Raw genomic sequence first — 48,075 nt, 5'->3', positions numbered from 1 at the left:
GGCCACAATGCACGCCTCGACGATATGTTCGAATACGCGACGAACGACATCTCCCTCGCGGAAGCGCTCATTGCGGGCCCGCGAGAAGGCCGAATGATCCGGGATAGCATCCTCGATACCGAGCTTGCAGAACCACCGATAGGCGAGGTTCACCTGCACTTCACGGCAAAGCAGCCGCTCCGAGCGGATCGCGAAGACATACCCCACGATCAGCATCCGGATCATCAGCTCCGGATCAATCGACGGGCGACCCATGGACGAATAATGAGGAGCTAGTTCGCTGCGAAGCCAAGACAGATCGAGAGCAGTGTCGATCTTCCGCACCAGATGATCTTCGGGAACCGCATCGCTGAGATGAAACTCGTAGAACAGTTGACCTTGGTCACTCTTCAGACGGCCCATCATGGATCGACCTCGTCGCGATTCGCGTCATCACAACGGAATCACGCTTGCCGGCTCGTCTCAACTGACTTTTGCAACAAAATCGGCCCTGAACAGCCATTTCGGCGTTCAAAGCTGACGCCGGCTTTTGCTCCGAAACAGGCACTTGCGATATATAGACCGATCGGTCTATATATCGATCATGAGCCGCCAAACCCCAGTGCAGTCGCCCCGTGGCCGTCCCCGAAGCTTCGACGTGGACGCCGCGGTCGAACGCGCGATGGGGGTGTTCTGGTCGCACGGCTATCACGCCACGGCGCTGCCGGACCTGCTTCGGGCCACGAAACTCTCGCGTGGCAGCCTTTACGCCGCGTTCGGCGACAAGCACTCGCTCTTCCTGCGCGCGCTCGATCGCTACATTGCCGATGCCGTGACACGGATGGATGTCGAGCTCGCTCCCCGCAGGGAGCCGGTCGACGCCCTGCGGGCCTATCTTGCCGGCTATGTCGACCGCACCAGCGGCGCCAATGGCCGGCGCGGCTGCCTGCTGGTGGCCACGGCCATGGAGCTGGCCGGCAAGGATGCCGAGATTGGTCGCCGCGTCGCGGGCTTCTTCAGGGACATGGAGGTCCGGGTGGCCGATGCCCTGTCCCGCGCGAAGGTGGCGCGCAAGCTGGCCGACGGTGTCGATCCCGCGAGTGCCGCCAAAATTCTGGTCTGTTTCGTCGAGGGCCTGCGCGTGGTCGGCAAGACGGCGCCGGCGCGGGCCACATCGCAAGCCACCGCTGACGCTCTTCTCGACCGGTTCGTCAGGTAGCAAGCCAATCAGGTCAAAAAACCCCGGACGCCTCCGCACCTGGTGCGCCAATATCTGGACCGATCGGTCTTGAAAGGATAGATGCCATGTCTGCCATCCAGATCGTGTGCGCGGTAGCCGTTCCCCTGCTCTGGGGTTATCAGTTCGTGGCCATCAAGGTGGGCGTTGCGGAGTTTCCGCCGCTGTTCTTCCTCGCGCTGCGCTTCCTGGCCATCGCGCTGCTGCTCGTTCCGTTCGTGAAAAGGCCCACGCGCCAGCAGCTCGGCCCTGTCGCAGCCATTTCGATCTTCCTGGGCGGTCTGAACTTCGGGCTGTTCTATGTCGGTCTTGGGCTCGGCTCGGGCAGCATGTCGGCCGTCGCGTATCAGCTCGCCACGCCCTTCACCGTCCTGCTGGCCTGGCCGTTGCTCGCCGAGCGGCCGTCTCTCACCACGTCCGCCGGCGTGCTGCTCGCATTCGCCGGCGTTGTCGTGCTGGCAGCGGAGCCTGGCCTGTCGGCCAACGGGTTTCCGCTGCTCCTTGTGGTCGGGGCGGCCTTCGCATTCGCGGTGTCCAACGTCCTGACGAAGCGCTACGGCCCCTTCGATCCCCTGATGCTGATGGGGTGGTCGTCGCTGTTCACGGTGCCGCAGGTCATGTTGATGTCGCTGCTGCTCGAATACGGACAACTGGCGAGCCTCGTCACGGCGGATGGACGCGGCTGGCTGGCGCTCGCCTACACGATTTTCATCGGCGGAATTGTCGGGTTCGGCCTCTGGTTCTGGCTGATCGCCCGCTGCTCCATGGGCCGGGTCGCGCCGTTCGGCCTGCTGCTTCCGGTGTTCGCCTTGACGTCGAGCGTGCTGTTCCTTGGCGAGCGCATGACCCCGAAGTTGATCGCCGGCGGGCTGCTCGCGATCGCAGGCGTTGCGATGACACAAGTCAGACCAAGCGCGCGCCCCATTTGAGCCCGGACGTTGCGTTGTGGCATCGACACCATCTGCCTGGCAACGGAGATCACGAGGCTTCACGTCTCGGTGGTGGACCGTGTTGCGACGTGACGCCCCCAACTTGCCGTGCGCTAATATCGGACGGTCGAACCGGAGGGCGTATCATAATGTTTCGCAATCTTCTCGCCGTGCTTGTCGTCACGGTCGCGATCAGCGCGGCACATGCGGCACCGCAATGGTTGAACCTGCCGCCGACGCCGACACTGCCCAGGGCGACGCAGAGCGGTTTCGCGCCCGTCAACGGCATCAAGGTCTGGTACGCAATTTTCGGCCGCGGCGAGCCCGTCCTGTTGCTCCATGGCGGCCTCGCCAACGCCAACTATTGGGGCCGCCAGGTCCGCGCGCTGCAACGGCACTATCAGGTCATCGTCATGGACAGCCGCGGGCATGGGCGCAGCAGCCGCAATCAGGAGCCCTATGGCTACGATCTGATGGCCTCGGACGTGGTCGCGCTGCTCGATCACTTGAAGATCAGGAAAGCTGCGATCGTGGGCTGGAGCGACGGCGCGATCATCGGCCTCGGCATCGCGATGAAGCACCCGGAGCGGGTGAGCAAGCTGTTCGCCTTCGCGGCGAACTCGGATCCGTCAGGCGTTGCGGACATCGCGTCGAGCGACGTCTTCAACGCCTACATCGCGAGAGCCGGCGAGGAGTACAAGCGCCTGTCGCCGACCCCGACCGAGTACCAGAGCTTCGTCGCCGAGATTACCAAAATGTGGGAGAGCCAACCGAAATGGACGGCCTCGGATCTCGCTTCCATCAAGGTTCCGACCTGGATCGTGGACGGCGACCACGACGAGGCGATCAAGCGCGAGAACACCGAATTCATGGCGGCGAACATCCCGGGGGCCGGCCTGCTGATCCAGCCGGAGGTCAGTCACTTCTCGTTCCTGCAGGATCCCGAGCAGTTCAGCGACGACGTGCTGCGATTTCTGGAGCGTGGCGGTGAGAGGCCCGGAGCGGCAGCGAAGTGAGATATCGTAGGGTGGGCAAAGCGAAGCGTGCCCACCGCTTCTACCGTGAGCGCCGCGAGATGGTGGGCACGCGCTGTGCGCCTTTGCCCACCCTACGAGACCGGAGCCTCGTTGCGAGCACGGCGCCTCCACATCGTCATTGCGAGCGCAGCGAAGCAATCCAGACTGCCGCTGCGGAAAGATTCTGGATTGTTTCGCTGCGCTCGCAATGACGGAGTTCGTGGCGACGACACGCGCACCTCTCTCGTGTCCCGGACGCGCTGCTGCGTGCAACGCTGCTGCGCTGAGCCGGGACCCAGAAGGCCGCACGGCAAGATGCGGAGACATGGGCCCCGGCTCTGCAGCGCACCGGCGAAGGGGCGCTGCGCTGCGTCCGGGGCACGAGACCTGAGCTTGAAGCGCAACTGCATCAACATCGGCCAACAAAAAACGCGGCGTTTCCGCCGCGTTTTTCAATTCGATCTGCGCCTCTCGATTACGCCTGCGGCTGAGGCTCCAGGCCGGGATCCGGATCGGGCCGCGGCCGCGACTTGCCGGCCGGGGGCACGGCGGAGGCGCGCGGCGTGGTCGGCTCGAGCACGGACTCGCGGTTCGGCTTCTTGCCCTTGAGCAGGTCGATGATCTCGTCGCCGGAGAGCGTCTCGAACTCGAGCAGGCCCTTGGCGAGAGCTTCGAGGTCGGCACGCTTCTCGGTGAGAATGCGGGTCGCTTCGTTGTAGCCCTCTTCCACGAAACGCCGGATCTCGGTGTCGATCTTCTGGACCGTCGCCTCCGATGCGTTCTGGGTGCGCGACACCGACATGCCCAGGAAAACCTCGTCCTGGTTTTCGCCATAGGACACGGTGCCGAGCGCCTCGGACAGGCCCCAGCGCGTCACCATCATACGGGCAAGGCGCGTGGCCTGCTCGATGTCGGATGACGCACCGGACGTCACCTTCTCACGGCCGAAGATCAGCTCCTCGGCGACGCGGCCACCCATCATGATGGCGAGGCGCGAGGTCATCTGCTCCAGCGACATCGACAGCTTGTCGCGCTCCGGCAGCTGCATCACCATGCCGAGCGCACGGCCGCGCGGAATGATGGTCGCCTTGTGGATCGGATCGGTCGCGACGACGTTGAGGCCGACGATGGCGTGGCCGCCCTCGTGATAGGCCGTCAGCAGCTTCTCTTCCTCGGTCATGACGAGCGACTTGCGCTCGGCGCCCATCATCACCTTGTCCTTGGCCTCTTCGAACTCGGCCTGCGTCACCATCCGCTTGTTGCGGCGGGCGGCGGTCAGGGCGGCTTCGTTGACGAGGTTCATCAGGTCGGCGCCGGAGAAGCCCGGGGTGCCGCGCGCGATGGTCTTGAGGTTGATATCCGGCGCCAGCGGCACCTTGCGGACGTGAACCTTGAGGATCTGCTCGCGGCCGACGACGTCGGGATTGGGCACCACGACCTGACGATCGAAGCGGCCCGGACGCAGCAGCGCGGGATCGAGCACATCTGGACGGTTGGTCGCCGCGATCAGGATCACGCCCTCGTTGGCCTCGAAGCCGTCCATCTCGACCAGCAGCTGGTTCAGCGTCTGCTCGCGCTCGTCATTGCCGCCGCCGAGACCGGCGCCACGGTGACGACCGACGGCGTCGATTTCGTCGATGAAGATGATGCAGGGCGCGTTCTTCTTGGCCTGCTCGAACATGTCGCGAACGCGGGAAGCACCGACGCCGACGAACATTTCGACGAAGTCGGAACCCGAGATGGTGAAGAACGGCACGTTGGCTTCGCCCGCGACCGCACGCGCGATCAGGGTCTTACCGGTGCCGGGAGGGCCCACCAGCAGCACGCCGCGCGGAATCCGGCCGCCGAGGCGCTGGAACTTGCCGGGGTCGCGGAGGAACTCGACGATCTCCTGCAGGTCCTGCTTGGCTTCGTCGACGCCGGCGACGTCCTCGAAGGTGACGCGGCCATGGGCCTCCGTCAGCATCTTGGCGCGCGACTTGCCGAAGCCCATCGCCTTGCCGGCGCCGCCCTGCATCTGCCGCGACAGGAAGATCCACACGCCGATCAGCGCGATGAAGGGCAGCCAGGACACCAGCAGCGAGACGAACCACGGCACGTTGTCGCCGGGCGGCTTCGCGGTGATCTGGACCTTGCTGTCATAGAGGCGCTTCACCAGCGTCGGATCGTTCGGCGCATAGGTCTGGAAGCTCGAGCCATTGGTGAAGGTGCCGTGGATGTCCGGGCCCTGGATCACGACGTCGCGCACATTGCCGCGGTCAACTTCGCTCAGGAGCTGGGAGAAGGCGATGTCCTGCGAGGAAGCGCGCTGACCCGGATTCTGGAAGAGCGTGAACAACGCCAACAGCAGCAAGACAATGATGACCCAGAGGGCGAAATTGCGCAGATTGGCGTTCATCGATCTTCCTTCATGGTCGCGCGGATCGCGGCCTGATCCTTGGGCGGTAGCAGTTACTTTGTCAGTGCGAGGAAATCCCCAAGGAATCCTCTTGGTTAGACGGATACAATTTAGGTGCCGCCCCGGTCGCTGCCAAGGGAACGAGATGGGACTATTTATCCCATCTTAGAGCGATTCCCGCTGAAATAATGGCGATCTGCCCGGGGTTTTTCCTGCCTGGTTAAGGTGTCCTGACGGCACGCGGCCGAAACGGCCGGTGTCATGATCCGCCCTCATCGGCCCTCATCCGTCCCTTGGACCGCCGGGCGGGCGCCGGTGCGATGTGGATACGCCCCCCGGCAAGGCTGATCAAGGCTCCCGCAAGGGTCTGCTTCAGGAACGGCCGGCCATTTGCGGCTGCGCGGGGGCTTGCAGCCAAACTTGCAGCTATGGCCTGATCGAGCGCCGCCAGGAGAGTCTCGACCTTGCCGAGTTCCGCCGGCCCCTCATGACCGAGGGCATTGACGGCCCGCAGCAGGAGCCGCAGCCGGACCTCCTCGGGCAGATTGACAAATGCCGAGGCCTCGAAGCTGCGAACGCCCGCCTGCGGCGCATCGCCGCGCGCCCGAAGCTGAAGGAAGCGTTCGGCGCCATCGACCAGCACGTCGACCGCCGCATTGGCCCGCGCCAGCCTGCCTGCGAGCCGCGCCAGGCTCCTGCTGTCGCCCCCCTCGGCCGCGAGTTGCGGCAGCAGCGCGCGCAGCCGCGGCCGGGTGAAGGCGGTGTCGCGATTGGTGGGATCATCGGCAAAGCCGATCTTCGCCCGCCTCAAGGTCGCGATCAGCTGCGATTTCGGGACATCGAGCAGCGGGCGCGCCAGCACGACGCCGTCGCGCTCCGTGAGGCGCGCCATCGCCGACAGCCCGGCAAGCCCGCTGCCGCGGACAAGGCGCATCAACAGGGTCTCGGCCTGGTCGTCGCGGGTGTGGGCGGTCAGCACATGGCTCGCGCCGGCGTTGCGCGCGGCTTGCGCAAGCAGGCGGTAGCGGGCCTCGCGCGCAGCGGCGGGCAGTCCCGTGTTCGGCTTCGCGCCGCGCCAGTGCAGGGTCCGGTGTGCCAGCCCGAGTTCAGCCGCCAGCCGCTTGACCTCGCGTGCCTCGCGCGCCGCCTCCGGGCGCAGACCGTGATCGACCGTGACGACGGTCAGTTGCGGACCGCGTGCCAGGCCGCGCCGCCAGCGCGCGGCGAGCCACATCAGCGCGACCGAGTCAGGTCCGCCGGAGACCGCGAGCACCAGCGCCGGCGCGCTTCTGAGCTCGGCGAAGAGCTGCTTCGCCGCGCGCGCCGAGATCGGTGAGTTGTCGTCGTCTGACATGACGCTGCCCAGGCCATCGCCAGACTATTTAGCGCGGCGCGATCCGCATTGTCAGGGCGCAAATGCCGCGCGTCAGCACTTCACCCGCTTCTGCTCGCGATCGACGGCGGATTTGACGCCGGCGGAGGCGCGCGGATATTTGCGGCCGACCTCACCGAAGGCGGCGCAGGCGGCCTCTTTCTCCTTCAGCGCGGCCAGCGACTGGCCGAGCCGCAGCAGGGCATCCGGCGCCTTGGCGGATTTGTCGTATTTGGTGGTGACGGCGAGGAAGGCTTCCGCGGAATCGCGATATTGCTGGCGCTGGAAATAGCTTTCGCCGAGCCAGTATTGCGCGTCGCCGAGCAGCGGATCGCTCGGATGTTTCTGCGCAAAATTCTTCATGGTCTGCTCGGCCAGCGCATAGTCCTTGCGCTGCATGTAGCCGATGCCGAGGTCGAACTCGTCGCGCGGCGTTGCCGAGGGCGGCAGGGTCGTCAGGCCGGTGCCGCCCGATGGCGCTGGATAGCCCGATTGTGCCGGCGGATAGCCGGGCTGGGCTGCCGGCGGCACGCCTTGCTGGTAGCGCGGGCTGGTGTTGGCGAGATCGAGCGGCTCGCCGGCAGCGCGCCCGCCGGGCGCGCCGCCAGGGGCGCCTGCCGGCATCGGCTGCTGCCCGCCACCAAGCGCGCGCGGCGCGCCGGGCGCATTCGGGTTCTGGTTCGGATCGAAGGAATCACCGCGGCGGCGCACGCCGGGCGCACCGGGCGCCGGCTGCTCCTGAACGATCGGCGCGGGAGCAGCGATCTGCGGCTGCTCGTAATTCGGCTGGGCCTGTTGCTGCTGGCGATAGGCCGGCGCGGACTGCGCAGGCGGTACGGCTGCGACAGAGGGCTGGACCGGCACCTGTCCGGGCGCGGCTTGCGCGCCGCCCTCGAGCGCCCGCAGCCGCTCTTCGAGCTGGCGGTTGCGGTATTGCAGCTCCTCGTTCTGGCCGGTGAGCTGGCGCAGCTGGTTCTCCAGCCGCTCGATCCGCATCTCGGGGTCATCGTCCGACTGCGCCAGTGCAGGCGAGCACAAAGAGAACAGCGCGGCGATCGCCACGGTGCCGGTAAAGACCTTGGATCTGGATGACATCTTGCCCTGACGACGAAAACGAAATCTGCGACGGAACCTGCGACGCGCCACACATTGAAAGGCAGTACGCCAAAAATGTGACTGGCACCACGGGGTTTCGGTCACAGATGGCTGAAACAAAACCGGCGCCCGAGAGGGCGCCGGCATAATCGGTTCCTGAAGATGAACGGCGCCTGACTGATCGTCAGGAGCTCGCGTTCAGCACGGTGACGGCGCGACGGTTCTGCGACCAGCAGGAAATATCGTTACAGACCGCGACCGGCCGCTCCTTGCCGTAGGAGATCGTGCGCATGCGGTTCGGATCGATGCCGCGCGAGGCGAGGAACGAACGCACCGACTGGGCGCGGCGGGCGCCGAGCGCGATGTTGTATTCGCGGGTGCCGCGCTCGTCGGCATGCCCCTCGATGGTGAAGCTGTACTGCCGATAGTTCTGGAGCCACTGCGCCTGCTTCTCCAGGGTCACGATCGCCTGCGGCGTCAGATCGGTCTGGTCGCTCTCGAAGAACACGCGGTCGCCCACGTTAACGACGAAATCCTGCTGGCTGCCAGGTGTCGCAGCATTGGCCATCGCATCCGTCGCTGCATTCTTGTTCGCGCATGCGCCCATCGACAGCGCGATCGCAACCACCGCAGCCAGCTTCAATCCCTGGAGGATACGCATAGGGTATTTCATTCCGGAGCCTCCACGCTCACGTTCGTCCACTGCTGTCCGGTCTACAGGGGGTTGGTTAAGCGAACGTTCCGTCAACCTTGATGGAACCTTGCTTCAGCCGGTCAAATGCCCCCAAACCGCGAAAAGCAACCGTCATGGTTAATGGGTTCTAAATGTGGCGCGAGGGTGAAGCAACCTGCAGCAACCGGCAAAAGTGCAGGCTTTTGCTGGAATTTTGGGCTCGGACGATGATGGGGATGAACGGAGCCCCGGCCGAACGGCGCGCGGCGGCTCAAGGCGGTGACGGCAGGCAATCAGACGTGAACGGCTTCCGGGACCAGTGACGACCGCTGCGGGATCTCGCGCTGTCCGCCGCGCCCGAACAGCATCCGCCGCTCGAAGGCGGTGGAGCGCATGATCGGATAACGCTCGAACACCTTCTTCCGGAAAGTCGGGAAATCCGCCGCCATCAGGCCGAACGGCTTGGTGAGGCCCGGAACCAGGCGGGGTTCGGCGATCGTCTCGTGCAGGAACACCCGCCGGTAGAAGGCCTGATGCTCGGGACGCACGATGGCGAGGCCGAGATCGGCATTGAAGTGCTCGCACGCCATGTAGGCGAGCCGGGTCGTCAGATAGGGTAATTCCGGAACCCGCTTCACCTGGTCGGGATCGGCGACAAAGCGGGTCGGGTCGATCATGACCTCGCCGCGATCGAGCCGCGGCAGCAGGATGTCGGGGAAGACGTCGGCCGAGGTGGACTCGCGCCATTCCGAAGTCAGCACGCTGATGCGCACGGAGCTGCAGAGCTGGCCACGGAGATAGACGCCGAAGGTCCACGCGTTCGGCAGCTCGTCGTAGCGGTCGGTGACGCGGGCTTCCGCGGATTCCCTGACGGCACCCTCGCGCAGATAGGCGCGGTAGCGGAGGTTGTAGATTTGCTCCTTCTCCGCGTCCGTCGCCGCGAGATGATAGTCGACGTCGGTCAGAAGCTCCGCTCCCCGTCCAACAGCCGAAATGACAGATCTGGCTGAGGACTGCATTCGAACTCCTTACCCACCACCAACAACACCACGCGAACCTGGGCCATTTGCCGCTGAACAACTTGCGCGCGCGTGACGATTTATTAACACCTCCTTAACGACGATGCAAAGCAATCGACGCGATAGGGTTAACCCCCGTAGCACTACGGTCGGTTCAGCAACTGCCTGAAACGACGTGCAATTTCTGGATGTGGACTCAGGCGAAGGAACGTGAGCTGACAACCTGGAGCAGGCCCTCGCCGCGCCGTCCATGCGAAGCGTTGAGGAGCTGGCGCATCCGCACGGCGGGCACCGGACGGCTGAACAGATAGCCTTGCGCCTCGGAGACTGTGCCGTCGGCGCTGATCAGCTCGAGCTGCTCGTTGGTCTCGATGCCCTCGACCACCACGGCCATGCCGAGGTCGGCCGACAGCCGCGCCACGCCACGCAGCAGCGTCAGCGGCCGGTCGGTGTCGATACCCTCGAGGAAGGAGCGGTCGATCTTCACCTTCTGCATCGGGAAATTGTGCAGATAGCTGAGGCTGGAATAGCCGGTGCCGAAATCGTCGAGCGAGATGCGCACGCCGAGCGCATGCAGTTGCGACAGCGTGTCGTGGGTGAGCTGGGTGTTACGAAGCAGCGAGGACTCCGTGATCTCGATCTCCAGCCGGTGGGCCGGCAGCCCCGAGACCTCGAGCGCGTAGCGAATTTCGCTGAGCACGTCGCGCTGGTGGAATTGCTGCGGCGAGAAGTTGACGGCGACGCTGACGCCGTCGGGCCACTTCATGCATTCCATGCAGGCGCGGCGCAGGATCCAGCGGCCGAGATCGACGATCAGCCCCATGTCCTCGGCGACCGGGATGATGTCGACCGGCGAGACCGTGCCGCGCACCGGATGATTCCAGCGCAGCAGCGCCTCGCAGGTCGTGATCTTGCCGGACTTCAGATTGACCAGCGGCTGGTAGAACAGCTCGAACTCCTCGTTGGCAAGCGCCTTGCGCAGGTCGAGCTCGAGGATGCGGCGGGCCTCGACGGTCGCCGCCATCTCGTCGCGGAAGAAGCAGAAGGTGCCGCGGCCGTCGGCCTTGGCGCGGTAGAGCGCCATGTCGGCGTTCTTGAGCAGCGTGTCGGCCCTGACGTCGCCGTCCGGCGAGGTCAGCGCGATGCCGACGCTGGCGCCGATCTCGACCAGGTGATTGTCGATGCGGTAACGCTCGCTCAGGCGTTCGACGATGCGGCGGGCGAGGCTCGCGGCATCCTCGGCCGAGCTGATGTTCTGCTGGAATACGACGAACTCGTCGCCGCCAAAGCGGGCGACGAAATCCTCGGGACGCAGCATCTCGCGCAGGCGGTTGGCGACCGCGCACAGGAGCTGGTCGCCGCAGGGATGGCCGAGCGTGTCGTTGACCTGCTTGAACTGGTCGAGATCGACGAACAGCAGCGCCGAGAGGCGCTCGGCGTCGTGCGAGATCGCCAGCAACCGTTCGATCTCGTCGCGGAACGAGACCCGGTTGGGCAGCGCCGTGAGCTCGTCATAGCGGGCGAGATGGGTGATCCGGGCTTCCGCGTTGGTACGCTCGGTGATGTCTTCCAGCAGCAGCACCGTGCCGCCGCCAGTCATCGGCTGGAACGTCCAGGCGAGCGCGCGGCCGCGCGAGGAATCCGGGTCGGTGGTGACGATCTCGCAGATCCGCGCATGCTCGATCTCGGCTAGGATCTGCTTGCCGCTCTCCGCCGAGATGGAGCCGGCGGCGATACAGGCCGATACGATGTCGGCAGCGGTGGCGCCACGCTTGACCAGATCTTCGGGCAACGCCATCAGCTCGCCGAAGCGATGGTTCATCACCGCAAGGCGGCCGTCGGCGCGAAACATGCACAGGCCATGCGGCATGTTGTTGAGCGCGGTGTCGAACTGGCTTGCCAGCGCGGACTCACGAAAGCTCGAGGTCAGCGCCTTGACGAAGATCGCATGCAGGCTGAGATTGATGTTCTTCAGCCCGACGAAGAAGAACACGAGCAGGACGGCGAGCCCGATGTGGTAGAAGCCGCCATGCAGCAGCAGCGCGAGCGACATCGGTGCGCAGGCGAGCGCGACGTGCCACTGGATCACCCGGGGCTGGCCGTAATTGCGGGCGGCGCCGCCCGCGGTGTAGCCGATGCCGATGGCGACACAGAGCATGTCGGCAATCGGATCGTCATTGTTGTAGATGACGACGAAGGACCACAGGCCGAGCACCGCCGCATAGCTGAGCGCGCCGAGCCAGTAGCGCGGCTCCAGGTGCTTGGCCTCCTCGAACGACAGTGGGTGCGTGCGGTTTTCATATCCGCGCATCTGGAACGCGCGCGCGGTGCCGATCGCGATCAGCAGAAATGCGAGCGGCCACAGCCAGACATCGCCTGTCTTCAGCGCAGTCATGACCGCGGCCACGGCCGCGGAGGCCGAGCCCAGGAAAATCGCCCAGAAATTCTGCACCATAGAGTTGATGAGAGCGGCGTAGAGTATCGGCTCCAGCTCGTCTCGATCGCTCTGCTTCTGGTCGGCCAGCTGCATCGGCTTGTTACGCGTCCTGTTTGGCGCGTACTTTTACCCAGACCTGATGAAGCCTTTCTGAGGGAACATCGTTAAAGTCGAGTTGTTTTTCGGCAATAGCGAACAAGTTTCCGCTGAAATATCAAGCAACTAGGCAAGCGTTGCCGGGCACAAGGTGAAGGAAAGCTTGCGTCCCGCACCAAACCCCGAAAAAATCGGCATGTTTTTTCGAAAACATCGCGCGTCTGAACGCGCAATGTCTTAGCCCCGATGTTTCACGCGAACCTGTATCCGCTTCGCTCGCAAGCGCTCTAGCCGGGTGTCGAGGACAGCAGCGGCGACCATGCCGGGTCGGAGGCGAAGCCCGGCGTCGGCACCTTGAGCTCGTTGCGGCCGGAGATGTCGACGGAGAACAGCGACGGCCCGCCGCTGCCGCCGGGATCGCGGAAGAACATCAGCACGCGGCCGTTCGGCGAGAAGGTCGGCCCTTCGTTGTGATAGCCCGAGGTGAGCAGACGCTCGCCGGAGCCGTCCGGCTTCATGACGCCGATCGAGAACTGCCCGCCGCCCTGCCTGGTGAAGGCGATGTAATCGCCACGCGGCGACCACACCGGCGTCGAATAGGTGGCGTTGGTGTCGTCCTTGGAGAAGGAGATGCGCTGCGCCTGTCCGCCGCCCGCGGCCATCACATAGATCTGCGACCTGCCGCCGCGATCGGATTCGAAGCAGATGCGGGTGCCGTCCGGCGAGTAGGACGGAGAGGTGTCGATCGCCGGCGTGTCGGTGAGGCGCGTGGTCGAGCGCGAGCGCAGATCCATCACGAACAGGTTCGAATTGCCGCCCTGCTGCAGGCTCATGATGACGCGCTGGCCGTCCGGCGAGAAGCGCGGCGCGAAGGTCATGCCGGGGAAATTGCCGACGATCTCGCGCTGGCCGGTCTCGATGTTGAAGAGATAGACCTTCGGATCGCCCTGGCCGAACTCCATGTAGGTGATCTCTTGCGAGTTCGGCGAGAAGCGCGGCGTCAGCACGAGGTCGGAGCCGCGGGTCAGATAGCGCACATTGGCGCCGTCCTGGTCCATCATCGCGAGCCGCTTGACGCGACGCTCCTTTGGACCGGTCTCGTCCACGAACACCACGCGGCTGTCGAAATAGCCCTTTTCGCCGGTCATCTGCTCATAGATCTGGTCGGAGATGATGTGGGCAATACGGCGCCAATATTCCGGCGAGGTGAAATATTGCTGGCCCGCAAGCTGCTGACCCGTGATGACGTCCCACAGGCGGAATTCCGCCTTGAGCCTTCCGTCCTGCCCCCGCGTCATGCGGCCGGTGACAAGGGCCTGCGCGTTGATGGTCTTCCAGTTCTGGAATTGCGGCGCGACGTCGATGTTGCTGATGCGCTCGATGAAGGCGGCCTGGTCGATCGGTGCGAACAGGCCCGACCGCTTCAGATTGTTGGTGATGACCTGGGTGACGCCGTTGCTGACGTCGCCATCGGCGGGCGAGCCCGGCACGAAGTTGGAGATCGCGATCGGGATCGGCCGAAACTCCGTTGGATTGAGTTCAAGCCGCTTTTGGCCCTGGGCCAGGGCATGTCCGCCCCCGAGCGTCGCGAGCGCCGATCCTGTCAGCGTCATGAAGCGGCGGCGGTTCATCGATAGGACGTCATTCATCGCAAAATTCTTTTGTTCGGATGTCACAACATATCTTTCAGGCCGAAGCGCATTGGAATGGTCTTCCAAGTGTCATACTGCTGCTTCGGCAGGAACGAATAGACCTGACACTGCACGATGGCGCGCTTGGCGCTCTCCGCCACCGCCTGAGCAATCGACCGAGACGGGCCGCGAACCGCGACGATAACCGGCTCGGACGCAAGCGAGCCGTCGATTTTCATCGGGATATCGATGTCAGCCTCGTACTGCTCGGCGTCTTGCCCGTTATAGGTGGGCGTGAAGCAGCGCCGGACCGCATTCGTGAACGCGCCTCCCCACGTCGCAACGTTGTTGGCAGCAGTCCCGGTCGTCGATCCCAGCGCAGCCGACGCATTCAGCGCCGCGCCCGAGAGCTCGTGCCGGGTCGCCGCGCGCTTATCGAGGTCGCGCTGGATCTGCGCGGGATCGAAGCTGCGCTCCTTCGGCTTCGGTTGCTGTTGCGGCGGCACCGCCGCGACCTTCTGCTCGACGGGCTTCGGCGGAGGCTTCTTGGTCTCCAGCTTCTTCTGGAGCTCGGCGATCGGATCTTCCTTGACCGGATCAGGCTTCTTTTCCTGCGGCTTCGGCTCTTCTTTGGGCTTGGCCTCGGCAACGGGCTTGGGCGGCTCGGGCTTCTTCTCGACCGGCTTCTCGACGGGTTTCGGCGGCGGCTCGGGCGTCGAGTTGGTCTTGATCAGCTCTTTCTTCTCGGTGACCTTGCCGACCGCATCTTCCTCGGGCTTGGCCTCGGCGATCTTCTCGACCTTGGGCTTCGGCTCTTCCTTCTTGCCGGTCTTCTGCCCCGACATCATCTGCGCAAGCTGATCGGTGGAGATGATGTCGATCGGAAGCGACTCTTCCGCGACAAAGGCCTTGCTGCTAAAGGTGACCAGTCCCCATCCAAGCACGAGGACGTGGAGGGCAATCGACGCAACGAGTGTCTTGTCGACGTTCACCTTCACCGGTTTACCCCTGATCCGCCTCGGTCACGAGCGCCAGCTTCTTGAAGCCCGCGCCGGACAACAGGCCCATGACCTTGGCCACCGTTCCGTAATCCGCCTTCTTGTCCGCGCGCAGATAGATGCGCTCCTCGAGCCCGCCGCGCGCGTCCGTGATCGCCTTCAGCTTCGGGATCAACTCGTTGATCGCGATCTCGGCATCGTTGATGAACACCTTGCCCTTGATGTCGACCGACATCTGGATCGGCTTCTGGTCGTTGTTTTCGAGGCTCTTGGCCTGGGTCTGAGGCAGGTCGAGCGGCACGCCGACCGTCAACATCGGCGCCGACACCATGAAGATGATGAGCAGCACCAGCATCACGTCCACCATCGGCGTGACGTTGATCTCGGCCACGACGGGCTTGCGCCGGCCACGGCGCCCGCCGCCTCCGGACGAACTAGCTACGTTCATCGCCATGATCGAGTGCCCAAATTGCCCCTCACACTATACATGCCGTCCGTCAGCCCCGCTCGTCGATCTGACGCGACAGAATGGCGGAAAATTCATCGGCGAAACCTTCCAGCCGCTGGGCCTGCCGGTTCACCTCGGAAGTGAACTTATTGTAGAAAATAGTGGCAGGAATGGCGGCGATAAGGCCGACGGCGGTCGCAAACAGCGCTTCCGCGATGCCCGGCGCGACCACCGCCAGGGAGGTATTTTTCGATGCCGCGATCGACTGGAAGCTCGACATGATGCCCCAGACCGTGCCGAACAGGCCGACAAAGGGGCCGGCGGAGCCGACGGTGGCGAGCACCAGCAGCCGGCGTTCCAGCCGCTCGACCTCACGGGCGATCGAGACGTTCATCACCTTGTCGATGCGCATCTGAAGGCCCGCGACCGAGCGGGCGTGGCTCTCGAACGAGCGCTTCCACTCGCGCATGGCGGCGACGAAGCAGGCCGCCATGGAATGCGTCGGCTTGGCCGAGAGCGTGCGGTAGAGCTCCTCGATCGACTCGCCGGACCAGAAGGCCTGCTCGAACCGGTCCATCGAGCGGCGGGTGCGCGCGTAAAGAAAGATCTTGTCGATCGCGATGGCCCAGACCCAGACCGAGCAGGCGAGAAGCCCCAGCATCACCGCTTTCACGATCCAGTGAGCCTGCCAGAACAGCGCAATCAGCGAGACGTCCGCGGAAGCGGCAACCGGAAGGGCTGACTGAGCCACGTCGGCCGGATTCATAAGCAGTATCCTCTCAAGGCGATCATTTACCTGACCTCTCCGGCCAGCAAATGGCTGCCGGTTCCCCAACAGCCGCGCTAGCACCGGCGCGGCCGGCAAGCCCGCTCAAAGCCTTGTCTTTCTGGGGTGCAGGGGCTCGTCCAAAGCCGGCCGTCTGCATTCCCTGCCAAGATGTCAAAACTATGGGCCTTGAGCACGGCTCCGGGCACGACTGTCCGCAATTACCAGAGCCCGCCGATGGTTAACGTGCGGTTACCACGGCCGAATTTGGCTGCCGGAAAGGTAGGCAGCGCAGGCGGTTGGCCGCTTTGCCGCGGGGAGGCGCTACGTGCCTGCCGACGTATTCGAGCCGCCCGCTCCGGGCGAGATCGGTTCCCTCCCCCCTTGCGGGGGAGGGCCAGGGAGAGGGGTACCACACGGGGGCTCCCGCCGTGATAAAATCGGAGGCACGCAACGAGCACCTTTTCCTGGGCTCCCCCTCTCCCCCGCCCTCCCCCCGCAAGGGGGGAGCGCAGTGGGACTCGTGGCGCTACGACACTACGCAACGGGCGCCCCTTCTGGAACCTTCTCCCCTGCCCACCCCGAAATCGCAGGGAGCTCAGCGTGCGCCACAGCTACACCACGACCACATGCTCCATCTCGCATCTCGCGGCGGGCACGAGCTGATAGGCTGCGCTCGCGGACAACAACGTGCCGGCATCACCGGCCCAGCCTGAGGAGCGTCCAGTGCCGAAACCACAAACCAATGTGCGGTGGATGGCCGCCGCGATAATATCGGTCAGCCTCGTCACGTTCGGCGCCGCGCGCGCGGCGTCGGTCGCACCGGTCGCCGCGCAAAACGGCATGGTGGTGTCCGCGCAGCATCTGGCGACCCAGGTGGGTGTCGATGTGCTGAAGCGCGGCGGCAATGCCGTCGATGCCGCTGTGGCCGTCGGCTATGCCTTGGCCGTCGTCTATCCGGCCGCCGGCAATCTCGGTGGTGGCGGCTTCATGACGATCCAGCTCGCCGACGGCCGCAAGACCTTCCTCGATTTCCGCGAGACCGCGCCCAAGGCGGCGACGGCCAATATGTATCTCGACAAGGATGGCAACGTCATCAAGGGCATCTCGACCAAGGGACATCTGGCTGTGGGTGTGCCAGGCTCCGTCTCGGGCATGGAATATGCGCGCGAAAAATACGGCACCATGAAGCGCGCCGACCTGCTCGCTCCCGCGATCCAGTTCGCCGAACAGGGATTTGTGCTCGACCAGGGCGACATCGACCTGCTGCGCACGGCAACCGACGATTTCAAGGACGATCCGGCATCGAGCGCCATCTTCCTCAACAACGGCCAGCCGTTCGGCGTGGGCGATCGACTGCTGCAATCCGAACTGGCGAAAACCCTGCGCGAGATCAGCAGCAAAGGCACCGACGGCTTCTACAAGGGCTGGGTCGGCAGCGCCATCGTGGCATCGAGCCAGGCCGGCAAGGGCCTGCTGACGCAGGACGACCTCGACGGCTACAAGACGCGCGAGCTCGCACCTGTCGAATGCGACTATCGCGGCTATCACGTGATTTCCGCGCCGCCACCGAGCTCGGGCGGCGTCGTCATCTGCGAGATCCTGAATATCCTGGAGGGCTACCCTCTGAAGGAGCTGGGCTACCATTCCGCGCAGGCCGTGCACGTGCAGATCGAGGCCATGCGGTATGCCTACGTGGACCGCAACAGCTATCTCGGCGATCCGGATTTCGTGAAGAATCCGCTCGACCGCCTGCTCGACAAGAATTACGCGACCAGGATCCGCGCCGTGATCGATCCGAACAAGGCCGCAATCTCCAAGGACATCAAGCCGGGCGTCGCGCCGCACGAGGGCAGCAACACCACGCACTATTCAATCGCGGACAAGGACGGCAACGCGGTATCGGTGACGTACACGCTGAACGATTGGTTCGGCGCCAAGGTGACGGCGGCCAAGACCGGCGTGCTGCTGAACGACGAGATGGACGACTTCACCGCCAAGGTCGGGGTGCCGAACCTGTATGGCCTGGTGCAGGGTGAGGCCAACGCGATTGCTCCCGGCAAGCGTCCTCTGTCCTCGATGAGCCCGACCATCGTCACCAAGGATGGCAAGACCGTCATGGTGGTGGGCACGCCCGGCGGCAGCCGCATCATCACGGCGGTCCTGCAGACCATGATCAATGCGATCGACTACGGCATGAACGCGCAGGAGGCCGTCGACATGCCGCGCATCCACCAGCAATGGCTGCCTGATATGACCAATGTCGAGGACTATGCGCTGTCACCGGACACGCGCAAGATCCTGGAAGGCATGGGCCACAAATTCGGACCGCCGCAGCCGGCGAACCATTTGGCGGTCATCATCGTCGGCGCGCCGTCGCTGAACGGCGAGCAAGTCGGCAATAACCGCTACTACGGTGCGAACGACCCACGCCGAAACTCGGGATTGGCCGCCGGGTATTGACCTACGCCACCGTCACGACTGTCATACCCCGCGACCCGGCTACGCCAAGGCTTCGCCGGGGCTGCGGTCCAGGGGCGCCGAAGCTTTAGCGTAGGCGTCAAGCGGGGTATCCAATACACTGCGGTTCCTCCGCATCTCAATGCTGTCTCTGGAATACTGGATTGCCCGCCTTCGCGGGCAATGACGGCAGTAGAAATGGTCGAGGGCCGCCCCTCACCATTTCTCCTTCGAGGTTCGCACGTCGAGCTCGAACGACCAGGCGCGCTCGGGCTGGCGATAGAGGAAGGCGAAGGCATCGACGATGCCATCGATGTCGATCAGGCTGTCCTCGCGGCCGGCCGCATCCGGGAACCGTGAAAAGATCTTGTCGCCGGCGATCGCGCCGTCGACCACGACATGGCCGACATGGATGCCATCGCTCGCGTATTCCTTGGCCATCGCCTGCGCCAGCGTGCGCAGGCCGGCCTTGGATGAGTTGAAGGCGCCGTAGCCGGAGCGTCCGCGCAGCGAGGCACTGGCGCCCGTGAACAGCAGCGTGCCGGTCTTCTTCGGCACCATCCGCCGCACCGCCTCGCGGCCGAACAGGAAGCCGCCGAAGCAGACCACGCGCCAGGCATTCTCGAAATAGTCGGCATCCATCTCGATGATCTTGCCGGGCGTGTTGTTGCCGGCGTTGTAGATGGCGAGGTCGAGGTTGTCGCCGGCGGCATCGAACAGCGCGACGATGTCCCCCTCCCTGGTCGCATCGGCAACGAAGGGCACGGCTGCGCCGCCCGCCTTCGTGATGTCGTCTACAACGGCCTGCAAGGCAGACAGCGTCCGGCCCGCGACGATCACCTTGAGCCCATCGGCCGCAAAACGCTTGCAAAGCCGGGCTCCGAGCCCGCGGTCCGGACCAACGCCGATCACGATTGCCGTCTTCATTGCAACTCTCCGAAGGTTGATAGGGTCAGGCCGCCGAGGCGGGCTCGGGGCAATTGGTCAATCGCGCGGGATTGCCGATCGCGGTGCAGCCAGCGGGCACGTCACCGGTCACAACAGTGCCGGCGCCGATCTTTGCGAAATCGCCGATATTGATGTCACCGAGAATGGTCGCGCCGCCGCCGATGTAGACACCGCGGCCGATGCGCGGCGAGCGCGTCGGCAATTCACCGCGACGGCCGATGCTGACGTTCTGGAGCATGGTGACCTCGTCGCCGATCACTACATGCGCACCAATCACGATGCCGGTGGCGTGGTCGAGATAGACGGACGATCCAATGGATGCGGCCGGATGAATGCTGACCTGCAAGAGGTTCGACGCCTCGTTCTGAAACAGCAGCGCCGCGTCGCGATGGTCACGACGCCAGAGCCAGTTCGAGACGCGCCAGGCTTGCAGCGCGACGTAGCCCTTGTAATGCAGCAGCGGCGGCAGCAGGTCGGTGATGGCGGGATCGCGCAATGCGATGGCCTGCAGATCTCGGCCGGCGGTTTCGATCAGCTCTGGCTCGCCTTGAAAGGCGTCGCGGGAATAGGACGTGAAGCGCGTGCGCCCGGTGGTGCCGCTGCCGAGCCGCTGCCCGATCAAATCGGCCAAGGCGGCGGCAAAATCATCATGAGCGAGAATGGCACGCGCAAGGGCCTTGCCGAACACGGGGTCTGCATCGGCCGCGCGCTGTGCCTCGCTGCGGACCTGTTGCCAGAGGCCGTCGCTCGCCGTGATCGCAGCTTCCGCCATTGTCGCCTCCGGTCCGCCCACTCTTGTGAAGACGAATATAGGCGGTCCGGATCGGGGCGCCAGTCACGCCGCCGGGACGCGCTTGCTCTCGCCCTCAGGACCGGGCCGGGCCCGCTTGCGCAGGCTGAGTGCGTAGAGCCAGCTGCCCGCCGCAATGAGCACCGGCAGGACGAAGAGCGCGACATCGCGGAGCAGGATCATGGGGCGATGCTCCCCTTTGCAAACGAGACCGCGCGGCTGAGTGCGTACGAGGCGAACCAATAGAGATAAAGGCTGAGAAAGAACCGCCAGGATTCGCCGAGCTGCCACTGCGGATAGAGCTGGACTTCCGTCGGCCATCCATTGAGGAACGCGATCGCCACCGGCACGATGTTTCCGAACCGGTCGAACAGCGCCGAGGCGCGCTCGAGGAGCGCGATGCGCTGGCTGATCTCTTTGCGTTCGGCGTTGGTCATGGTCGTCCCCGTCAGCGCGCGGGAGGTGCGCCGTCAGGGCTTGGTCGGGCGTGGTGCGGATCGGGTTCTACCGGTCCTGCACATGTACGTGATCAACGCCGCAGAACGCACGCCCGCCGGCGCAGAGGCGAAAATGACAATCGGGATCGGACGCGCAACTGCCATAGACCAAGCCGATGTAACCCAGCACCGCTAGGGCGGTCACGGTAAGCAGCAGGCGGGTGTAGAGGTCCATGATGCGCGTCGTCCAGCAGCGCGGCGGATTGAGGTGGCACGCGCAAGTCTTGGTGTCGGATCGTCGGCAGTTGGTTCTAGTCCCCTAAGACCAAACCGCCCGCCTGCGGGTTGCGCAGGCGGGCGGCTCGGGGCCATCAGGACTTTGGGGGCATGCGCCTGAAGGCTTTGAGAGGCAGACCCCGGATCAGCCTTTTAGATCAGCCTTGCGGCTGGTCGGTCGGCGGCGGGGTCGGGCGCGTCTTGTGCTGCGCCATGAACTGGTCGAACTCTTCCTTGTCCTTGGCGTGACGCAGACGGTCGAGGAAGTTCCTGAACTCGACCTGCTCTTCCTCAAGCCGCTGCAGCGTCTCGGTGCGGTATTCGTCGAAGGCACGGTTGCCGCTCGAGGGTGGGCCGAAGCCGAAGCCGAAACCACGGCGCTCCATGCGGCCGCGCATGCGGTCCATCTTGTACTGCATCCGCTCCATCTTGTTCTGCCAGCGATCCTGGTGGCTCCAGCAACCCATTTTTCTGCTCCCGAGTGTGAAAAAGAGAAGGGCAAGTCCGATCGGCCACCAGATGATGAAGCCGAGGATGGTCACGGCGATCCAGCCGGGATGCCAGGGCGTATCGAGCATGTGGGGGCGCTCATAGCGTTCGTCAGAGGAACCGCGCCATCGATTGACATCAGCGGTGTAGGCCATTTCCATCTCCATCACGGCACCAGCGCCGTTGTGAATGTAAATAACATTTACATAGCTAGACCATCCCGCGATTTTGTCAAGCCGGCCGCCTGACAGGGTCGCCGAATTATTTGCGCAATTTTATTTCGGCTTGCCCCAGGGGCCGCCGGGCGGCAGGCCAGAACCGGAGGATGCCTCCGGTGGCACCGGCGGCGGCTCGGCGCTTCGTGCCGGCGGACGGCGGTCGGTCGGGAAGCCGAGGCCGCGGAGATAGATCAGCACCTCGGCTTCGAGCAGGTCATCCGGCGACATCGGCAATTTTCGCCGCGCGGCGTCGCCGCGTGAGAACAGCGAGGCCACGCCGTGGGCCATCGACCAGATGTGCAGCGCCATCATCATCGCTGGTGGCCGCGGCGTGCCGGGCGGCGCCAGCGCCGCAAGCCGTTCGGCGGCGGCGCGAATGATGTTGAAGGCGCGTTCACTGGCGGTCTGCAGGGCCGGATTTGAATCGACTGGCACGCCTGATTCGAACATCGCGTTGTAGAAGGCAGGCTCCTCGCGGGCAAAGGCGAGATAGGCCTTGCCGACGCGTTCGAACGCCGTGACCGTATCCGGGCGCCCGTCGTCCCAGGCCGCGGTCAGGCGCTGCTCGAACTGCTCGAAGCCGCGCTGCGCGATCGAGGACAGCAACTCCTCGCGGTCGCGGAAATGCCGGTAAGGCGCCGCCGCGCTGACGCCGGCCATGCGCGCGGCATCGGCAAAGGTGAAGCCGGCCGCGCCCTTCTCGGCGATCAGCCCGAGGGCAGCCTGCAACAGGGCTTCCTTCAGATTGCCGTGGTGATAGCCGCGCTCGGTGCGGCCCTGGTCCTTACGCCAGCTCATGTGAACAGCTTTTACATGAGCCGGGCGTGAAGTCACTAGCGCAGGCCGGATTTGATTAACCGGCCAACTCGTCATTCCGGGGGCGGCTCGACCCGGGGCTGCTCGACGAGCCGAACCCGGAATCTCGAGATTTCCGGGCTCGCGTGTGCGCGCCCCCGGAATGACACGGCCTAGCCGCCGGGAATCGGCAGCACCGGCATGATCTCGACGCGTTCGCCGGGGAAGATCGCGAAGTGCGGGTGGTTCTCGAACATCTTGGCTGCGGCCTCATGGGACGCGGCGCGGACCACGGTGAAGGCGCCCATCTCGTTGGCGATGTCGGCGACGCCCTTGCCGTCGACCTTCTTGGTCTTGCCGAGAGGGCCGCCCATGGCCTGGATCGCACCTTGATGCTTCTCGACCCAGCCTTTCCAGGCCGCCATGCCCTCCTGCTCCTTCGCCTTCCGCGCGGTCTCCGACATCGCGTTCCATGCGGCCCATTGCGGGCTGGTCTTGCTGCCCAGGAAAACGGCGAGATAGGTATCGGTGCTCATTGGTTCTCTCCTTTGTTGATGGGTGATGGATTGACGAGCCGCGAATGATCCGCGGCCGTCTCGGCTACGTCTTCAGATCGTCGAAACCGGCGGCGGCTGCCTGCACCTCCGGCGGAAAGTCGGCCATCTCCTGCACCTGCCGGATCTCGATGACTTCATTGGCGGAGGCCGGGCACTTCTTCGCCCAGGCGATCGCCTCCTGGCGCGAGGCAACCTCGATCATCCAGTAGCCGCCCAGAACTTCCTTGGCTTCGGCGAAGGGGCCGTCGGTCACGATGGGCTCACCGGTCGCGAACGAGACGCGCGCGCCCATCGACGGCGGGTGCAGGCCGTCGAGCGTGATCAGCACGCCGGCATCCTTCAGCGCCTCGTTGTAGCGCATCATCGCGGCGACGCGTTCGGGATCGAGTTGCACGTCCGGCGGCGCGGTCTCGTAGCCGAGCGGAATCATCAGCATCATGAATCGCATGAGCAGTCCTTGCTTGCTTTGTCGTTTCGGGTTTGCGCGGCGCGGCGCCACCCCCGGAAGGACGGGAGCGGCGGCCCGGGCCGCCCACCCTTACCTCTAAGACGAACCAACCTTTACGGAACCGACAAGGTGATGAAATTATTCCGGAGGTCATTGCGCCGGCCGCTAGCGCGGCTGTGGCAGGAAACGCCCATCCGTCCGGGCCGCGCCGAAATAGACGTCGATGCGGCTGACCTTGCCACCCGCAAAGGTGAAGAACTCCGTGTTGCGAAAGCTCCTGCCATCTTTCGCCAGACAGAGATAGGTGACGAAGGCCTCGTCGCCCCGGACGAAAATCCGCTCGATGTCGTGTCGCGCGATCCAGCCGGTGTCCTTCCAGCAGCGCTCGAAATAGGCCGCCTTGTCGAGGTCGTCGTCGAACGGACTGGTGAAGCGGAAATCGTCGGCCAGTGCGTCGGCGACCCGTTGCCGGTCGTTGCCGAGATAGGCTGCGAAGAGGTCTCGAATCAGGCGCTCGCAGTCGTCGGGCATTGATGGTCTCCGCAGAGAAGCTCCTCTTGAAGACGATGCACGAACGCGTGCCCCGACATTGCTCGCCGAATTTCAACAGGGACGATGCGAAAATATCGCGAGGCGGGTCCGTACGATTACGGACCGACTATGTCCACCGCCGTGCATATAGGACGAGAATCTTCGCGCGCAGAACAACATGGCCAAGGCCGGAGACCGCGCAGCTTCCTGCAAGGGTTTACAGTTGATCAACGCGTGCATGCAACTTTTTCGGGAAGGCCAATTGCAGCCCGGCCGACGCATAGTTGAACCATTCCGGGGACCTTCAAGTGTTCAATTTCAACAGCAAGGCCAAAGTCCAGCACGCGCTCGCGGAAGTCGACGCCCTTGATCGCTCGCAGGCCGTCATCGAATTCGATCTCGATGGCACCATCCTCGATGCCAACGAGAACCTTCTGAAAATGAGCGGCTATTCGCTCGCCGAGATCAAGGGCAAGCATCACAGCATCTTCGTCACCCCGGCCGAACGCGAGAGCGCCCGCTACCGCGACTTCTGGGCCAGCCTGAACCGCGGCGAATTCCAGACCACGCAATACAAGCGCTTCGGCAAGAACGGCAAGGAAGTCTGGGTTCATGCCTCCTACGCCCCGCTGCTGGACAAGAACGGCAAGGTGGTCAGCTTCATCAAGTTCGCCACCGACATCACGGCGTACAAGATCAAGACCATGGAAGACTCCGGCAAGATCGCCGCGATCAACCGCGCGCAGGCCGTGATCGAGTTCAACATGGACGGCACCATCGTCACCGCCAACGAGAACTTCCTGGGCGCGATGGGCTATTCGCTCGACGAGATCAGGGGCAAGCATCACAGCATGTTCGTGACGCCCGAGGACCGCGCGAGTTCGACCTATGCCGCGTTCTGGGCCAGGCTGAACCGCGGCGAGTTCGAGGCGGCCGAATACAAGCGGCTCGGCAAGGGCGGCAAGGAGATCTGGATTCTCGCGACCTACAACCCGATCCTCGACGAGACCGGCAAGCCGTTCAAGGTGGTGAAGTTCGCAACCGACATCACCGCGCAGAAGATGAAGGCCGCCGACAATGACGGCCAGCTCGCCGCGATCCAGAAGTCGCAGGCGGTGATCGAGTTCAACATGGACGGCACGATCCGCACCGCCAACGAGAATTTTCTCAAGGCGGTGGGCTATTCGCTGGCCGAGATCAAGGGCCGGCACCATTCCATGTTCGTCGAGCCGAACGAGAGGAATTCGGCGGCCTACCGCCAGTTCTGGGAGACGCTCAACCGCGGCGAATACCAGGCCGCCGAATACAGGCGGATCGCCAAGGGCGGCCGCGAAATCTGGATCCAGGCGTCCTACAATCCGATTCTGGATCTCAACGGAAAACCCTACAAGGTGGTGAAATGCGCCACCGACATCACCGCGCAGGCGATCGGCCGCAAGAAGGCCGACAATGCGCGCGGGCTGATCGAGGCGGTCGCGGCCGGCAGCGAGCAGATGAGCGCCTCGATCCGCGAGATCTCCGAGACCATGGCGAAATCGCGCGAGACCTCCAAGGTCGCGACCACCAGGGTCGAGTCCGCGGACGGTCAGGCTCAGAAGTTGACTGCAGCGGCCCAGGCCATGAGCGGCATCGTCGAGATGATTTCGGGCATCACCAGTCAGATCAACCTGCTTGCGCTCAACGCCACGATCGAATCGGCGCGGGCGGGCGAAGCGGGCCGCGGCTTTGCCGTGGTCGCCTCCGAGGTGAAGAACCTCGCCAGCCAGGCCAAGCAGGCCACCGACACGATCACCTCCGAAATCGACACGCTGAACACCATCTCGGGCGACGTTGCGAGCTCGCTCACCGCGATCAAGGCCGCGATCGCCGGCGTCAACGAGTTCATCGCCTCCACCGCGGCCGCAGTCGAGGAGCAGAGCATCGTGACCTCCGACATGTCGTCGAACATGCAGCGCGCATCGGCGGAGCTGGCGTAAGCTCTCGCTTTATCACGATCCCCGTCATCCTTCGAGGGCCGCTGAAGAAGCGGCCACCTCAGGGGTGACGGAGAGAGAGACCGACGCTCTTACCCTACCGCTCCCAGCGTCGCGTCGCTTCACTCGCCCCTTCCGGCAGCATCTCGAAGACCGGCGAGGCCAACACCGCATGCACATGCAGCATGGTCGCTCCCGAATTGCGAAAACCGTGCTTGCGGCCGGCGGGAACCAGCAGCGCCTGTCCGGCCGTCACCGTGATACGCCGGGCTTCGACCCACATCTCCGCCTCGCCCGCCCGCACGGTGAGCACCTCCTCGACCGTGTGGCTGTGCGTCGGCGCACCGGCGCCGGGATCGACCCATTGCTCGAAGATGCAGAGCGCGGTCGCGCCGTTGCGCGCGGATGTGACCATGCGGGTCTTCACACCTGGCCGCCATTCCTCGAGCGGGATCGTGCTGGGATCGATGAGCATGGCCTGGAGCCCTTCTTGCCGGGACGAAAGCGAAGTAAAAGGAGCCGGCGCTCGTGCGCGCCCCTTTCGAACACAGGACAGATTAGCAAATGCCGCAGGCCCCACAAAACGTCGCCCTCGTCACCGGAGCCGCGCGAGGTATCGGGCTGGCGACGGCCAAGAAATTCCTGGCCGAAGGGTGGCGCGTCGCGCTGCTCGATATCGAGGGGGAGCTGCAGGCAGGCGCGACGGCGGCCCTGAAGAATCCCGATAACACGCTGGCAATCACCTGCAACGTGTCCGATGCAGCCGCCGTAGGAGCTGCAATGGTGGCGGTCATGAGCCGCTTCGGTCGGCTCGATGCTCTCGTCAACAACGCCGGCGTCGCCGTGTTCGCGCCAGTGCTGGAGACCAGCGACGCCGACTGGAACAGGATCATGGCGGTCAATCTCACCGGCCCGTTCCTGTGCACCAAGGCGGCCGCGCCGCTGATGCGCGAGCAAGGCGGCGGCGCCATCGTCAACGTCACCTCGATCTCGGCGGTGCGCGCCTCGACCCTGCGTTCGGCCTATGGCACCAGCAAGGCGGGCCTTGCGCACCTGACCAAGCAGCTCGCGGTCGAGCTCGCCTCGCTCAACATCCGCGTCAACGCAGTCGCGCCGGGGCCGGTCGACACCGCGATGGCGAAGCAGGTGCACAGCAGGGAGATCCGCGCCGACTATCACGACGCCATTCCGCTCAACCGCTACGGCCTGGAGGAGGAACTCGCCGAAGCGATCTATTTCCTGTGCTCGGAACGATCGAGCTACATCACCGGCCAAATTTTGGCCGTCGATGGCGGCTTCGATGCGGCTGGCATCGGCCTGCCGACGCTGCGCGGCGAACGGCGGAACGGGTGAACGTCGTAGGGTGGGCAAAGGCGCGCAAGCGCCGCGCCCACCTTCCCTCCAGATTTGCGATGCCATTGGTGGGCGCGCTACGCTTTGCCCACCCTACGGGATCGAGTTAGTGGAGTGCTCCATGCGACGCATGTTCTTTGTGGGTGCCTGGATGCTCGCATCTGCGCTCTTTACCACCACCCCCGCCATGGCCGAAATCCGCATCATCCAGTCGCCGGGCGGAGAGGTCGGGCCGTTCCTCGACCTGTTCGAGCAGGTGCGCGAGAGCGGCGAGCGCGTGGTGATCGACGGTCCGTGCCTGTCCGCCTGCACGCTGGTGCTCAGCATCGTGCCGGGCGAGCGCATCTGCGTCACCAAACGCGCGGTACTCGGCTTCCACGCGGCGCGTTCGGTCGACCGGCGTGGGCGCTTTTATGCCGAGCCCGAAGCCTCCGACGCGGTGCTGCAGGCCTATCCCGGCCCGGTGCGCGACTGGATCAGCCGGCACGGTGGCCTCTCGTCCAGATTGCTTTTGCTGAAGGGCCGCGACCTTGCGGCGATCTATCCGCGCTGCCGCTGAGCAACAGGCGGCCGCCAGCGATGTGACCGGTTGCATCCGCCGCTGTCCGGCGATTAGGCAGTTTTGCAAAATGTCGACGATCCGGACACGAATCCGCTCAACCGCTTGGCAATGCCTGCCCAATTTACGCGGTTTGCGGCCTTTCCCGACCGTCTATGATGGTCCCGTCCAGATTGAGGCCGCTCGGGTCACGATGGCTGCAGGGCCGTCATAATCTCAGCAGTGGTCACAGACTAGGATGGTTCCGCTTTTTCAAGATTACTCATTTTCAAACCGATCGCAGGCCGTGCAGCCCATCGATTTTCACTACCGCCTGTCGGACCAGGGACGCATTGTCCTTGGCCAATTGAGCTCCCAGGAAACCGTCGAATTCGAATTGCTGTCGCGGCGCCAGCGCGAGGGCCTGATGGACCTGCCGTCCGAGCTGCGGCTGCTCGAGCTCTATGTGAAATATATCGGCTCGGGCGCAGAGGCTGCGCTCGCGCCGTCGGAGCTCGCATGGCAGGCGAGCGAGCCACTCCAGCGGCGGAGACCGCCGCGTGCGCGAACGGCGCGGCCGCGCAACTACATCCTCTCGATGATCGTGATCGCGAGCGTCAGCTTCACGCTCATCGCGTTGCTGGTGAGCTAGCAGGCAAGCACGACGGCGAAATTGCGCCGGTCACGCATTTCGTCGGGCCTAGTAGAGCCTCTGGCTAGTAGAGCCTCTGGATGGTCTGCGCCAATTCCAAAGTCGCGCAGATGAGCATACCCCAAAGTGCAAAATTGATTTGTAGCGCCGCTGCCATCGGTCGCTCCCCTTCCAAGTTACGCCCACCCCAATTTGTAGAATTTATGAAGAAATTATTAGCGATTCTGTCGTGGAGTTTACAGCCTAATATTTCGCCAGTTGTTGTGCGATGCGATCCGCATGATTTCACGAAGCGGCCTCACTGCTCTCGCAATGTGATGCGAGAGCACGATTCCATATTGGGCCTGGCGGCCACGTCGTTTCCCTTAGGTTCCATTTAACCGGCGCGATGCAAGGCTCCGCATGCGGAGTTTGCGTGTCGCGTACCGCACCAAGGGTCCGGCATGCTGCGTCACGGCTTCGTCTTGCTCACTTTTTGCGCAGCGCTCCTCGGATGCGCGGCGGCGCCGGCGCAGGAGCGCCGACCGATCGCATGGGACGGCCTCGGCCGCGATCCGAACCAGGCCCATCACCGCTCCTCTGTCACAAAGCGGCGCGCCGCGAACCCGGCGCCTGCACAGGACAACCCCAATCAGGAGCGGGAAAGAGTGCTCGGCACCTTGCGCCCGTTCTCCGACGCGTGGTGGGTGGTCCATGACGAAATCGAGGCGGAGAACGACAGGCAGCTTGGCACGAAACTCGTGATCTGCCCTCGCTGCGTTGAACCGCCGCCGCCAAGCGATGACGCGACCGGATCGCTCCGGTGAGCGAGCACGCGGCGATCAGCCGTGTGACATGACGACGGCATGAGTGACCCACTCCCGTAACAACGGGAGTGGGATCGTGGCTTGGCGTGTCAGGCCGACGCGCCCGTCACATGCCCTCGGCCGGGCAGTTCACCATCCAGGGAATGCCGAACTTGTCGACGCACATGCCAAAGCCCTTGGCCCAGAACGTCTTGCCGAAGGGCATGGTGACGGTGCCGCCGTCGGCGAGCGCGTTGAACTTGCGCTCGCCATCCGCGGGGTCCGTGACCGTGAGCGAGACCGAAAAGCCCTGGGCTTTCTGAAAATGCTCGGGTGGCGCGTCGGAGGCCATCAGCACGCTGCCGTCGGGCAACGACATCCGCGCATGCATGATCATCTTCTCGCGGCCGGGCGCGGCGGGCATGTCCGGCGGCGCTTCCGATGAGCGCATCATGGCGTCGATCTTGCCGCCCAAAACCTTGGCGTAGAAGTTGAACGCCGCTTCGCAGGTGTCCTGATAGAACAGATAGGCATTGATCATCGTTTCTCTCCTCTCCGTTTTCTTGGCGATTCCTTGGCAGTTCCTTGGCTGCTCCTTGGGGCAGCAAGCCTCGTTACTTCTCGGTGAGCTTCTTCAGGCTGGCGAGGCCGGCCTCGAAGTCTTTGCCGATCATGTTGTCCATGTTGATGAACACCTGCATCACCTTGGACATGAACGGCGCCGGACCGTACATCGCCCATGTGACCAATGTGGCATCGCCTTGCGGCACAAAGGTGAACTCGGCGGTGTTGTGGCCTTCGAACGGGCGCTCGAAGTCGAGCTTGATGCGAAGCTTCGACGGCGTGCTCGCCTCGAGGATTTCCATATGCCCGGCGCCGACATTATTGTTGCCGTCCCAGGCATAGGTCGCGCCCTTGCCTGACGCGGTTCTGCCGAAGGTCCGCTTCATGCCGGGGTCGCGATCCTCATAGGGCGACCAGCTCATCCAGAAATGGAAATCGGCAACGTGCGGATAAATCGCATCGGCCGGCGCCTTCACGGCGAGCGAGCGCTCGACACGGAACGTATCGGGTTTTGTCAATGCGAAGACGAGGACCGCGGCTATGCCGACGGCGAGGACGACGGCGATGATGGCAATGGCTTTCAGCATGAGTGGCTCCCTGGATATGGAATTAAGACGAAGGGGAACGGCGGGAGCCGACAATCGGCGGGACGAAATTTTGGCCGTCACTTTGCCTTCGCGCCCTGCCTGGCGCTCCCGTTGCCGCCCTTCGGCTGGCTGTCCCGGATCAGGCGATCAATATGCATGCGGATGTGGGCGGCTTCCGCCGAAGTATTGGCGAGTGCGATGGCGTGGTCGAAGGCGATGCGGGCTTCGTCGTTACGGCCGAGCTGCATCAGGAAGGCACCACGCACGCCGTGGAAATGAAAGTAGTTGGTGAGTTTCGGCGCCAGCGGCTCGATCAGCTCGAGCGCCGCTTGAGGCCCGCGCACCTTGGAGACCGCAACCGCGCGGTTGAGCGTCACCACCGGCGAAGGCTGCATCAGTTCGAGCGCGCCGTAGAGCAGATCGATCTGCGTCCAGTCGGTTTCCTCGGGCGTCGACGCGCGCGCATGCAGCGCGGCGATCGCGGCCTGGACCTGATAGGGGCCGCTGCGGCGATGGCGCATCGCCTTGTCGATCAGCGCCAGGCCTTCCGCGATCATGTTGCCGTTCCACAGCGTACGATCCTGGTCGTCGAGCAGGATCACCGCGCCGTCCGCGGCAAAGCGCGCGGCGCTGCGCGCATGCTGCAACAGCAGCAGCGCCGCGAGCCCCATGATCTCCGGCTCACTCTGGAACAGCCGCAGCAGCAACCGCGCCAGCCGGATCGCTTCCTCGCACAGCGGCTTTCGGATCTCCGCCGTGTCGCCGCTGGCCGAATAGCCTTCGTTGAAGATCAGGTAGATCATTGCGGCAACGCCGGCGAGCCGCTCGGAGCGTTCGACCGCACCAGGCGTTTCGAACGGCGCCCCGGCCTCGGCGACCTTCGCCTTGGCACGGGTGATGCGCTGTTCCATCGCCGCTTCCGAGACCAGGAAGGCGCGCGCGATCTGCTTCACGGTGAGGCCGGAGACAATGCGCAGCGCCAGCGCGATCTGCTGGGTCGCCGGCAGCTGCGGATGGCAGCAGATGAACATCAGCCGCAGGATGTCGTCGCGGTAGTGCGAACCGTCGAGCCGCTCGGCGAGTGCGCCCTCGGCGTCGTCGAGATCGGAGATGGCCTGGTCATCCTCCGGCAGCGGCTGCTGCTTGCGGGCGCGGCGGACCTCGTCGATGGCGACGTTGCGGCCGACCATGATCAGCCACGCCGCGGGATCGCGCGGCGGCCCGTTCTGCGGCCAGGTCTTGAGCGCGCGCAGGCAGGCGTTCTGGAAGGCCTCTTCGGCGGTGTCGAGATCGCGGAAATAGCGCAGCAGCGCGCCGACCGCCTGGGGTCGCGCCGAGGTCAGCGCGGTCTCGATCCAGGCGGTATCGGCCTCGCTCACGTCGAAATTCCTCCGGGCCGGAATACGCCGACGGGGCGCACCTCATAGGCGCCGCCGGGATTGGCCGCGCCGAGCTCGCGCGCGACGTCGAGCGCCTCGTCGAGGTTCTTGCAATCCACGATGTAGAAGCCGAGCAATTGCTCCTTGGTCTCCGCATAGGGGCCATCGAGCACCAGCGGCGGGTCTTCCTTGCGCAGCGTCGCCGCCGCCGTGGTCGGCAGCAGCCGCGCCACCGGACCGAGCCGGCCCTGCTGTGTGAGCTTGTCCTGCACCACGGCGAGCTTCTTCATCACGGCCTCGTCCTGGTCCTTGCTCCAGGAGCCGACGAAGTCCTCGTCGTGATAGCAGAGGATCGCATAAAGCATGGGCAGCACCTTCCTGAACGCTTGTTTTTAAGACGATCCAATATGCCCCGCCCCGACAGGGCTGCGGAAAAAATTTGCGAGAAAAATCCGTCGGATCGTGCCAAGGAGGGTTTTCAAAACGGAACCGACGAGGCACTTCGAATGAGCATGGGCACACTGGCCGTCCTGATCAACAGCACGCAGCAGAATTGGCTGCCGGAGCGCTGGAAGGCCCGGTTCGACGCGGTCTGCGGCGGCCGCCGCGTGGTGCTGCTGCCCGACGCCGGGCTCGATCCGGCCGAGGTACACTATGCCGCGGTGTGGAAGCCTGTGCCAGGCGACCTCAGCTCTTTCCCCAATCTGCGTGCGATCTTCAATCTGGGCGCCGGCGTCGACGCGCTGATGGCCGACAAGAGCCTGCCCGACGTGCCGCTGGTGCGCGTCGCCGTGCCTGATCTCACCAATCGCATGACCGAGTATGTCGTGCTGCACGTGCTGATGCACCACCGCCAGGAGCTGTACTTGCGGGACTCGCAGCGCGCAAAGCGCTGGGAGCCGCAATATCAGTGGCCGGCGAGCGCCGTCACCGTCGGCGTGATGGGGCTTGGCACGCTCGGTGCCGATGCCGCCGACGTGCTGCGCCGGCTCGGCTTCCGGGTTGCCGGCTGGAGCCGCAGCCCGCGCACGATCGAGGGCGTGGAATGCTTCCATGGCGCCGCGCAGATCGACGCGTTCCTGCGCAAGACCGACATCCTGGTCTCACTGTTGCCGCTGACGCCGGATACGCACGGCATCCTCAACCGCGACGTCTTCACCAAGCTCAACCGCAGCAGCCCGCTCGGCGCGCCCGTGCTGATCAATGCGGGTCGCGGCGGCTTGCAGAACGAAGCCGATATCCTGGCCTGCCTCGACGACGGCACGCTTGGCGCGGCCTCGCTCGACGTTTTCGTGCAGGAGCCGCAGCCTGCCGACAGCCGGTTCTGGACCCACCCCAAGGTGCTGCTGACCCCGCACAACGCGGCCGACACCGACGCGGATGCAATCTCGGCCTATGTCGCCGAGCAAATCGCAAAGTTCGAGGCCGGCGGTGCGCTGGAGAACGTGGTGGACCGGGCACGGGGATATTAGACGCTTCGGCAGGCTGAGAGAGGCCCGCACGCGCCCCACCCTCGCTGTCGTCCCCGCGTACGCGGGGACCCACACCGCGTGATTTATCGTTGCGGATGGTCGCAGTACCGAACGACCAGCCTTCGCCAAACTTCTCTCTGTGGTTATGGGTCCCGGGCTCGCGCTGCGCGCGCCCCGGGACGACGGCCTAACTTTTGGCCCCCACCATCACGTCAATCGCACCCTTCACGATCGCCTCGAGTTCTTTGCGCGACACGCGGGCGCGGGAGCGGATGGCGATCGAATGCACGGTTGCGGAGGCGAGCTGCGCCAGCACGGCCGGGTCGGCGCTCGCGGGCAGCTCGCCCTTCTCCTTGGCGCGGCGGAAGCAACTGGCAAAGGCCTTGTCGAGTTCGGTCAGTCCATCCAGCACCATGGCACGGATCTCGGGATCGCCGACAGCTTCGGACGCCGCGGTCACCACCGTGAAGCAGCCGCGCGGACCGGTCTCGCCGGAGAGATAGATGTTCAGCGCGGACGCGAAGATGCGCTCGAGCCGCTGGCGCACCGGCATCTCCTGGCGAAAGATCTCGACCATCGAGGCGCGCGCGTCCTCGCGGTAGCGCTGGTAACTCTTGATGTAGAGCTCGCGCTTGTCGCCGAAGGCGCCGTAGAGGCTCGGCCGGTTCATGCCGGTCGCTTCGCTGAGATCGTCCAGTGACGTCGCCGCAAAACCCTGCCGGCGGAACAGGTCGAGCGCCTTGCCGAGCGCGACATCGGGCTCGTAGGCGCGCGGGCGCCCGCGGCGCTTCGGCTCATTGGCAGCAGCTGGCGGCTTCGATTTTTGTACCATCTCGCAAATTAATCCTTGACCGCCGACATATTATACAAGATGGTACAAAAATCAATCTGGCCAGGTTGAGCGACACCCAAAGAGGAATTGCCCAAGGAGGCCCAAGATGGATCTTTATTTCTCGCCGCTCGCCTGTTCGATGGCGACCCGCGTCGCGCTGTATGAAGCCGGCGCCGAAGCGAATTATCTCGAAGTCGATCCGCCGACCAAGAAAGTGCTGAACGACGGCACCGACTTCCGCACGGTCAACCCGATCGGGCTCGTGCCGACGCTGCGCACCGACGAGGGCGTGGTGCTGACCGAGAACGCCGCGATCCTGCAATATGTCGCGGATCGGTTCCCGCAATCCGGCCTCGGTGCGGCCCATGGCATCGATCGCACCCGGCTGCATCAATGGCTCTGTTTCATCGGCACCGAGCTGCACAAGGGCCTCTTCATTCCCCTGCTCGACCGCAAGGCGCCGCAGGAAACCAAGGCCTATGCACTGGAGAAGAACCTGTCGCGGCTCGACTATCTCGACAACTACCTGAAGGGGCGCGACTTCCTGCTCGACCATTTCAGTGTGGCGGACGCCTATCTCGTCACGGTCATCAATTGGACCATGGCGACCCCACCGATCGAGCTCGCCAAATGGCCGAACGTGAAGGCGTATCACGACCGCCTGCGCCAGCGGCCGTCGGTCGCGAAGGCGATCGCCGAAGAATTCGAGCTGTACAAGGCCGAGCAGGCGCGGAAGAAGGCGGCGGCTTAAGGCCAAAGCGATATCTTCGCAGAGCGACGTCGTCCTTGCCAAACCGGGACGGCGTCGTTCTTTCGGCAATCGGCTACCTCGGCGCTTGCAGCACGATCCCATAGCGACCGTAGATCCGATCGATCGTACCGTCGTTGCGCAGCCGTTCCAGCGCTCCGTCGATCGCCTCGCGCAACGCATCATCCGGGCGGACCATGCCGACGGCGACATTCCAGTTGAGATCGGCCACGCCCTCGTCGCGATCCAGGATCCGGAGTGCCTTGTCAGGATGCGTCAGATTGAAGTAGCCCGCCGCGGTGGGCGTGACCGCAGCCGCATCGATCTCCTTGTTTGATACGGCGTCGAGGCTGTCGGTCTCGAAGCCGAAGATCGATATGGGCACGTGCCGCTGACCGATGATCATGGCGGCGACAGAGCCGACCTGCACCCCCACCTTGGTATGCTCGCCGAGGCTCTTGAACGATGTGAGCGCGCTGGATGACGGCACCGCGAGCGCGACGCCCGTGCGATAGTACGGTTTCGAGATCCTCAAGCGGGTCTCGCCTTGCGCTTCGCGATCGGCGATGACATCCAGAAGAATGTCACAATTGGCGCTGCGCATTTGGTACTGCGTGATGATCCAGTCGAGCCGTAGCGAGACACCGAGCTCGCGTGCCAGCACCTGTCCCAACTCGACCTGAAAGCCGGATGGATCGCCGCCCTTGCGCGCAAAAGGAAGCGAGTTGGGATGCGCGCAGAGTCCGAGCGCGCCACTCGCGCGGATCGCCTCCAGGGTTCGCGCCTGCGCCGGTCCGGACAGCCCGATGGCGGCACCGACGATAATCAGGACAATTGCCTTCATGCCGCGTCTCATCTGGATGGATCAGGTCCCGGCGGGTCAGCCCTCGCGCGGCTTCAAGGCGCGGATATATTTGACGATCTGGTCGATCTGCGCGTCACTGAAGCTCTCGCCGAATGCCGGCATCGCACCTTGCTTGCCGATCTTGATACGGTTGTGCAGAAATTCGTCGTCTCGTTGCGAATTCATCAGTTGCGGTCCCCTGCCAGCAGCCCGGCCGCCGTCGGAGTGGCAAAAGCCGCAGGTGCCTGCGAACAACTGCTCGACGTCCAGTGACCCGTTGTCCGGCGCCGGCGTGGCAGATTGAGCTCGAGCCACCACAACGCACAGCAACGAAGCGCCCAGCACCGCCGGAAGCGACTTCAAATGCAGTTTCAACACGTCCGCTCCATTCCTGAATCACGCCCGGCCGCTGCAATCGACCGAGGAGCGGGTTTGCACCCGCTCCTCGGCAGATCGTTTGAGACAGACTATTTCAAGCTGAAGACGACGAGGGCGCCGTCGTCACGCGGCATGCTCTTGTAGACGCCGCCGAAGTTTGGCGCATATTCGTCCGCCAGCATGCCGCCGAAGCCGGCCGCCACGGCGATATATTGCTTGCCGCCGACGGAGTAGCTGACGATACCGCCCTGGTGGCCGGTGCCGTTGTTGTGCTTCCACAACTCGGCTCCGGTTTCGGCATCGTAGGCGTGAAGGATGCCACGGGAGTCGGGTACGAACACAAGATTACCCCCGGTCGACAAAACGCTCCCAAGCGGCGGCTCGGGAAAGCGAACCTCCCATTTTTTCGCGCCCGTTATCGGGTCGCGCGCGTCGAGATGTCCGTAGATCTCGCCGCTCGGAGGCGGCACCATCTTGAAGTCGGCGCCGATGTTGAGCTGGACCTGGGGCGCGGTGACCGGCGTCGTCTTCTGAATATCCAGCGTCATGCACCATTCCTGGCCGATCTTGTAATAAAGACCGGTCTTCGGGTTGTACGAGCCGGCATTCCAGCTGATGCCGCCGCCAATGAAGGGACACAGCGGTACTTCAGTGACTTTCCCGACAGGGAAATCGCGACGGCCGATCAGCGCGCCCGTCTTGGGATCGATATCCTTGACGAAGTTGATGTTCTCAACCAGCCGCCAGACGTTCTTCACGCCAAGATTACGGTCGTAGACGAAGACGAAGCCGCCCTTGTTCGGATGAACCACGTATTTCTGGCCATCGCGCTCAAGCATCACGAACTCGCCGACGGCGCTGTCGAAGTCCCAGGCGTCGTGAGGCAGTTCCTGATGGTAGGATTTCAGCTTTCCGGTATCGATATCGAGAGCGATGACCGAACTCGTATAGAGATTGTCGCCGGGACGCGCACCTTGCGTCTTGTAATCAGCGCCCGACCAATCGTAGAGCGGCGCCGGGTTCGCGGTGCCCCACAGGACGGAGTTGGTCTCGGAGTCGTAGGTGCCCGGCATCCAGCCGCCGCCACCGCCCGTGCGCCAGGAATCGTTGCCCCAGGTCTTCATGGCCTCGTCGGTGCCCGCGACCGTCAGAAACTCCCACTTTTTCTTGCCAGTGGTGGCATCGACAGCGAAGATCGGGCCACGGCCCGGCCATTCACCCCCCTGCGAGCCGATGATGACGCTTCCCTTCGCGTAAAGCGGCGCGCCAGTGAAGCCGACCGTGAGCTTCTGCGAGTCGATCAGCCTGGTTTCCCAGAGAACCTTTCCCGACTTCGCATCGAGCCCGAACAGACGACCATCCATCGTACCGACGAAGACCTTGCCTTCACCAAGGGCTACACCGCGGTTGTAGGGCGAGTGGGTCTGTCGGCTGATGAGCGCCTCATCGAGTTCCGGAAAGAACGACCAGATGACCTCGCCGGTCGCGCCGTTCAGCGCAAAGACCCGGCTGTACGAACCCGAATAATAGAGCACGCCGTCGGCCACGAGCGGCATTGACTGCAGGCCGCGCGTCGATCGTCCGGGAATGTGCGTCCAGGCTACGCCCAGATTGCCGATGTTGCTCGCATTGATCTGCGCGAGCGGGCTGTAGTGATGGGATTTGTATGAACCGTGATAGGTGAGCCAATCGTTCTGACCGGCGTTCTCGATCCGGGCAGTATCCACGGATTGGGCCAACGCCGCCGACGCCGCAAGTGTCGCGCCGACAACAAGAGGTAGACCAGAATTACACCAACGCTTCTTCATCCGTTCCTCCCGCTTTTGTGTTTTGTTGAACTCGCGTCTCGCAGACGCTGCGAGGGATGTTTGCAGCTCGCTAAGTGTCGGTTCTTCTCCATCGCATATGAGCTGCCAACAGCTCTCGATCTCTCTCGGCGGACATCGCCAAAAGGAGCTACGTTTCCTGGACTGGTTGCTGTTGCACTCCTGCTCGCTCTCACAGAGTACGCCGGATGAGGGAGGGCGCAAAGATGGAATGCGCGAGCGGCGCGAATTTAACGCGCAGCACGAATTTGAAACGTCAGCTGCGCTGACCATTTCGTCTTGGCCACAGATCTCGGACTCAAAAATCGCAGCGCCCACGGAGAAGCTTCATCGCGTGATCATTTGGACGGGGGCGGCGTCAATCTCTTTTGAGCAATTCAAGAACGGCCATCATAACGGAGCGATATACAAAGCCTTGCTCAAAGCGCGACGCCGCGCCATACAAGTGCCGCGATACGCGACCATTGAATACAAGCAATAATTGATCCACTGACCGCCCTCTCCTTCCGCGATTTTGCTCTGAAGACCGAATGGCCCCGCGGCCGGCGGCCTGGGCGCGAAGCAGGGCCAAGCTGGAATAAGAAGAATGCCCGTTTCTTTGCGAATTGTTCATTCGACGAAACGTGCCGGGCTTGTTGCGCTCGCCCTCACCGCACTCGCGCAAGCCGCGCACGCCGCCGACAAGCCGCCGCTCGCTCCCGATCCGCCGGCGCCGCTCGCCACGACCTCGCGGGTGTCTGCAACCATCGAGTTCGGTCTGCCGGCGCTCGCCAAGGCGATCGAGCAGGATATCCCCAAGCGGCTTGCCACCATCGACGAGCGCGTCAACTGCGTGCACCGCCGCGTACTGATGTTCCGTGTCAACGCCAATTGCGACGTGTTTGGCTTCGTCAATCGCACTAGCGGCGTCTCGCTCTATGGCCGCGGCGACCGCGTCTATGGTGCAGTCTCGATCTACGGCGCGGCCGAAGGCCAGGGCGCCAACCGCTTCACCGCGCGCATCCGCGGCCAGACCGAAGCGCGCGCGACCATCGAGGCCGAGGCACGGCCCGCGCTGCGCAAGGACTGGTCGCTCGACCTGAATTTCAGCGACTCCTTCCACTGGAGCGAAGCACCTTATTTGCACGTGCTCGGCCGCGAGTTCGATCTTGCGCCCTACGTCGAGCCGCGCATCCGTACGCAGCTCGCGCGCGTGCGATCACGTGCGCTGGCCGCAGCAAGGAAACTCAATCTGCGCGACAAGGCGGCCGCTGCCTGGACGCATGCGTTCGAGCCGATGAAGCTCGCCGACGAGCCGCCGGTCTGGCTGCAAGTGACGCCGCAAGCTGCCGCATTTGCCGGCGTGCGGGCCAACGACAAGGTGTTGTCCGGCTCGCTCGAACTCTCCGGCAGCGCCGTGACGTCGATTGGGCAGCAGGGTGCGAGCGTCACCCCGACATCGCTGCCGCCGCTTGGCACCGACGTGACCGCGCCGGGAACGTTCGACGTCATCCTTCCGGTCCGGCTCGGCTATGACGCGATCAAGGACAAGATCAGCCAGGCGATCGCCGCGCTGCCGGCGCAAGACAGCGCGTTGCGCGAGGTTCAGGTCTATCCGTCGGCGGGCAAGCTTGTGATCGGCCTGCGTCTTGCGAAGACGTCGGACAGCGACCCCAATGCAGGCCAATGGAGCTATCTCTCCGGCGCACTGAAGGTGGACGATACCAGCAAGAGCGTCGCGCTTGCCGATCTCGATCTCGCCGCGCAGGACGGAGAGGCAAACCCCGGCTTGCAGTCGATCGTCGCGCAATTGAAGCAGGCCGTGAACATTGACTATGGCGTCTCCTACCAGAACCTGCTGATGGCGGCGAACCAGCGGCTGACGCGTCCGCTCAAGGACGGCTTCCGTATGGAAGGCAAGCTCTCCTCGGTGCAGTTCGACAAGGCCTTGCTGCTTGCCGACGGGATCACACTCGCGTTGCGCGCGAGCGGCGAGCTGAAAATCCTGTACGGGATGTGATCGTGCGCTGGAGCGGATCGCAAATGCTTGTCGCCGCCCGCGCTCTGATGGCCGCACTCGTCATGTTCGCCGCCGGCATCGTGACTGCCCACGCGCAATCGGCATTTTACGACGCACCGGCATCGCTTGCGGACGGACCGCCTGGCAGTCTGGTGCGGCAAGAGCCGATGGACGGCGCGCCGCTCGGCGCATCGGCCTTTCGCGTGCTCTATCGCTCAACCGGATTGAAGGGCGAGCCCATTCTCGTCTCGGGCGTCGTCATCGTGCCGCAAGGACCGCCGCCACCGGGCGGCCGCCCGATCGTGGCCTGGGCGCATCCAACGTCAGGCATTGTGCCGCGCTGCGCGCCGTCGCTCGCGATCTTCCTGTTCCAGCAGATCCAGGGACTGCGCTCGATGGTGGCGCGTGGCTACATCGTCGCGGCGACCGACTATCCCGGGCTCGGCACGCCGGGTCCGCATCCTTATCTCGTCGGCGAGAGCGAGGGCCGCGCCGTGCTCGACATCGTGCGCGTCGCGCGCGATCTGCCGGGCGCCGGCGGGACTAAGGATTTTGCCTTGTGGGGACACTCGCAGGGCGGACAGGCTGTGCTGTTTGCCGGGCAGCTGGCGCCGACCTATGCGCCCGATCTCCATCTGCTCGGCGTTGCCGCTGCGGCGCCCGCGACGGATCTCGCCACGCTGATGAGCGACGACATCAACTCAGTCGGCGGCAAGAACATCACAGCGATGACGCTGTGGTCATGGCATCGCGTCTACGACGCCGCGCTCGACGGTGTCGTCGACCCGCGCGCACTTCCGGCGATCGACCGACTGGCGCGCGAATGCATCGAACGTCCCTTCGATATCTTCATCCGGCAGCGGACCGAGCGGCCGCTCCAGAAATATTTTCTGACCGTGCCGGATCCGACCAAGCGCGAGCCCTGGCGCTCGCTGCTGGAGAAGAACAGCGCCGGCACGTTGGCCGCCGGCATGCCAGTGTTCCTCGCTCAAGGGACTGTCGACCAGATCATCCGGCCCGCGGTGACGCGCGCCTATATGAGCCGGCTGTGCAAGGCGGGCAGCCCCGTGAAAATGGTCACCCTTCCCAACATCGGACACGGCCGCGCCGCACAGGCGAGCACGATGGCCGCTGTGAACTGGTTGACCGACCGCTTTGCCGGGAAGCCGGCGCCGAACGACTGCGGCGGGTAATCGCCGCAGTCGTTGCCGGAGCGTTAGCTACCCATAAACGGCAACAGCGTTGTCAGCCGACACGAGACCGCTCTCAACGTCATCCTTGATCGCTGCACGATCGCGCTCCTTGGGGTCACCGATACCGGCGCCGCCCGGCGTCATCACCACCAGCCGGTCATCCGGTGGAATGGTCTGAAAGCCCTTGCCACGCATCTTCTGGCCGGACTTCAATCCGACATAGCCGGCCTCGCCGTTCTTGCCGCCGTCGCGACCGCGCGGCGGATGGTCGATGCGGTCGAATGCAGCGAGGATGTCGAAGGGCGCCTCGATGCCGCTGCCGACCTCGATGATCTGGCCGAGGCCGCCGCGGGTGCGCCCTGCCCCGCCGGAATCCGGACGAAGCTCCTTGCGCCAGAAGATCAGCGGCGTTTGCGTCTCCGCGATCTCGACCGGCGTGCCGCGCACGCCGCTGGGATAGGCGGTGGCCGACAGCCCGTCCTTCGCAAATCGCGCGCCGGTACCGCCATTCGAAGTTACCGCCATCGAGAACCCGTAATTGCCGCCAGCACCTGAGCGGGTCTGTCCGCGGACGTTGAGATTCCACAGGCACGAGGTACCTTCCGCGGGCACGCGCTCGGGAATGATCTGGCGCAGGCAGCCGAACACCACGTCCGGCAGCATCTGTCCGACGATATGACGCGACGCCACGGGCGCCGGCTTCGGCGCATTCAGGATCGCGCCCGCGGGAGCCGACACCGTCAGCGGCGACAGCGAGCCGGCATTGTTCGGGATCTGCGAGGCGACGACGCAGCCGAGGCCGAACACGGTGTAGGCCGTGGTGTAGGACAGCGGCACATTGATGCCGAACTTCGAGGCGGCCGAGGTGCCGTCGAAATCGACATGGATGCCCGTCTCGGAGATCGTCAGCGTCGCCGCGAGCGTCACCGGCGCATCATAGCCGTCGACGACCATGGTGTTGTGCCAGCTTCCCTTCGGCAGTTTTGCGATCTCGGCCAGCACGGCCTCGCGCGAGCGGTCGCAGATGTAGTCGCCGAGCTCGTCGAGCGTGTCGATCTCGAACTCGGTCATCATCTCGACCAGCCGTTCGCAGCCGACGTCGTTGCAGCCGGCCAGCGAATAGGTGTCGCCCTCGGTGTCGATCGGCAGCCGCGTGTTGGTGCGGATCATCGCCATCAGCGTCTCGTTGACGACGCCCTGGTCGATCAGCTTGAGCATGGGGATGTAGAGCCCCTCCATGAACACGTCGGTGGCGTCAGGGCCGAAGCCGATGCCGCCGATGTCCATGAGGTGGCTGGTGCAGGAAAACAGCGCGACCGGCTTGCCGTCCTTGAAGCAGGGCGTGGTGACGACGAAGTCGTTGAGATGACCTGTGCCCATCCAGGGATCGTTGGTGATGTAGGCGTCGCCTTCCTTCATCGTCTCAATCGGGAAATGCGCAATGAAGTGCTTGACCGATTCCGCCATCGAGTTGACGTGGCCGGGCGTGCCGGTCACGGCCTGCGCCAGCATCCGTCCCCTGAGGTCGAACACGCCGGCGGAGAGGTCGCCGCATTCGCGCACGATCGGGCTGAAGGCGGTGCGGAGCAGCACCTGCGCCTGCTCCTCGACCACGGCGATCAGCCGGTGCCACATGATCTGAAGGTCGATCAGGCTCGCGCCATTTGCCTTGGTCATGATCAGGCCGCCTTTCGTTCCATGACGATGCTGCCGGCACCGTCGATATGGGCGTCAAAACTGTTGGAGACGAAGGTGGACGTTTCGTCCTCGGCGATCACGGCGGGACCCGCAATGGTCGCGCCCGGTGCCATGTCCTCGCGGCGATAGAGCGGGATCTCGATTACTTCCCCCGCGCGTCCGTCGAAGAATTTGCGGCTGCCCGAGGCCTTGCCGGCGGGCTTGCGCGCAACGGAAGCGACGACAGAAGGATGGTGCGCATCGGTGGTCGCGAGCACCGACCAGCTCAGGACCTCGATCGCGGCGCCCGGGATCGGCCGCTCGAACATCGCCGAATAGTCGGCCTCGAACTTCTGGCGTAGCCCGGCGAGATCGGCCGATGTCAGCCGCCGGTTCGGCAGCTCGACCGAGATCTCGTGGCCTTGGCCGACATAGCGCATGAAGGCTGCACGGCGTTCGCGCACTGGCGCACCGGCCGCGCCCGGCTCCACCAGCGCGCGCGCTTCAGTCACCATCTCCTGGAGCAGCTCCGAGACCCCCTCGGTGTCGAAATCATCGAGGCGGACATGGCGGCTGCGCACCAGCTCGTAGGCAATGGGAGCAGCCAGGAAGCCGACCGCCGAGCCGACGCCGGCATTCGAGGGCACGATGACCCGCGAGACGCCGATCTTCTCGGCGACGCGCGCCGCATGCAACGGCGCCGCGCCACCGAAGGCGATCAGCGTGTGCTGGCCGACGATCTCGCCGCGCTCGACCGCATGCACGCGCGCCGCGCTCGCCATGTTCTCGCAGACGACCTCGTGCACGGCGTAAGCCGCGGTTTCCGCCGACAGCCCCAGCGGCTCACCGACGGCGCGCAACAGCGCCGCCTTTGAAAGCTCCGGGCTGAGCTTGATCGTGCCACCCGCAAAGGCGTCAGGATCGATCATACCGAGCGCAACGTCCGCATCCGTCACGGCCGGACGCTGGCCGCCGCGGCCGTAGCAAGCAGGTCCCGGCTCCGACGAGGCGCTCTCGGGGCCGACAGTGACACGCTTCATCGCATCGACATGCGCGATCGAGCCGCCGCCGGCGCCGATCTCGACCATCTCGATTACGGGGATGCGCACCGGCAGGCCGGAGCCCTTCAGGAAGCGCGCCGCGCGATCGACCTCGAATACGCGCGAGGTCTCGGGCTGGTATTTTTCGATCAGGCAGATTTTTGCGGTCGTGCCGCCCATGTCGAAGGACAGCACCTTGCTCTCGCCGAGCCGCGCTGCGATCTGCGCCGCGAAGATCGCGCCGCCGGCGGGACCGGATTCGACGAGGCGCACCGGAAAGCGCCGCGCCGTCTCGATCGAGGTGACGCCGCCGCCGGAGGTGACGAGATAGATCGCGCCGCGGAACTGCTCGACCTGCAAGGCATCCGCCATGCGGGCGAGATAGCCGTCGATCAGGGGTTGCACATAGGCGTTGGCGACCGCAGTGGACGTGCGCTCGTATTCGCGGATCTCCGGACACACCGCAGAGGACACGGTCACGGAGATACCAGGCATCTCCTCGCTGAGGATCGCGGCCGTGCGGCGCTCGTGCTCGGGATTGGCGTAGGAGTGCAGGAAGGCGATCGCGACACTCTCGACGTTCAGCGCGCGCAATTTTGGCGCGAGTGCACGCACTGCCGCCTCGTCCAGCGGGAGGCGAACGGCGCCGTGCGCGTCGATGCGCTCCGGCACGGTGAAGCGGAGGGACCGCGGCGCCAGCGGCCTCGGCTTGTCGATGCTGAGATCGTACTGGTCATAGCGGCTCTCGGTGCCGATATCGAGCACGTCGCGAAAGCCGTCGGTCGCAATCAGCGCGGTCTTGGCGCCGCGGCGCTCGATGATCGCATTGGTCGCGAGCGTCGTGCCGTGAATGAAGACGTCGATGTCGCTCATATGCGCGCGCGCGTCAGTGAGAATGAGACGCATGCCGTCCAGCACCGCCTGCTCCGGCCGCTGCGGCGTGGTCAGCACCTTGCGCGTCTTGCGATCCTGCCCCACGTCCAGCACGATGTCGGTGAACGTGCCACCGATATCAACGGCAAGCCGCACCTCGGCTCCCTCAAGCATTCCAAATTCTCCGTGCTGATCGACAAACTGCGCGAAAACCGCAGCAATTTTCATACCAGCGACAACGCCCGGGGTGAAGCGTCCGAGCCGTTTTGCGTGGCACCTATGCGGTAGAAGGGTGCGGCCCACGCGCTCAGAGCAGGAATGCAAGCGCCGCCTCGCAGCGCTCCTCGACCTTGAGCGTGAGGAGATCGTCGGCGCGGGTGCGTCCGAGATTGACCGCGGCGATCGGGATCTGCCGGTTCGCGGCAGACTGCACGAAGCGGAATCCGGAATAGACCATCAGCGAGGAGCCGACGATCAGCATGGCGTCGGCCTGCGCCAGATGATCCTGCGCGGTGGCGACCACGTCGCGCGGAACGTTCTCGCCGAAGAACACGACGTCGGGCTTGAGGATGCCGCCGCAGGCTTCGCAGGCGGGCACCTTGAACGACGAGAAATCCGCATGCTCGAGATCGGCGTCACCATCAGGCGCATCGGCGGCGTCGAGCGTCAGCCATTCCGCATTGGCACGGCCGAGCCTGTCCTGGAATTCGTTGCGCGGGGTGTTCGCCCCGCAGCCCATGCAGCGGACCAGATCGAGCCGGCCATGCAGGTCGATCACCTGCCGGTGGCCGGCGGACTGATGCAGCCGGTCGACGTTCTGGGTCAGCAGCATCTCGCAGCGCCCGCTCGCCTCGAGCCGGGCCAGCGCATGATGCGCATCGTTCGGCCTCGCCTGGCCGAACCGCCGCCAGCCGATCAGGCTGCGCGCCCAATAGCGCTGGCGCGTAGGCTCTTCCGACATGAAGGCCTGGAAATTGACCGGCTGGGTCCGCTTCCAATTGCCATGGCTGTCGCGATAATCGGGAATGCCCGAATTGGTGCTGCAGCCGGCGCCGGTCAGCACGAACAGACGTTCGTGCCGGCCGACGAAATCTTCGAGCGAACGGTTTGCCAGCGGAGGTTTTGCCATGGCGCAGATGTAGTTCACGCCGTGTCGTTTTGCCAGATCACCCCCGCGCCGGCAGCTCGAAGCCGGCGATCAGCTTTTAGCCTGCGTCAGCCCGAGCAGGCCACGCCGCTTACCTTTGTGACGGGGCACATTGGCAAACCAGTGGCCGCTACCGGGCGGCGTTCCAATCGGATCAGGCGCGCCGGTGAAATGCCGGCGGCAACGGCTCGCGCACCAGTTCGCTGAGATTCAAGGTCTCCCCGCTTTCCGCAATGTCCGAGAACAACACCTCGACAAACGGATGCTGACGGTTGAACCGGGTGCCCCGCTGGTATTTGGCGCTCACGATGTGCTCAAGCGCGGCAAAGTTCCGTTTGCCAAGCGCGTTGTATTGCTTCCGGAACAAACTCTGACGTCCGCCACTGTGCTCGACCGATTCAGCCCAAACGTCCATCACCTTGCGACTGACGAACGCTTCGACTTCTCTCGTGCCTTCCTGGGCAAGAAGCCGCAGCCCGTCCATGGCATGCAGCTCTTCATCGATACGGAATCTTGTCAGTGCCATCGGGATCCTCCTGTTGTTTGCGTCCATATGCTTCGCGAACCGCGCCTCTCGCTCAGCCCCTGAACATGTCAGATCTTGGCGGGATCGGCGTCGTGCCTATGCTTGTGAAGAAACCGGGCAATCTGCCCGCGGAGCGCCGCCGTATCCAGCAATGTCCCAACCGATCCGGCGGTATCGAAGATCTCCCGCTGGAGCGTCGTCGGCAATGAATTCCATTGCATGATGACGGCCGCACCGAGACAGCGCAAAACGCGCTCTTCCTCCGCCGCGAGGGCCGCGCCACGCAGTCGCTCCGTTTCCCCGGCGTTGACTGCATCCACATATTGGTCCGCGAGCATCTGCTCGTTGTCCGCGCGCGATGTGTGGCTGTCCTGCAGTTGTTCGAATTTGCGCGTATCGGCTTTGCCGGGCGAATTCCTCGCCAGTTCGCCATACGCGGCCGCTTTTGCTCGGTAGTGAAGAAATTTGAACATGCGGGCTCCTTCAGCAGCGGTCCTTCGCCGCCGAGAAATACGCGAGGATTTCAGCGGCATTTCCGAGGATCGCTGCCCGGCGCATTGCCACCGTGCGCTTGTCTCCCGACGGCAGCTTGCGGGCTCGATCGAGGGCGTTGATCGCCCTGGAGTTCAACTCGCAAGCCAAAGAGACCGGGATCGATTCTGACGAACTGCTTGCTTGAGTCGATGGCGAAGGCACGCCGAGACCGGCTACCATTGTATGAGCATCGATGCGGCGATCAACACCACGAAGAAAACCGGCAGCAAGACCGGAGGTACGAGCCACTCGCGAAGGCTGAATCTAGGGGAATCCGACATACTGACCGCCTGTTGGTTCCGGCGGGAGCGCAATGCTCTCAGTCACCGATGACAGCCGAGGGGCGCGCGGTGATAAACTGTATGTAGTGATCCCTTCGCCGAATAGCGAGGCATATCAAGAAACTATTTGTCGCGATCGGCATTGAATCGGATTGCTGCCCTGTTGCCAAATCTTCATTTGAGAGTGGCGCAACCGGCGCGTCTTCGTCTGGACGGAACGTCCGTGTTCCTGACGTACGCGGGCCGAGCGTCGGCCACCCGGCGAGCCCCGACTCAAACGGCGAAAGGCTGGCGCGCGGCACCTGCAACCTGATCGGCCTGACCATGATCGACTTTCCAAATCACAGCCGCTCGTATGACCGGACGCGGCATGCCGTGCGGTTCTGGGGACACGACAGCGCCATCGAGGCCTCGTTCTTCATCGACGAAGACGCATTGAAGCGGATTCAACCGGGTACCCATTCCAGCGAATCGGGATTTCTGATCGCGTTCGATTCCAACCGCGACTTGATATGTGCCGCTGCGGCCAAAAAGTATGTCCGCGGCAGCCGGGGCTCCTACGACCTGCTCGCGGGAGATTTTTGAGGCGGTCGGCACGGGGTGATGAGTTCGTGGCTTCGGTCGTGAATCCACGTTTCTAGCTCGCCCAGTTCTCGCGAAACTCGGGGAACAGCGTCAGGCCTCCGCAGGCGTAAATGGTCTGGCCCGTGATGTAGCTGGCGTCATCCGAGGCGAGGAAGGCGAACACGGCGGCGATCTCTTCCGGCGTGCCGACCCGTCCCAGCGGAATGTGGCTGGTGACGACGCCGCGCTTGACGGGATCACCGGTCC

General features: G+C 64.3%; 51 protein-coding genes (1 of these 51 running past the window's edge). 14 read left to right on the top strand and 37 right to left on the bottom strand.

Going from position 1 to position 48,075, the window contains the following annotated elements:
- Window positions 1-405, bottom strand: a 405-nt coding sequence (locus CT676_RS12600; RefSeq protein ID WP_135214773.1) for a transposase, incomplete at its 3' end; no start/stop codon positions are given.
- A 178-nt stretch (window positions 406-583) separates the two neighbouring features.
- Between CT676_RS12600 and CT676_RS12595 the strand changes: the two genes are divergently transcribed.
- The 3 genes from CT676_RS12595 to CT676_RS12585 all read left to right on the top strand — a co-directional run bounded on the left by CT676_RS12595 (window position 584) and on the right by CT676_RS12585 (window position 3,161).
- Window positions 584-1,198, top strand: a complete 615-nt coding sequence (locus CT676_RS12595) for a TetR/AcrR family transcriptional regulator (RefSeq protein WP_175617999.1) — start codon at window positions 584-586, stop codon at window positions 1,196-1,198.
- A gap of 86 nt (window positions 1,199-1,284) precedes the next feature.
- On the top strand, window positions 1,285-2,145 hold the full coding sequence (locus CT676_RS12590) for an EamA family transporter (RefSeq protein WP_135214771.1): 861 nt from the start codon (window positions 1,285-1,287) through the stop codon (window positions 2,143-2,145).
- A 149-nt stretch (window positions 2,146-2,294) separates the two neighbouring features.
- Complete coding sequence (locus CT676_RS12585; RefSeq protein WP_167768040.1) at window positions 2,295-3,161, top strand: alpha/beta hydrolase; 867 nt, start codon at window positions 2,295-2,297, stop codon at window positions 3,159-3,161.
- A gap of 475 nt (window positions 3,162-3,636) precedes the next feature.
- Here CT676_RS12585 and ftsH read toward each other — a convergent pair whose 3' ends face one another.
- The 10 genes from ftsH to tolQ all read right to left on the bottom strand — a co-directional run bounded on the left by ftsH (window position 3,637) and on the right by tolQ (window position 16,094).
- Window positions 3,637-5,559, bottom strand: coding sequence for an ATP-dependent zinc metalloprotease FtsH (gene ftsH / locus CT676_RS12580; protein WP_071909744.1), 1,923 nt, complete (start codon window positions 5,557-5,559; stop codon window positions 3,637-3,639).
- Window positions 5,560-5,818: 259 nt separating this feature from the next.
- Window positions 5,819-6,913: a tRNA lysidine(34) synthetase TilS gene (gene tilS / locus CT676_RS12575; protein WP_135214769.1), complete on the bottom strand. Its 1,095-nt coding sequence runs from the start codon at window positions 6,911-6,913 to the stop codon at window positions 5,819-5,821.
- Window positions 6,914-6,985: 72 nt separating this feature from the next.
- Entirely contained in the window at window positions 6,986-8,026 is a 1,041-nt protein-coding gene (ybgF, locus tag CT676_RS12570) for a tol-pal system protein YbgF (RefSeq protein WP_166344448.1), read from the bottom strand.
- Window positions 8,027-8,210: 184 nt separating this feature from the next.
- Window positions 8,211-8,699, bottom strand: a complete 489-nt coding sequence (gene pal / locus CT676_RS12565; protein WP_028152222.1) for a peptidoglycan-associated lipoprotein Pal — start codon at window positions 8,697-8,699, stop codon at window positions 8,211-8,213.
- 293 nt (window positions 8,700-8,992) lie between these two features.
- A complete protein-coding gene (locus tag CT676_RS12560; protein ID WP_085400848.1) occupies window positions 8,993-9,718 on the bottom strand; it encodes a hypothetical protein in 726 nt (241 codons plus the stop codon).
- A gap of 196 nt (window positions 9,719-9,914) precedes the next feature.
- On the bottom strand, window positions 9,915-12,248 hold the full coding sequence (locus CT676_RS12555; protein ID WP_028152220.1) for an EAL domain-containing protein: 2,334 nt from the start codon (window positions 12,246-12,248) through the stop codon (window positions 9,915-9,917).
- A gap of 290 nt (window positions 12,249-12,538) precedes the next feature.
- Window positions 12,539-13,900 (bottom strand): Tol-Pal system beta propeller repeat protein TolB, encoded by a 1,362-nt coding sequence (gene tolB, locus CT676_RS12550; RefSeq protein WP_028152219.1) that lies wholly within the window; start codon window positions 13,898-13,900, stop codon window positions 12,539-12,541.
- A 23-nt stretch (window positions 13,901-13,923) separates the two neighbouring features.
- The gene (locus tag CT676_RS12545; RefSeq protein ID WP_135214767.1) at window positions 13,924-14,880 is read right to left on the bottom strand and encodes a protein TolA; all 957 of its coding nucleotides are present in this window, start codon (window positions 14,878-14,880) and stop codon (window positions 13,924-13,926) included.
- Between the two features lie 4 nt (window positions 14,881-14,884).
- Window positions 14,885-15,334, bottom strand: a complete 450-nt coding sequence (gene tolR, locus CT676_RS12540; protein ID WP_028152217.1) for a protein TolR — start codon at window positions 15,332-15,334, stop codon at window positions 14,885-14,887.
- Between the two features lie 43 nt (window positions 15,335-15,377).
- Window positions 15,378-16,094 carry a protein TolQ gene (gene tolQ, locus CT676_RS12535; protein ID WP_014492404.1) on the bottom strand — a complete coding sequence of 239 codons (717 nt, stop codon included), beginning with the start codon at window positions 16,092-16,094 and terminating at the stop codon, window positions 15,378-15,380.
- A 756-nt stretch (window positions 16,095-16,850) separates the two neighbouring features.
- Here tolQ and ggt point away from each other — a divergent pair.
- Window positions 16,851-18,557, top strand: coding sequence for a gamma-glutamyltransferase (gene ggt, locus CT676_RS12530; RefSeq protein WP_167768043.1), 1,707 nt, complete (start codon window positions 16,851-16,853; stop codon window positions 18,555-18,557).
- 213 nt (window positions 18,558-18,770) lie between these two features.
- On the opposite strand, the gene CT676_RS12525 is transcribed toward ggt, so the two are convergent.
- The 10 genes from CT676_RS12525 to CT676_RS12485 form a co-directional block, all read right to left on the bottom strand.
- Complete coding sequence (locus CT676_RS12525; protein WP_135214766.1) at window positions 18,771-19,481, bottom strand: SDR family NAD(P)-dependent oxidoreductase; 711 nt, start codon at window positions 19,479-19,481, stop codon at window positions 18,771-18,773.
- A gap of 25 nt (window positions 19,482-19,506) precedes the next feature.
- Complete coding sequence (locus tag CT676_RS12520) at window positions 19,507-20,274, bottom strand: serine acetyltransferase (RefSeq protein WP_135214765.1); 768 nt, start codon at window positions 20,272-20,274, stop codon at window positions 19,507-19,509.
- A gap of 63 nt (window positions 20,275-20,337) precedes the next feature.
- Window positions 20,338-20,475, bottom strand: coding sequence for a hypothetical protein (locus CT676_RS43975; RefSeq protein WP_167768039.1), 138 nt, complete (start codon window positions 20,473-20,475; stop codon window positions 20,338-20,340).
- Window positions 20,472-20,729 (bottom strand): hypothetical protein, encoded by a 258-nt coding sequence (locus tag CT676_RS12515; RefSeq protein ID WP_135214764.1) that lies wholly within the window; start codon window positions 20,727-20,729, stop codon window positions 20,472-20,474. Before CT676_RS12515 ends, CT676_RS43975 begins: the two co-directional genes overlap by 4 nt.
- A 67-nt stretch (window positions 20,730-20,796) precedes the next feature.
- A complete protein-coding gene (locus CT676_RS12510; RefSeq protein WP_135214763.1) occupies window positions 20,797-20,964 on the bottom strand; it encodes a hypothetical protein in 168 nt (55 codons plus the stop codon).
- A gap of 199 nt (window positions 20,965-21,163) precedes the next feature.
- Window positions 21,164-21,649: a DUF2852 domain-containing protein gene (locus tag CT676_RS12505; RefSeq protein ID WP_028152211.1), complete on the bottom strand. Its 486-nt coding sequence runs from the start codon at window positions 21,647-21,649 to the stop codon at window positions 21,164-21,166.
- Window positions 21,650-21,769: 120 nt separating this feature from the next.
- A complete protein-coding gene (locus tag CT676_RS12500; protein WP_135214762.1) occupies window positions 21,770-22,510 on the bottom strand; it encodes a TetR/AcrR family transcriptional regulator in 741 nt (246 codons plus the stop codon).
- Between the two features lie 170 nt (window positions 22,511-22,680).
- Window positions 22,681-23,043 (bottom strand): YciI family protein, encoded by a 363-nt coding sequence (locus tag CT676_RS12495; RefSeq protein ID WP_063981089.1) that lies wholly within the window; start codon window positions 23,041-23,043, stop codon window positions 22,681-22,683.
- A gap of 64 nt (window positions 23,044-23,107) precedes the next feature.
- A complete protein-coding gene (locus CT676_RS12490; protein WP_071909736.1) occupies window positions 23,108-23,512 on the bottom strand; it encodes a YciI family protein in 405 nt (134 codons plus the stop codon).
- 165 nt (window positions 23,513-23,677) lie between these two features.
- Window positions 23,678-24,043, bottom strand: a complete 366-nt coding sequence (locus tag CT676_RS12485) for a nuclear transport factor 2 family protein (RefSeq protein WP_135214761.1) — start codon at window positions 24,041-24,043, stop codon at window positions 23,678-23,680.
- A 308-nt stretch (window positions 24,044-24,351) separates the two neighbouring features.
- On the opposite strand from CT676_RS12485, the gene CT676_RS12480 reads away from it, so the two are divergent.
- Complete coding sequence (locus CT676_RS12480; protein WP_135214760.1) at window positions 24,352-26,019, top strand: PAS domain-containing methyl-accepting chemotaxis protein; 1,668 nt, start codon at window positions 24,352-24,354, stop codon at window positions 26,017-26,019.
- 94 nt (window positions 26,020-26,113) lie between these two features.
- Here the strand turns inward: CT676_RS12480 and CT676_RS12475 are convergent, their stop codons facing one another.
- Window positions 26,114-26,491, bottom strand: a complete 378-nt coding sequence (locus CT676_RS12475; RefSeq protein ID WP_135214759.1) for a cupin domain-containing protein — start codon at window positions 26,489-26,491, stop codon at window positions 26,114-26,116.
- 89 nt (window positions 26,492-26,580) lie between these two features.
- Between CT676_RS12475 and CT676_RS12470 the strand changes: the two genes are divergently transcribed.
- The 4 genes from CT676_RS12470 (at window position 26,581) to CT676_RS12455 (ending at window position 29,365) form a co-directional block, all read left to right on the top strand.
- Window positions 26,581-27,369 (top strand): SDR family oxidoreductase, encoded by a 789-nt coding sequence (locus CT676_RS12470; protein WP_135214758.1) that lies wholly within the window; start codon window positions 26,581-26,583, stop codon window positions 27,367-27,369.
- A 121-nt stretch (window positions 27,370-27,490) separates the two neighbouring features.
- Window positions 27,491-27,928, top strand: coding sequence for a hypothetical protein (locus tag CT676_RS12465; protein ID WP_085401832.1), 438 nt, complete (start codon window positions 27,491-27,493; stop codon window positions 27,926-27,928).
- 286 nt (window positions 27,929-28,214) lie between these two features.
- Window positions 28,215-28,559 carry a hypothetical protein gene (locus CT676_RS12460; protein WP_135214757.1) on the top strand — a complete coding sequence of 115 codons (345 nt, stop codon included), beginning with the start codon at window positions 28,215-28,217 and terminating at the stop codon, window positions 28,557-28,559.
- Between the two features lie 443 nt (window positions 28,560-29,002).
- A complete protein-coding gene (locus CT676_RS12455) occupies window positions 29,003-29,365 on the top strand; it encodes a hypothetical protein (protein WP_135214756.1) in 363 nt (120 codons plus the stop codon).
- Between the two features lie 106 nt (window positions 29,366-29,471).
- Here CT676_RS12455 and CT676_RS12450 read toward each other — a convergent pair whose 3' ends face one another.
- From CT676_RS12450 to CT676_RS12435, 4 genes are all read right to left on the bottom strand, one after another.
- The gene (locus CT676_RS12450; RefSeq protein WP_135214755.1) at window positions 29,472-29,885 is read right to left on the bottom strand and encodes a VOC family protein; all 414 of its coding nucleotides are present in this window, start codon (window positions 29,883-29,885) and stop codon (window positions 29,472-29,474) included.
- Between the two features lie 73 nt (window positions 29,886-29,958).
- Window positions 29,959-30,495: an SRPBCC family protein gene (locus CT676_RS12445; RefSeq protein ID WP_063981081.1), complete on the bottom strand. Its 537-nt coding sequence runs from the start codon at window positions 30,493-30,495 to the stop codon at window positions 29,959-29,961.
- 77 nt (window positions 30,496-30,572) lie between these two features.
- Window positions 30,573-31,874 carry an RNA polymerase sigma factor gene (locus CT676_RS12440; protein ID WP_135214754.1) on the bottom strand — a complete coding sequence of 434 codons (1,302 nt, stop codon included), beginning with the start codon at window positions 31,872-31,874 and terminating at the stop codon, window positions 30,573-30,575.
- On the bottom strand, window positions 31,871-32,239 hold the full coding sequence (locus tag CT676_RS12435; RefSeq protein ID WP_135214753.1) for a YciI family protein: 369 nt from the start codon (window positions 32,237-32,239) through the stop codon (window positions 31,871-31,873). The genes CT676_RS12440 and CT676_RS12435 overlap by 4 nt, the downstream gene beginning before the upstream one ends.
- 141 nt (window positions 32,240-32,380) lie before the next feature.
- Here CT676_RS12435 and CT676_RS12430 point away from each other — a divergent pair, with 141 nt between their 5' ends.
- Complete coding sequence (locus tag CT676_RS12430; protein ID WP_135214752.1) at window positions 32,381-33,346, top strand: glyoxylate/hydroxypyruvate reductase A; 966 nt, start codon at window positions 32,381-32,383, stop codon at window positions 33,344-33,346.
- 187 nt (window positions 33,347-33,533) lie between these two features.
- On the opposite strand, the gene CT676_RS12425 is transcribed toward CT676_RS12430, so the two are convergent.
- On the bottom strand, window positions 33,534-34,178 hold the full coding sequence (locus tag CT676_RS12425) for a TetR/AcrR family transcriptional regulator (RefSeq protein WP_028151469.1): 645 nt from the start codon (window positions 34,176-34,178) through the stop codon (window positions 33,534-33,536).
- Between the two features lie 106 nt (window positions 34,179-34,284).
- Here CT676_RS12425 and CT676_RS12420 point away from each other — a divergent pair, with 106 nt between their 5' ends.
- Window positions 34,285-34,929 carry a glutathione binding-like protein gene (locus CT676_RS12420; protein WP_135214751.1) on the top strand — a complete coding sequence of 215 codons (645 nt, stop codon included), beginning with the start codon at window positions 34,285-34,287 and terminating at the stop codon, window positions 34,927-34,929.
- A gap of 73 nt (window positions 34,930-35,002) precedes the next feature.
- Here the strand turns inward: CT676_RS12420 and CT676_RS12415 are convergent, their stop codons facing one another.
- The 3 genes from CT676_RS12415 to CT676_RS12405 form a co-directional block, all read right to left on the bottom strand.
- Window positions 35,003-35,770, bottom strand: coding sequence for a transporter substrate-binding domain-containing protein (locus CT676_RS12415; protein WP_063981076.1), 768 nt, complete (start codon window positions 35,768-35,770; stop codon window positions 35,003-35,005).
- A 36-nt stretch (window positions 35,771-35,806) separates the two neighbouring features.
- Window positions 35,807-36,148: a cytochrome c gene (locus CT676_RS12410; protein WP_135214749.1), complete on the bottom strand. Its 342-nt coding sequence runs from the start codon at window positions 36,146-36,148 to the stop codon at window positions 35,807-35,809.
- An 89-nt stretch (window positions 36,149-36,237) separates the two neighbouring features.
- Window positions 36,238-37,956 carry a PQQ-binding-like beta-propeller repeat protein gene (locus tag CT676_RS12405; protein ID WP_063981075.1) on the bottom strand — a complete coding sequence of 573 codons (1,719 nt, stop codon included), beginning with the start codon at window positions 37,954-37,956 and terminating at the stop codon, window positions 36,238-36,240.
- Window positions 37,957-38,560: 604 nt separating this feature from the next.
- Here CT676_RS12405 and CT676_RS12400 point away from each other — a divergent pair.
- Together CT676_RS12400 and CT676_RS12395 are read left to right on the top strand one after the other, a co-directional pair.
- Complete coding sequence (locus tag CT676_RS12400) at window positions 38,561-39,973, top strand: DUF4403 family protein (RefSeq protein ID WP_135214748.1); 1,413 nt, start codon at window positions 38,561-38,563, stop codon at window positions 39,971-39,973.
- 23 nt (window positions 39,974-39,996) lie between these two features.
- Window positions 39,997-41,166 carry an alpha/beta fold hydrolase gene (locus CT676_RS12395; protein ID WP_244623158.1) on the top strand — a complete coding sequence of 390 codons (1,170 nt, stop codon included), beginning with the start codon at window positions 39,997-39,999 and terminating at the stop codon, window positions 41,164-41,166.
- Between the two features lie 27 nt (window positions 41,167-41,193).
- Here the strand turns inward: CT676_RS12395 and CT676_RS12390 are convergent, their stop codons facing one another.
- The 6 genes from CT676_RS12390 to CT676_RS12365 all read right to left on the bottom strand — a co-directional run bounded on the left by CT676_RS12390 (window position 41,194) and on the right by CT676_RS12365 (window position 47,212).
- Window positions 41,194-42,843, bottom strand: a complete 1,650-nt coding sequence (locus tag CT676_RS12390) for a hydantoinase B/oxoprolinase family protein (protein WP_135214746.1) — start codon at window positions 42,841-42,843, stop codon at window positions 41,194-41,196.
- Window positions 42,844-42,845: 2 nt separating this feature from the next.
- Window positions 42,846-44,930: a hydantoinase/oxoprolinase family protein gene (locus CT676_RS12385; protein ID WP_135214745.1), complete on the bottom strand. Its 2,085-nt coding sequence runs from the start codon at window positions 44,928-44,930 to the stop codon at window positions 42,846-42,848.
- Window positions 44,931-45,063: 133 nt separating this feature from the next.
- A complete protein-coding gene (locus CT676_RS12380) occupies window positions 45,064-45,885 on the bottom strand; it encodes an NAD-dependent protein deacetylase (RefSeq protein ID WP_135214780.1) in 822 nt (273 codons plus the stop codon).
- Between the two features lie 172 nt (window positions 45,886-46,057).
- Window positions 46,058-46,429 (bottom strand): signal transduction histidine kinase, encoded by a 372-nt coding sequence (locus CT676_RS12375; RefSeq protein ID WP_135214744.1) that lies wholly within the window; start codon window positions 46,427-46,429, stop codon window positions 46,058-46,060.
- Window positions 46,430-46,497: 68 nt separating this feature from the next.
- The gene (locus tag CT676_RS12370; RefSeq protein ID WP_071909721.1) at window positions 46,498-46,902 is read right to left on the bottom strand and encodes a hypothetical protein; all 405 of its coding nucleotides are present in this window, start codon (window positions 46,900-46,902) and stop codon (window positions 46,498-46,500) included.
- Window positions 46,903-46,912: 10 nt separating this feature from the next.
- A complete protein-coding gene (locus CT676_RS12365; protein ID WP_223153857.1) occupies window positions 46,913-47,212 on the bottom strand; it encodes a hypothetical protein in 300 nt (99 codons plus the stop codon).
- Window positions 47,213-47,568: 356 nt separating this feature from the next.
- Between CT676_RS12365 and CT676_RS12360 the strand changes: the two genes are divergently transcribed.
- Window positions 47,569-47,829, top strand: coding sequence for a DUF1488 domain-containing protein (locus CT676_RS12360; RefSeq protein ID WP_085401819.1), 261 nt, complete (start codon window positions 47,569-47,571; stop codon window positions 47,827-47,829).
- 52 nt (window positions 47,830-47,881) lie between these two features.
- Here the strand turns inward: CT676_RS12360 and CT676_RS12355 are convergent, their stop codons facing one another.
- Window positions 47,882-48,075, bottom strand: partial view of an SDR family oxidoreductase gene (locus CT676_RS12355; RefSeq protein ID WP_135214743.1) — the 3' portion only. 643 nt of this gene lie beyond the right edge of the window; 194 of the gene's 837 nt are visible here — the last part of the coding sequence; its start codon lies off the right edge, out of view; it ends in the stop codon at window positions 47,882-47,884.

Origin of the sequence: Bradyrhizobium sp. MOS001 (genome assembly GCF_004634465.1) — a bacterium.
Classification (GTDB): Bacteria; Pseudomonadota; Alphaproteobacteria; order Rhizobiales; family Xanthobacteraceae; genus Bradyrhizobium; species Bradyrhizobium barranii.
The sequence above is the reverse complement of the archived record's forward strand: the minus strand, read 5'-3'. Positions and strand labels throughout refer to the sequence as shown.

Excerpts from the sequence above, each read along its gene's own strand:
- CT676_RS12470 (WP_135214758.1), top strand. The coding sequence starts at position 26,581 with ATGCCGCAGGCCCCACAAAACGTCGCCCTCGTCACCGGAGCCGCGCGA.
- CT676_RS12420 (WP_135214751.1), top strand. The coding sequence starts at position 34,285 with ATGGATCTTTATTTCTCGCCGCTCGCCTGTTCGATGGCGACCCGCGTC.
- CT676_RS12360 (WP_085401819.1), top strand. The coding sequence starts at position 47,569 with ATGATCGACTTTCCAAATCACAGCCGCTCGTATGACCGGACGCGGCAT.
- CT676_RS12485 (WP_135214761.1), bottom strand. The coding sequence starts at position 24,043 with ATGCCCGACGACTGCGAGCGCCTGATTCGAGACCTCTTCGCAGCCTAT.
- CT676_RS12525 (WP_135214766.1), bottom strand. The coding sequence starts at position 19,481 with ATGAAGACGGCAATCGTGATCGGCGTTGGTCCGGACCGCGGGCTCGGA.
- CT676_RS12510 (WP_135214763.1), bottom strand. The coding sequence starts at position 20,964 with ATGGACCTCTACACCCGCCTGCTGCTTACCGTGACCGCCCTAGCGGTG.
- CT676_RS12435 (WP_135214753.1), bottom strand. The coding sequence starts at position 32,239 with ATGCTTTATGCGATCCTCTGCTATCACGACGAGGACTTCGTCGGCTCC.
- CT676_RS12395 (WP_244623158.1), top strand. The coding sequence starts at position 39,997 with ATGCTTGTCGCCGCCCGCGCTCTGATGGCCGCACTCGTCATGTTCGCC.
- CT676_RS12400 (WP_135214748.1), top strand. The coding sequence starts at position 38,561 with ATGCCCGTTTCTTTGCGAATTGTTCATTCGACGAAACGTGCCGGGCTT.
- CT676_RS12560 (WP_085400848.1), bottom strand. The coding sequence starts at position 9,718 with ATGCAGTCCTCAGCCAGATCTGTCATTTCGGCTGTTGGACGGGGAGCG.
- tolR (WP_028152217.1), bottom strand. The coding sequence starts at position 15,334 with ATGGCGATGAACGTAGCTAGTTCGTCCGGAGGCGGCGGGCGCCGTGGC.
- CT676_RS12495 (WP_063981089.1), bottom strand. The coding sequence starts at position 23,043 with ATGAGCACCGATACCTATCTCGCCGTTTTCCTGGGCAGCAAGACCAGC.
- CT676_RS12590 (WP_135214771.1), top strand. The coding sequence starts at position 1,285 with ATGTCTGCCATCCAGATCGTGTGCGCGGTAGCCGTTCCCCTGCTCTGG.
- CT676_RS12385 (WP_135214745.1), bottom strand. The coding sequence starts at position 44,930 with ATGCTTGAGGGAGCCGAGGTGCGGCTTGCCGTTGATATCGGTGGCACG.
- ybgF (WP_166344448.1), bottom strand. The coding sequence starts at position 8,026 with ATGTCATCCAGATCCAAGGTCTTTACCGGCACCGTGGCGATCGCCGCG.
- CT676_RS12445 (WP_063981081.1), bottom strand. The coding sequence starts at position 30,495 with ATGCTGAAAGCCATTGCCATCATCGCCGTCGTCCTCGCCGTCGGCATA.
- CT676_RS12405 (WP_063981075.1), bottom strand. The coding sequence starts at position 37,956 with ATGAAGAAGCGTTGGTGTAATTCTGGTCTACCTCTTGTTGTCGGCGCG.
- CT676_RS12455 (WP_135214756.1), top strand. The coding sequence starts at position 29,003 with ATGCTGCGTCACGGCTTCGTCTTGCTCACTTTTTGCGCAGCGCTCCTC.
- CT676_RS12505 (WP_028152211.1), bottom strand. The coding sequence starts at position 21,649 with ATGGCCTACACCGCTGATGTCAATCGATGGCGCGGTTCCTCTGACGAA.
- ggt (WP_167768043.1), top strand. The coding sequence starts at position 16,851 with ATGGCCGCCGCGATAATATCGGTCAGCCTCGTCACGTTCGGCGCCGCG.
- CT676_RS12375 (WP_135214744.1), bottom strand. The coding sequence starts at position 46,429 with ATGGCACTGACAAGATTCCGTATCGATGAAGAGCTGCATGCCATGGAC.
- CT676_RS12390 (WP_135214746.1), bottom strand. The coding sequence starts at position 42,843 with ATGACCAAGGCAAATGGCGCGAGCCTGATCGACCTTCAGATCATGTGG.
- CT676_RS12465 (WP_085401832.1), top strand. The coding sequence starts at position 27,491 with ATGCGACGCATGTTCTTTGTGGGTGCCTGGATGCTCGCATCTGCGCTC.
- CT676_RS12425 (WP_028151469.1), bottom strand. The coding sequence starts at position 34,178 with ATGGTACAAAAATCGAAGCCGCCAGCTGCTGCCAATGAGCCGAAGCGC.
- CT676_RS12450 (WP_135214755.1), bottom strand. The coding sequence starts at position 29,885 with ATGATCAATGCCTATCTGTTCTATCAGGACACCTGCGAAGCGGCGTTC.
- CT676_RS12515 (WP_135214764.1), bottom strand. The coding sequence starts at position 20,729 with ATGACCAACGCCGAACGCAAAGAGATCAGCCAGCGCATCGCGCTCCTC.
- CT676_RS43975 (WP_167768039.1), bottom strand. The coding sequence starts at position 20,475 with ATGATCCTGCTCCGCGATGTCGCGCTCTTCGTCCTGCCGGTGCTCATT.
- tolQ (WP_014492404.1), bottom strand. The coding sequence starts at position 16,094 with ATGAATCCGGCCGACGTGGCTCAGTCAGCCCTTCCGGTTGCCGCTTCC.
- pal (WP_028152222.1), bottom strand. The coding sequence starts at position 8,699 with ATGAAATACCCTATGCGTATCCTCCAGGGATTGAAGCTGGCTGCGGTG.
- ftsH (WP_071909744.1), bottom strand. The coding sequence starts at position 5,559 with ATGAACGCCAATCTGCGCAATTTCGCCCTCTGGGTCATCATTGTCTTG.
- CT676_RS12555 (WP_028152220.1), bottom strand. The coding sequence starts at position 12,248 with ATGCAGCTGGCCGACCAGAAGCAGAGCGATCGAGACGAGCTGGAGCCG.
- tilS (WP_135214769.1), bottom strand. The coding sequence starts at position 6,913 with ATGTCAGACGACGACAACTCACCGATCTCGGCGCGCGCGGCGAAGCAG.
- tolB (WP_028152219.1), bottom strand. The coding sequence starts at position 13,900 with ATGAATGACGTCCTATCGATGAACCGCCGCCGCTTCATGACGCTGACA.
- CT676_RS12430 (WP_135214752.1), top strand. The coding sequence starts at position 32,381 with ATGAGCATGGGCACACTGGCCGTCCTGATCAACAGCACGCAGCAGAAT.
- CT676_RS12500 (WP_135214762.1), bottom strand. The coding sequence starts at position 22,510 with ATGAGCTGGCGTAAGGACCAGGGCCGCACCGAGCGCGGCTATCACCAC.
- CT676_RS12585 (WP_167768040.1), top strand. The coding sequence starts at position 2,295 with ATGTTTCGCAATCTTCTCGCCGTGCTTGTCGTCACGGTCGCGATCAGC.
- CT676_RS12380 (WP_135214780.1), bottom strand. The coding sequence starts at position 45,885 with ATGGCAAAACCTCCGCTGGCAAACCGTTCGCTCGAAGATTTCGTCGGC.
- CT676_RS12490 (WP_071909736.1), bottom strand. The coding sequence starts at position 23,512 with ATGCGATTCATGATGCTGATGATTCCGCTCGGCTACGAGACCGCGCCG.
- CT676_RS12475 (WP_135214759.1), bottom strand. The coding sequence starts at position 26,491 with ATGCTCATCGATCCCAGCACGATCCCGCTCGAGGAATGGCGGCCAGGT.
- CT676_RS12415 (WP_063981076.1), bottom strand. The coding sequence starts at position 35,770 with ATGAAGGCAATTGTCCTGATTATCGTCGGTGCCGCCATCGGGCTGTCC.
- CT676_RS12370 (WP_071909721.1), bottom strand. The coding sequence starts at position 46,902 with ATGTTCAAATTTCTTCACTACCGAGCAAAAGCGGCCGCGTATGGCGAA.
- CT676_RS12595 (WP_175617999.1), top strand. The coding sequence starts at position 584 with ATGAGCCGCCAAACCCCAGTGCAGTCGCCCCGTGGCCGTCCCCGAAGC.
- CT676_RS12520 (WP_135214765.1), bottom strand. The coding sequence starts at position 20,274 with ATGGCGGAAGCTGCGATCACGGCGAGCGACGGCCTCTGGCAACAGGTC.